The organism is Nonomuraea sp. NPDC049129 (assembly GCF_040648495.1).
GTDB lineage: Bacteria > Actinomycetota > Actinomycetes > Streptosporangiales > Streptosporangiaceae > Nonomuraea.
This window is the reverse complement of the sequence record NZ_JBEZDU010000012.1, coordinates 171,918-229,588: the sequence shown is the minus strand read 5'-3', so window position 1 is coordinate 229,588 and position 57,671 is coordinate 171,918. Positions and strand designations below refer to the sequence as shown.

Genomic DNA, 57,671 nt, shown 5'->3' with positions numbered 1-57,671 from the left:
CGGCACGGTGAGCGCGCGTACCCGGTCCGCCTGCCGTACCTGGACGCCATCGACAGAGACGCGCAGGCCCGCGCCGCGTCCGTAGTGGGAGCCGTCACGGTCCCACACCACGGTGACGTCGTGCCCGTGGTACGGCACGTTCTCGACGGCGAAGTGGTCCCAGGTGGCGGGCACCAAGGGGTCGAGCCGCAGCGTGGCCCCCTCCTGGCCGCGGATGCCGAGCAGGCCCGACAGCACCAGGTCCGTGTAGGAGGAGTGCAGGTAGTCCTCGCTGTGGTTCCGCCCGTCGTACAGCCATCGGTTCTCGTCAGGGTGATGCGCCTCGGCCACGTACGGCTTGCCGTCGCGGTACTGCGTGAGCGCGTACGTGCGCAGCAGCCCGTAGTAGTCGTCCTTGGAGACGTAGGGCTGCGCCGGGTAGTCCAGGAGCAGGTTCGCCATCCCCGTGAGGACCTGCGAGGTGGTGAACGGCCAGCTCGGGCCGGTCCAGCGGCAGCAGCCCTGCCCCGTCTCGTGCATGAACCACGTGCTGCGGCGCTCCACGGTCGTCGGCCCGTACGGCGCGGCGAACCCCTGCGGGTCGAGCAGCTGCTGCCAGGCCCGCGACTGGGCCGCGTCCGGCAGGCCGAACTGCCAGGGGACGAAGCCGACGTCCTCCCGCGTGTCGAGCATCTTCAGCCTGGGGTTGTTCTCCTGGACGACGTCGTAGAAGAACGCCCGGTCGCCGTCCCACAACCGCTGGATCGTGTTGCGCTTCAGCGCGGCCGCGCGCTGCTCGAACCGCCTGGCGGTCGCCTGGTCGCCGGCCATGGCCGCGATGCGGCCGATCGCGACCGCGTCGCCGTACTGGTAGGCGTTGATCGACGGGCGGAGCGTCCTGACGCCGTTGAAGGTGTCGCTGCTCTGGTACGAGGCGGGCGACAGCTCTTTGGCGTCCCAGACGGGCAGTTGCCAGTACAGGCCGGTGGCGGTGTCGTACTGGCCGTTCCATCCGTCGTACTGCTTGATCAGCGCGGGCAGCAGGCGTTTGGCGAACGCCCAGTCGCCGGTCACCTCGGCTCTGGCGTGGACGGCGTCGGCGGCCCAGAAGCTGTACTCGTGCGCCCAGTCGGGCGCGTTCGCGTTGACCTGCTGCGCGCGCTGTCCGGGGCCGGTCAGCCAGAACCTGAGGTAGTCGTCCAGGTAGGTCTGGTCTCGCACCCAGCGTCCTTCGTAGACGTGGTGCCCGGCCGCGGCGTTGATCGCCTGGTACGGCGCGGCGTATCCGCAGCAGTCGAGGAACTCCGTCAGCACCCATCCGTTCGCCGGGTCGGTGTAGCGCAGGTGTTCCTTCCAGACGCGCCAGCGGTAGTAGTAGACGTCCTGGATCTGCTGGTCGGGCAGGTCGACGAACGGGATGTTGGCCTCGTACCAGCCGGGGTCGTTGAATCCCTCAAGGTAGGAGCCGTGGTCGAGCAGTGTCCGCGGCTGCGCCCGGGCCTGCGCGGGTACAGCGATGAGCGATAAGAGGAGGGCGACCAGACAGGCGAGACCGGGGGTGCGCATGGCATGTCCTTCGATCAGGATCGGACAGGTTATGACCCTGTCTGGCTCCCAAATAAGCACCCGTGGACCGAGCCGGTCAAGATTTCCGATCAAATTCGTTCTCATATGATCAGAGGTGAGCCGGAGTTGAGCATTCGACTATGATCGGGACGTGAGCGACACGCAGAGCGACGGCCGACGGCCGGTGTTCGCCGCGGAACGCCGGCAGCGCATCCTCGAATTGGTGCGCGCCAACGGCGCCGTGTCCTTGCGCGAGCTCGCCCAGTCCGTGCACTCCTCCGAGGTGACCGTCCGCCGCGACCTGCGCGCGCTGGAGTCGGAGGGCCTGCTCAACCGCCACCACGGCGGCGCCACCCTGCCCGGCGAGCTGTCACGCGAGGCGGGCTACGCGCACAAGGTCTCGCTGGAGTCCGCCGAGAAGGGCGCGATCGCCGACCTCGCCTCGGCGCTGGTCGAGGACGGCGACGCCATCGTGATCGGCCCCGGCACCACCACGCAGGAGTTCGCCCGCCGCCTGACCAGGCACGCCGAGCTCGCCGTGGTGACCAACTCCCTGCTCGTCGCCCAGGTCCTGGCCGGCTCGCCGCGGATCGAGGTGATGCTGACCGGCGGCACGCTGCGCGGCACGATCCTGGCCCTGGTGGGCAGCGCGGCCGAGCACTCACTGTCCGGGCTGCGGGTGCGCCGGGCGTTCATCTCCGGCAACGGGCTCACCGCCGAGCGCGGCCTGTCCACGCCCAACATGCAGGTGGCGGGCGTCGACCGGGCGCTGGCCGCGGCGGCCGAGGAGGTCGTGGTGCTGGCCGACCACACCAAGATCGGCGTCGACACGATGGTGCAGACCGTCGCCGCCGAGCAGATCGACCACCTGGTCACCGACGAGGGCGCCCCGGGCGACGTGCTCGACGAACTGAGCGGCAGGGGCGTCAGGCTGCATGTCGCCCGGATCTGATCGAATGTGACACTTCTGTTACTGGATTGTTTCCTGCCGCGACCACGATCGAGGCGGAGGCAACCGTGCTGCAGGTGGCTGGAGTTCTCAAGACGTTCCAGGGCGTGACCGCGCTCGACCACGTCACGCTCTCCGTGCGCCCCGGCGAGGTGCACGCGCTGATCGGCGGCAACGGCGCCGGCAAATCCACCCTGGTCAAGGTGCTCTCCGGCGTGTGCCAGCCGGACGCGGGCCAGCTGCGCTACCTGGGCGAGCCCGTCAGGTTCGGCAGCCCGGCCGAGGCCAGGCGGGCCGGCATCGCCACCATCCACCAGGAGACGAACCTCGTCCCGACCATGAGCGTCGCCCGCAACCTGCTGCTCGGCCGGGAGCCGCGCGGCCGCCTCGGGCTGATCGACTTCACGGCCGCCAACGCCCGTGCCGGACGGATCCTGGCCGAGTACGGCCTGCGCACCGATGTCCGCAGACCCCTGGGCACGCTGGGCGAGGGGGCCAGGCAGCTCGTGGCCCTGGCCAGGGCGGCCACCGCCGACGCCAAGCTGGTCATCATGGACGAGCCCACCTCGGCACTCGAACACGCCGAGCTGGAGACACTGTTCGGCGCGGTGGCCCGGCTGCGCGACGAGGGCCGCTCGGTCGTCTACGTCACCCATCGGCTGGAGGAGCTGTACGAGGTCTGCGACCGCGTCACCGTGCTGCGTGACGGCCGCGTCGTACACACCGGCCCGCTGGCCGGACTGGATCGACTCCGGCTGGTGTCGCTCATGCTCGGCAGGCCGTTCCACCCCGTCGAGGAGCCGCACTCCGCCGCCCTGCCCGACGAACCAGGCGACGACCCCGTCCTGGAGGCGAAGGGGCTCACCCGCCACCACGTGCTCGACGGCGTGTCGCTGGCGGTGCGCGCGGGCGAGGTCGTCGGCCTCGGCGGCCTGCTCGGCGCCGGACGCAGCGAGACGGCCAGGGCGATCGCGGGTGTCATGCCGGTGGACGCGGGCCAGGTGACCGTGGCCGGGGCGGCGGCCCGCAAGTGGTCGATCAGGAGCGCCATCCGCGCCGGCGTCGGCCTCGTGCCCGAGAACAGGAAGACCGAGGGCATCGTCCCCACCCTCTCGGTGCGCGACAACATCGCCCTGGCCGCGCTCCCCCGGCTGTCCCGCGCCGGAATCGTCTCCGACGCGCAGATCGACGGCATCGTGGCGACGTTCATGAAGCGGCTCGGCATCAAGGCCGTCTCACCCCGGCAGCCCGCGGGCGAGCTGTCGGGCGGCAACCAGCAGAAGGTGCTGCTGGCCCGCTGGCTGGCCATGCACCCCAAGGTGCTGCTGCTCGACGAGCCGACCCGCGGCGTGGACGTGGCCACCAAGCTGGAGATGCAGGCGCTGCTCGACGAGCTGGCCGTGGACGGGCTGGCCATCCTGCTGATCTCCTCGGACGTGGCCGAGCTGGCGGGCAACTGCGACAGCGTGGTGGTCCTGCGCGACGGCGCGATCAGCGAGCAGCTCAACGGCGCCGAGGTGACCGAGGACCGCCTGCTCGCGGCCCTGGCGAAGGCTTAGCTCCCTGCCAGGCGCTCAGGCTTTGCGGCCACGATGATCGCGTACCCTATCTCCGGTGTTTCGATGAGCCGGGCCACGAACGGCGGCGGCTCGATCACGCCGTCGTACTCTGGGAACTCCTCACGCAGTCCGGCGATTCTCTCGACGATGCGATGCAGTGTCGGAGACATCGTGTGTTCGGAGATGTCGATGATCTCTCTCAGCGCGAGTCCGCTGTCCGCGATGAAGCCGGGATAGTTCCGCAGCGGGATGATCGAGTCAATGTGGGAGTCGTGGTAGGAGGCCTCCAGTCTGCCGCGCTGCTCGTCAGCAAGGGGGGCGCGCTCGACCAGGTTGGCGATGACCAGCACGCCGCCGGGCCGCAGTACGGAGTACGCCTGGCGGAGCACGCGCGCCTGGTCCGGCATGTGCAGCAGTGACTCGAAGAGCCAGGCGCCGTCGAACGAGTCCGGCTCGAAGGGCAGCTCCAGCGCGTCAGCCACATGGAACGTCACCCGATCCGCCAGCCCTTCGTCCTTCGCCAGACGGGAGCCCAGCTCCACTTCCCTCTCGCTGATCGTCACGCCGACGACATCCACCCCGGCGGTCCGGGCCAGGGCTATCGCCGGCCTGCCCGTGCCGCATCCGATGTCGAGTATCCGCCGGCCCTTGCTCGCGTCCAGCTTGTCGATCATCAGCTCGGTCAGGCGTTCGGAGGCCGCTTCCAGCGACGCCCCATCCATGGGGTCGTCCCAATAGCCATTGTGCAGGCTGCCTCCCATGATCTTCTCGATCATCTCTGTGGTCCGGTCGTAGAGCTGACCGATGGTTTCCTGGTGCTGGCTGGATGTCGGCGTCACTGGAACGATCCCTTCCTCAGGTTCATGGAAACGGAAAAGGAAGAACCCCCGCGGTTCCGGCCACTTGCGTCAGGGCGCGGGTGTGTGGTCCGCCGCGCTGCGGTACGGCGGCGACATGGGCCTGCTGACCGCCGGGCAGCCATGGCCAGGCGCACGATCATCAGACTGCATAAAAGTGATGAGCCACTGTGCTGCATCAACTTTGAGGAGTACTCTTGGAGACTCGCAGACGCGCATCCCCTCTGTCAACTAGGTTCCATTGCCGGAGAAGATCTGCGAATATAGTTGATGAAGCCGAGCGGTGAGTGATGACGGATGAGAACATGTCGGATGAGTTGACCGGGCAGTCGCAAGGCGAGCCGTCCTCGCCATCCCTGGCCGACAAGATCAACTTTTTGTTCCGGACGGTCTATCCAGCCGGCCGGGGGCCCTACTCCTACGCCGAGGCGGCGGCCGGCATCGAGGAGCTCACCGGCGAACAGGTCTCCCACACCACGTTGTGGAAGCTGTCCACCGGGCGCGCCACCAACCCGACCAAGCGCCTGATCGAGGCGCTCGCCGCCTTCTTCCAGGTCTCGCCGGCCTATTTCTTCGACGACGAGGCCTCGAAGGAGATCGGCGACCAGGTCGAACTGCTCGCCCTGCTGCGCGACACGGGCATGAAGGGCGCTCATCTGCGTGCCTTCTTCGAGCTCTCTCCGGAAGCGCGCGACATGGTGCAGGAGCTGATCGAGCGGACAGCCCGGCTGGAGCAACGTCACCGCGACAAGTAGGAGAAGAGGAGGAGAGGTGGACCGACCATTGAGCCCCTGCTTGCCATGAGCGACGACATTTGCACTGGGCGTGGGATGGCGAGGGTACCGGACGGCATGCGGTGAAAAGGGAGCAGCGCACACCACATCAGGTGTCGATCAAGGAGTTGGAAGCCGAAGGAGTCATCCCCGACCCCTTCGACCTCGAACTCTTCATCAAACGACTGGAGAAGCGACGAGGCCGCCCCATCCAGATGATTCCCATCTCGGCGCGTCGCGGTGCGCCGTGCGGCCTTTATATCAAGGCCGTCGGCACCGACTATTTGTGTTACGTGCGCAGCTCGTCGCCGCTGCATGAGTGCCATATCCTGCTGCACGAATTGGGTCACCTAGTGCTCGGTCATCAGGACAGCGGATGGCGGAGTGAAGAGCTCCAGCGCATGCTGCTGCCGGATCTCCACCCGGACATGATAAAACGCGTGCTGTGCAGGAGTGGTTACGCCGATCCGGCCGAAGACGCGGCGGAGGCTTTCGCCGAGCTCATTCTGGCGCCACGTGTGCTGGCACCGGGCAACTACACGGTGCCGGCCGCCACACCGCCTCCTGAAATAGCCGAGGTGGTCCGGAACATCGAACAGGCGTGGGGGTCCGGAAGGGGATTTTGACGTGGTCGATGTGTTGTATTGGGGGGAGGCCTCCGTCATATGGACGATTGCCGTGCAGGCCGCCGTCCGACTCGTCCGGAAACGTCGATCGCCAGTGGACCTGGCCTACTCCGCCCATATCGTCACGCTCAGCCTCAGCGTGCTGGTGCAGTTTCATGACATCCAGCCGAGGCTCGACACTCTCACCCATATCAACGGGCTCGGACGATGGCTGGTGTTCAGCTTCACCATCGCCTCCATGTGCGCGTTCTGGATCACAGTGACCTACCTGACGTCACCGGCGGGCGGCCGGGCGCCGGGCGTCACCGCGAAGATATTATGGGCCGCGGCCGGCATCGCGGTGATGGGAGTCCTGCTGTTCGGCTCCGGGGTGCCGGACGACGCCGGTGCGGGCTTCCTTGTCGTACACGGCGATAACCCGCTCATCGTAGGTTCCTATCTGGCCTTCCTCGCCTATATCTCCGCCGGCCTTTTCGGCACGCTCCGCCGGACCTGGCGATACGTGCGCTATGTGCACCAGCCATATGTGCGGCTCGGGTTGCGGCTTGTCGCGGCCGGTGACGCCGGCGGGCTCCTCTATGTGGGCTACTTGAGCGCCACCGCGCTGACCAGCTACTTCGGCCTTCCGACGCCGCCGGGCGCGTCGACGCATGCCGTGACGTACCTCGGGCTCGCCTGTACCACGCTGATCGTGGCCGGCCCCACCATCGGCGTCTGGGGGCCGCGGCTCGCCACGCCGCTGCGGTCGGTGGCCCAACGGCGGGCGCTGCGTCGCCTTCGCCCTCTGTGGACGGCGCTGACCACGGCCATGCCCGAACTCAGACGTGACCCGCCCAGCGTCGGCGACTCCGCCGGCTACCAGCTCTATCGCTATGTCATCGAGATCCGTGACTCCTTGCTGGTCCTGGAGTCCTATACCGGAGGGCCGTTTCATGACGGCATGACCCCGGCCCTGCACGCCCAAACCGTGGTCCAGGCCCTCCATACGTTCGCGGCCACGAAGAGAACCGCGGCGGCGCCAGGCCTTTCCCCTGCTTCGGCGGGTGATGTGAAACCCGCGGTCACCCGTGAGGCCACGTCCGGCGACCCGGTGCTCAGCCCCGGATTACCGGCCATGAAGGACGAGCTGACGCACCTGACCCAGCTTTCACGGGCTTTCGCCCGGCTCTGAACGAAGAGCATGCGCGGCCTTGTGCCGTTATTTTCCGACCCCCGTCGCGCTCATGAATATTGCGGGGAGCGGAATTTCACTAATAGCGGCATGCCATCAGCCGCCATTAGTAGTGAGCCGTCTTATTTCGATGCGCCACGCATGTCTTCATGAGCACAGAAAAGCCGCACACAGGACAACACATTGGCATTTGTTCAGGTCGGCTAATACGCTCGCATTAAGGATGGACAGGGGTACTAGGGGGAGCTTTAGGGGGTTGCCCGCTAAATGCCGCGCTGAAAGTCTTGAATTGCCATGACAGAGAAACATACCTACGGGAGAGGTTTTCGGCATGCACATCGAAGAACTTGACGTAGCGGACTCCTTCGTGATCGACCAGAAAATCTATCCAGACATGCGCGGGATTTTCCTGGAACCATTCAGCCAGCCGGCGTTCCGTAAAGCAGTGGGTCATCCACTCTGGGTGGCGCAGGTCAACTGCTCCTGGTCCTATCGCGGCACGATACGCGGCCTCCATGTGGTGGGCCTGCCGGGCCAAGCGCGCTACTTCAACTGCGCGCATGGGGCCATGCTCTGCGTCGTACTCGACACCAGGATCGGCTCGCCCACCTACGGCGAGCACATCGCGGTTGAGCTGACCGCCGAGAGCAGGAGGGCCCTTTACGTCGCGGAAGGGCTCGCCGCCGGATTCCTCGCGCTGACGAAGGAGGTGACCGTCTGGTATCTCTGCTCCAGCCTCTATTCGCCGAGCACGACCGTGTCCATCAACCCGCTGGACCCAGAGCTCAACGTGCCCTGGCCGCGGGAGCACGAATTCATTCTCTCCGACATGGACAGAACCGCTCCTTCCCTGCGCGAAGCCGAGGAACGCGGGCTGCTTCCGCTCTATCGCGATTGCCAGGCCCGATACGCGGAACTCAACGCGACGGCCGATGCTTGTCCATGATTCTCGACATCCGGACCCATCCTCAGCGGACGCGCCGTTCAGTACACCGAGATGTGCGGGTGGTCGTAGTGGTTGGCCGTGGTGCCACCGCGGTCTGACATCGTGCGCCAAGCGCCGGTCCTGGCGTGCCAGATCCGCTGGCGGTAGATGATGTACATGATGCCCAGCCGCTTGGAGTTCTTGATCGCCCAGGCGGCGATCTCGTTGCCGCGCGCCACCTCGGCGGCCGTCGGCATCGAGCCGCCGCGACTCAGCATGAAGTCGCACGCCCTCCCGAGCGGGTGCTCGCCGCCGTCCTGGATCGCCCGGTAGCAGCCGATTCCATTGGGTACGGCGAAGCGCTCCTTCACCAGGGTCTTGACCAGGCGCATCCGGGGAGTGATGTTGTCGGAGCCCCCGGGAAGCTGCGGGACCCAGGTGCCGTCCGACCGCCGGACACCGGGCGCCTGGTAGAGCTTGTCGATCTTGTCCTTGATCTTCTTGATCAGCTGCTCGGCCTTGTCCTTGCGTTTGCCGAGGTCCGCGACCTGGTCGCCGAGTTCCTTGGCGCGGGCGGCCGCCTCCTCCTCGGCCTGCTTGCGGTCGTCCCTGACCTTGGCGAAGCCGCTTAGCCTGGCGCTCTGCTGATCGACCAGGTGGTTGGAGAGCGCGAGGCGGCTCATGAGCGCGGAGGGGTCCTCGTTCGCCGAGAGCATGGTGGCGGGACTCGGGGGGCCGCCGTTGGTGTACTGGGCGACGGCCATCAGCCTGAGCTCGGCCGACTCTCGGTCGTAGACCGCCTGGGCGGCGGCCAGCTTGTCCTGGGCGGCCTTCTCCGCCTTCTCGGCCTTCTGGTGGGCGATGCGGCCGTTGTAGTACTCGGTGATCAGCTTGTCCGACTGCTTCCCCAGGGCGGCCAGCTCCTTCTTGAGCTGCTTGATCGTCGGCTTGGGGGCCGCGTGTCCGGGCGTGGCCAGGCTCACTAACAGGAACACCGCTGTGATCATCGCGGTGAGCGCTTTGGTGAGGATCGGACGGCGCCGCCGGTCGGCGGGGCATGCAACCGCCACACTTCTCCTTCGCCCGAACTGCGGGGCCCAGAAGTACGCCCCCTATCCGAGGCTAGATAGTAGGGGATCACCTGTATCGGTCGGCAAATCAGCAAATTTTGGTATGGGCGAAATGTCCGACGGTGGCGCGGGTCACGGCTTGTCGATGTCCGGTGGAGGACAGGACGACGTGTGCGAGGAGCGGGCCCTCCTGGCTCTGCGGACGGCCCAGTGGCGGCCGAGCAGCGCGGAACCGGGGACCAGTACGGAGCCGAGCAGGCCACTCCCGAGCCCGAGGCCGAGGTCGACGTCGAGCAGGCCGTCCTTGCCCTTGAGCACGGGTACGTCGATCGACACCTTGACCGACACCGAGACCAGCGGCCCGGCGGCCTTGGTCGGGGCGGAGGCCTGGGTGTCCGGGGGGCTGGTGGTGGCCGGACGGGCGGACGGCTTGGGCTCACTGGTGGCGGGCTTCGTCGTCGACGCCTGCTTGGTGGGCGGCTGGGTGGCCGGTTTGGAGGTGGCCGGTTTGGAAGTGGCGGGTGCGGAGGTGGCCGGGCGCGTGGTCCGCGTCGGCTCCGCCCCACGGGTGGGCTCCTGCGAGCGGGTGCGGATGGGCTCCTGCGCATGGGTACCGGTGGGCTCGGTCTGGTCCTCGGTGACCACCGGATCCGCGGCGTCGGTGCTGGGCGGAGGGCTGGCGAGGTCGCTGGGCTCCGGGGTGAGGATGGACGGCTCCGCCGTACCGGATGGCGTGGGGATCAGGGCCGACTCGGCGGGCGCGCTGACCGGCGGGAGCCCGGCGAGGCGGTCCGGCGGTGCGTCGTTCCAGATCACGAACGCCGACGCCACCGCGGCGGCGGTCGCGACCACCAGGCCGCCCGTCACCGCGAACTTGGTCACCGGCGCGAGCGCGCTGCTGAACAGGCTCGTGCCGCCGTTCCCCGACGTGGGCAGCGGCCGCGACAGAGGTAGCAAAGAGGCGAGCGGGACGGTCAGCAGGCCGAGCCCGGCCCGGCCGCGTACCTCCCAGCCGGTGCCATAAGCGGTGTCGGCGACCTCCTCCAGCTCCGCCAGGAACGCCTCGGCCGACTCCGGCCGTTCGGCGGGGTCCTTGGCCAGGCCGTGCCCGACCAGTGCCCGCATCGGCTCCTCGATGTCCTCCAGCGGAGGCTCGGCGTGCTGGTGCTGGTAGGCGAGGGCGGCGAAGTTGTCCGCGATGAACGGCCGGTGCCCGGACAGGCACTCGAAGAACACCACGGCCGCCGCGTACACATCCGACGCCGTCCCCGCCGGGGCGTCCGCCCACTGCTCGGGGGCCATGTAGGAGGGGGTCCCGGCGAGTGGGGCGTTCTCGCCGGAGTGGGCGGCGACGCCGAAGTCGACGAGCTTGCTCTGGCCGTCCTGGGAGACGATCACGTTCTCGGGCTTGAAGTCACGGTGTACGACGCCGTGCCGGTGCGCCTCGGCCAGCCCGAGCAGGGCGCCCTTCAGTACGGCCAGCGCCGCCTCGGGGCCGGTGGCGCCCGCGTGCTGTAACAGGCGGCGCAGGGTGATGCCGTCCACCAGCTCCATCACGATGCAGGCGTCGTCGTGGCCTTCGACGTAGTCGAGCAGGCGGGCCGTGTGCGGGCTGTCGAGCTCGCGGATCAGCCCGGCCTCGGCGCGGAAGCGTTCGACGAACAGCTCGTCGTCGCGTAATCGCGCGGCAAGATGCTTGATCGCCACGGGCGTCCCGTCGGACGTGCGTAAAGCGAGCATCACCCGCCCGGTCCCGCCGTGTCCGAGTTCCCGAATTTCGGTGTAGCCGGGAACATCCATCGGGGGGACCTCCAGAGACGGATAAAGATCCTTTAACCCGACGCTATCCCGTGGTAACGCCCCGTGTCGAGAGTGCTACCGGCCACTGGCCTCAATCGGTATTTTTACTACTTCTCATAGTAGGTCCGGCAGCTGTAATGGAGTGGGCGCGGCGGACGTTAATAGGTCAGGCCGCCGGAACGGAGGGGGCCTGGGCGAGGAGGCGGCGGATGTTCCGGGCGGCGGTGCGGCCCGCGCGGTTGGCGCCGATCGTGCTCGCCGAAGGGCCGTAGCCCACGAGTTGCAGGCGCGGCTCGGCGATCACCTCAGTGCCGTCCACCCTGATCCCGCCCCCGGGCTCGCGCAGCCGCAGTGGGGCGAGGTGGTCGAGCGCCGAGCGGAAGCCGGTGGCCCAGATGATCGTGTCCGCTTCCACGTACCGTCCGTCATCCCAGCTCACCCCGCCGGCGGTGATGCGGCCGAACATCGGCAGCCGCTCCAGCGCTCCCTTGGCCAGCGCCTCCCGGACGACCGGCGTGTACCCGAGCCCGGTCACGGCGACCACGCTCTGCGGCGGCAGCCCGGCGCGTACCCGTGCCTCGACCAGGGCGACGGCGTCGCGGCGCGCGTCCTCGCCGAAGTCGTCCAGCGGGCGGAACACGGGCGGCCGGCGGGTGACCCAGAGGGTGCTCGCGGCGACGCCGGCGATCTCGGAGAGCACGTGCGCGGCCGAGGTCCCGCCGCCCACGACGACCACCCGCCGACCGGCGAACTCCTCCGGTCCCCGGTACGTCGCGTAGTGCAGCTGACGGCCGCGGAAGGAACGCGCGCCCGGATAGTACGGCCAGTATGGACGGGTCCAGGTGCCGGTGGCGTTGACCACAGCCCGCGTCGCCCACTCCCCCGCCCCGGAGGTGACGACGAGCCGCCCGCCCTCCCCCGGCGCCACGGCCGTCACCTTGACCGGCCGCAGTACGGCGAGCCCGAGTTCCCGTTCGTAGTCCGCGAAGTACTCGGGGACGACCACAGCGGCGGGCCGCCGCCCATCGGCCCCGGACAGATCAGCACGACCAGCCCCAGGCATATCAGCTCGACCGGCTCCAGACGGGGCGGCCTGACCTGCTCCAGGCGGGGTGCCCACCGGTGGATCGGAGCGCCGCACACCGGGAAGGTCGAAGATGCCGTGCACCTTGTCCATGGTCAGCGACGGCGACCGGTGCCGCCACGCCCCGCCCGGCCCGTCGCCCGCGTCCAGCACCAGCGGCTCGAAGCCGAACCGGCGCAGAAAGTACGCGCTCGACAGCCCGGCCTGCCCGGCCCCGATCACCACGACGTCGATCTCGTCCACGTACGGATGCAACCGGCGAAGCCCCGGTGCTCTTCCCGGGACGAGCGCAGCGTCCCGGGAAGAGCGATCGGGGCCGCGGCGGCCGCCCCCGCGTCACCGCCGCGGCCCCCACCGGTCGAACCCGCCCCTCGGCAGGGCCGCCCGGCAGTCGGTGAGCCCGTCAGACAGTCGACCCGTCGGACGGGCGGTCCATCACAAGCGGTCTGTCACGGGCGGTCCGTCACAAGCGGTCCGTCACGGGTGGTCTGTCAGACGGGCGGTGGGACGGTGTGCAGGCTGCGCGGCGTGACCGAGCGCGCCAGCCGGTACGCCGCCGCGGCGTCCACGAGCCCCGCCCCGGTCGCCCCGTCGAAGCCCTCCCCCGCGAGCTCCCCCGTCCCGCTCTTGCCGTCGACGACGTCCCGCGCCGAGGCCCTGAGCAGCGCCTTCACCAGGTCGGGAGACAATCCCGGCTGGACCTGCTTGAGCAGCGCGCACACCCCGGCGATCTGGGGCGCGGCGGCGCTGGTGCCACTGATCACGCTCCAGCCGTCGTCGGGCGCGGTACCGTCCTTGACCGGGTAGCCGGGACCGGCCAGCGAGGAGTCGATGACGTCGCCGGGCTCGGTCGGCAGCATGATGTAGAGCGCCCTGGGCTGCCGCCCGACCAGTCCGCAGACGTCGGGCACGTGCCGGCCCGGGTAGATGAGGCTGTCGAAGCTGCTCGCATAGTCGGACGCCTCCATCTTGAACTCCCCGTTGACCTGCGTCTCCTCCACGTACACGCCGCCCGCGGCGATGACGTCGGGCATCATCGCGGGGAAGGAGATGTGGCCGTTGCCCGCGGAGAAGCAGACCGTGATGCCGCGCACCCGTACGGCCTCCAGCACCGCTAACTCCAGCGGCCGCAGGAAGTTCGGCAGCCCGGTGAGTCCGTTGAGGTCGTAGCCCCAGCTGTTGGTCAGAACAGCGGGCGACAGGTCGGCGGCGGTCTTGAACGCGAGCGTGGCGTTGCCGCCCATCTTCACGCCGACGAAGTCCACGTCGCGCGCGCAGGCGAAGATGTTGGCCGCCTCGGCCGTGCCGTGGCCGTACTCGTCGTGGTCCACGCGGGCGGCGTCCGGCGCGAGGGTGGCGTTGTAGTTGTAGCCGTGATGCGGATAGAAGGGATGCTTGTAGAAGCCTGTGTCGACCATGGCCACGAACACCCCCCGGCCGGTCACCCCCCGCTCGTGCACGTGGCAGGCGCGCAGGAGGAGCCCGACGTCGTCCGGCACGCGCAGGTGGTGATAGGAGACCCTGGGCGGCAGCGGCGAGCCGTAGAACTGCGGCGGCGCCTGCGGGTAGGCCCGTTCGACCAGCGGCTCCAGGTCGGCGGGCAGCGTGAACGGGACCCCGGACACATGCGACAGATAGGAGACTTCATCGCCCGGCTCGGCGGCCGGCGCGCCGCGCAGGGTGTGCGGCCTGACGGCCACGCGGGTGTTGAACGTCTCCTCCCACAGCCGGCGCGGGCCCTCCGCGCTGATGGAGAACGTCCCGACATGCCGGACGACGAACCCCCTGCGCTGCAACGCGAGCGCGGTCTGCGCGGCCCGGTCCGGCGGCGGCCTGAGGTCGTCAAGACTCGCCGCCTGTACGGCCGACGACTCGGCGAACATCGAGGCCCGGCCCGGCGGCCGCACCACTGCCTCGAAGTGGACGGTGGACTCGCGGCGTTCGATGATCGTGGTCATGCTTCCCCCTCGGGGCATGTCAGTGGGTCAGTGCAGGTCGGGAGGCCCGGCGAGATGGATCCCTGTGACAAGTCCCCGCAGTTCGCGGGGGATGGCGGGCTCAGGCAGGCCGAACGTCCGCTCCCAGACCTCTTCCGGGGCGCTCACGCTGATCGTCGGGCCGAGGTGCAGAACGCGCAGGCCGAGCCGGCTCAACACGGCCGCCGCCTGGTGCCGTCGTCCCGGCACCGGCTCCACCTCGGCGGAGATGACCCGGCGCCCCGGGGACGCGAAATCCGGCATGTCCCCAGAATCGGGTCCGTGAGCGGATCCGGCCTCAGGTGACGGCTGAGGGCTAACCCTCAATGCGGAGGGCTAACCCTGAATGGGGACGGCTAACCCTGAATGGGGCTCCTGCCACGGGCCAGAATCCGCTCGGCCCTCGCCCGGCAGGCGTCGGCCGGCTCCTGCTCCACCAGCACCTCGTACGCCTCCGCGAGGTCGAGCAGGGTGCCCGCGACGTCGGGATGGCCGCCCCCCAGCACCCGCTCGGTGCCCGTGAGCGCGCTGCGCAGCAGGTCCCGCGCCTCGGCGGCCCGGCCGTCGGCCAGCATGGCCTGGCCCAGCCGGCGCACGCCGAGGTGGACGTGGGCGTGGTCGTCGCCGTAGGCGTTCCTGAACACCTGGATCGCCCGCTCCTGGTGGTCCCTGGCCAGCTTCGGCTCGCCGGTGTCCAGGTAGACCAGGCCGAGGTTGGTCAGCGGCATGCCCACCTCGCCGTGGCCGGGGCCGTAGCAGAACTCCAGGATCGACAGCGCCCGCTCGTGGCTGACCCTGGCCTCCTCGAAGTGGCCCGACAGGCGCAGCGCGTACCCGAGCTTGTCGAGTGTGTGGGCGACCTCGGGGTGCTCGTCGCCGTACACGGCGGTGAGCATGGACGCGGCCTGCTCCTGCAGCTTGACGGCCCGCTGCGGGCGGCCGGTGTCCTGGACTATCAGCCCCAGCCCGGACAGGGTGTGCGCGACGTCCGGGTGGTCGGGGCCGAGGATCGTCCGCGCCGTGGCCAGCGCCTTGGTCAGCCATTCCTGGCCGGCGCGCAGGTCGCCCGCCGTCCAGGCGGCGAAGCCCAGCTCCCGGCTGACGCGGGCGATCTCCCTGCGGTCCGGCTCGTGCCGGGCGGTCAGGATGGCCAGGGCGCGTTCGAGGGTACGCCTGGCCTCGGGCAGGCGGCGCTGGCAGACCAGCACGTTGCCGAGCCGTCGCAGGACCCGCGCCACGGCCGGGTCGTCGCCGCCCAGGGCGCGTTCGGCCAGCACCAGTGCCTGTTCCTGGGCGGCGCGGGCGCCGTTGACGTCGCCGGTGAGCTCCAGCAGGTTGCCGTGGTCGGACAGTACGGCCGCCAGGTCGGCGTCGGCGCCCGGCTGCCGCCTGACGAGCCGCAGCGCCAGCTCGAACAGCTCCTGGGCCCGCTCGAACGCCGCCCGTACCGTGAGGTAGTGGCCGGAGCCGCAGAGCATGCGCGGCAGGCCGGGCACGGCGATGTCCGCGCCGTCGGCCTCCTGGCCGAGGTGGATGACGTCGGGGATGACGCTGTCCCAGGTACGCCAGGTGGTGGGGTTCTCGGCGTCGGCGGGCACGACCGAGCTCAGGATTTGGACGGCGCAGGTCACCCAGGTACGCCGCTCCTCGTCGGGCAGCCTGGCCCAGACCGCCGCCTTGACGAGCGGATGCATGCGCAGCCGTCCCCTGTCCCGCTCGACGAGCGAGTGGCGCAGCAGGTGGGCGATGGCGTCCTGCAGGGCCAGCTCGTCCTCGACCGCGTCCCTGAGCGCGGGCGGCAGCACGCCGGGCATGGAGTCCAGCAGGTCGAGCGAGACGCCGCCGGGGCCCAGCGTCGCGCACAGGTGCAGCAGCTCGATGGCGACCGGCGAGGCCTGCGCGACCCGCTCGAAGGCGAGCTGCCAGACCGTGGCGAACGCCTTGTCGCGGGTCAGCAGCTGATCCGCGCGGCGGCGGAACAGATCGCCGTACTCATCCAGCTTCATACCGGTCTGCTCGCTGTAGGCGGCGGCCTGCTCCAGCGCGAAGGGCAGGTCACCGAGCTGTTCGGCCAGCGCCCAGGCACCGCTGGTCCTGGCCACGCGCGTGGACAGGAAATCGACTGACTCGGCCCGGGAGAAGGAGCCCACGCGCACGCCCACGGCCAGCTGGCCCCAGGCGGGGTTGCGCGAGGTCACGATGACGTGCCCGGCCCGCAGGGACGACAGGAACGCCTCGATCAGCGTGCCGTCCTCGACGTCGTCGAGGATGAGCAGCCAGCGGTCCATCCCGGCCAGGCGCTCGGCCAGCGCGGCGAGGATCTCGCCGCGGTCGGCCTGCTGACGTACGCCAAGACGCAGCGCCAGCTCCGCCAGCACGCTCCAGAAGGCCACGGGCTCGGCGGCCGGCGCCTCCCAGACCACGTCGTAGTCGGCGGCGTGCCGGTGCGCGTACTCCAGGGCGATCTGCGTCTTGCCGGTGCCGCCGAGACCATGCAGCGCCACCACCCGGGGCGGCGGACGCGTCGTCGGCTCGGTCAGCGCGCCCTCGATCTCGGCCAGGATCGTCTGGCGGCCGGAGAACACGTGGTTGCGCGAGGGCAGGTTGATGATCCGCCGCGGCGGCGCGTCCTGGCGCGGCGGCGGGGCGGGGCTGCCGTCGAGTCCCGGATCGTGCAGCAGGATCGCCTGGTGGGTGGCCTGCAGCGCCGGGGCGGGGTCCACGCCGAGCTCCTCGGCCAGGATCCGGCGGACCCGGTCGTAGACGTTCAGCGCGTCGCCCTGCCGCCCGCACCGGTAGAGCGAGCGCATGAGCTGGGCGACGGACCTCTCGCGCAGCGGATGCTCACTGACGCGCTGCTCCAGCCGCGGCAGCGCCTCGGCGTGCCGTCCCAGGGCCAGCTCGGCGTCGGTCCTGCCCTCCTCGGCGCTGAAGCGTAACTCCTCGAGCCTGATGGCGTCGCACTGCGCCCACGGCTCGGTGGCGAACTCCGTCAGCGCGGGACCGCGCCACAATTCCAGCGCCTGGCTGTACAGCGCCACGGCCTCCGCCCAGTCCTGCTGCGCCAGCGCGCGGGCGCCCTGCTCGACCAGCCGCTCGAAGCGGAAGGCGTCGACCTTGTCCGGCTCGACGACGACGCGGTAGCCGGAGCCGTAGGACTGCAGGATGTCGGCGCCGTTGAGCGCCTTGCGCAGTCGTGACACGTGCGCGTGCAGCGCGCTGAGGGCGCTCTTGGGCGGTGTCCCGCTCCAGACGTACTCGATGAGCTGGTCAGAGCTGAGGACCTCACCCTGGTGGAGGAGGAGGACTGCGAGAATGGCCATCCGCTGCGGTCCGCCGAGCGCGACGGAGTCGCCTTCGATCAGGACGTCGAACGTGCCCAGAATCCGGATGTCCACGCCTCTCCTCTCCTCTTGCCTGCGACTGTAACCCGGTTCAGATTGGGCAGACAGGCAGGAATACACAGCCAAGGAGCCCGGCGCCATGGCGAACATCGACGAGATCATCGGCCAAGCCCCGCCCCGAAGCATTTGGGAGGCCGTCTGGCCCCAGCGTGAGAGCTACCACCCGTCGCCGTCCGACTGGCGGGACGAGGTCATCTATTTCCTGCTGCCCGACAGGTTCAGCGACGGCCGCGAGCACGGGCGCGAGCTCGTCGACCGGGCCCGGCCGGCGAACTCCCGCCCGGCCGGGTGGATGTGGAACCAGTGGGCGGCCTCCGGCCGGGACCGCTTCCAGGGCGGCACCCTGCGCGGGGTCATCTCCAAGCTCGGCTACCTGCGCGACCTCGGCGTGACCGCGCTGTGGATCGCGCCCGTGTGGAAGCAGCGGCCCGTCACGACCGTGGACGGCGTCCCCGCGCCGGACGACCCCCACGGCTACTCCATCCAGCACTTCCTGGACGTCGACCGCAGATTCGGCACCCGCGAGGACCTGGTGGAGCTGGTCGGCAAGGCCCACGAGCACGGCATCCGCGTCATCCTCGACATCCTCATCAACCACACCGGCGAGAACTGGGACTACGACCTCGGCACCCCCGGCTCCCCCCAGTACGTGGTCCGCCCGCCGTACGCCGGCCGGGACGGGAAGCTGCCGTTCGGCGCCTGGCGTGACGGCACCGGGGGGCGCCTGCCGCACGGCACCGCGCCCACCGAGCCCGACCACGGCGTGTGGCCGAGCGAGCTGCACGACCCCGACGCCTACACCAGGGCGGGCGGCGACGGGCTCGGCTGGGGCCAGGGCGGCGACGACGAGCCGGACGCGCCCTACCGGCGGGCCGACTGGTTCAGCCGGGACCTCGACCAGTCCAAAGAGCTGCAGACGATCATCCGTATCTGGACCTACTGGATGGCGCTCACCGACATCGACGGGGTACGCATCGACACGCTCAAACACGTGCCGCCGCGCGACGCCACGTTGTTCTGCGGGGCGCTCAGGGAGTTCGCCGACGGGCTGGGGAAGGCGAACTTCCTCATCGTGGGAGAGGTCGGCGGCGGCGACACGATCGAGGAGCGGTACCTGGACCTGATCGGGCGCAACCTGAGCGCCGTCCTGGAGACCGGCGAGACGCGGCGGCTCCTGCGCGATGTCGCGCTCGGGCGGGAGGGCTTCCCCTTCCCCGACGCCGTCGAGGAGTTCTTCCGCAGGTTCGCCACGCAGGGGGTCTCTCATCGCTCTCTCGGTTCCGTCTACGTCTCGATGGTGGACGATCACGACGATCTGTCGATCGATCCCCAGCTCCGGTTCGGCGCGCTGACGCCGCCGGGCCACAGTGAGCCCGATCCCCGCCAGGTCACGGTCGGGGTGGCACTGCTGCTGTACTCGCTGGGCATCCCGTGCCTCTACTACGGCATCGAGCAGGGGCTGACGGGCCCGGAGGAGAGCGAGCGGGGATGGCTCATGGGTGAGGGCTGGGGCCGCCGCGAGCTGTCGGGGGATCGGTATCTGAGGGAGGCCATGTTCGGGCCCGAGCATCCGCGCAAAGCGGGCGCCGCCGGGCGGCCCGCCGACGGCGAGTCGCCGACCGCGGCGCACCTGTTCGACACGGAGTTGCCGGGGTTCGGCCCGTACGGCACCACGAGCCACCACGTCTTCGACCAGGACAACGAGGTCTACCAGCGGGTCAGGATGCTGCTGGCCGCGCGGGCGGCCCACCGGGCGCTGCGGGCCGGGCGGCAGTACCTGCGCAGGCTCGGCCGGGCCGACGGCGGCTACGCGCTCCCCCGGCCCGGCGACGTGCTGTGCTGGTCGCGCGTACTGGCCGGGACCGAGGTGGTCTGCGTGGTCAATCCGAGCCTGACCGAGACGCGCGGCGCCCTCGTCGAGATCGACGGCGCCCTCAACGCCCGCACGCAGGAGCTCACCGTGGTCGCCAACACGGCCGAGATCGGCGGGGTGACGAAGCACCCGCTCAGGTCGGCCGTGACCGTGCTGCCCGGCCCGGGTGCCTCGCGCCACATCGAGCTGCAGGATCTGCCTCCCGCGTCCGCGCTGGTCCTGACGAACCAGCCGGTCAACTAAGGGTCAACCAGAAAGGTGGTCCGCCAACCGCATCGCCAAGGCCGTGAGCGTCAGCGAGGGGTTCGCGGCCGGCGATGTCGGGAAGACCGACAGGTCGCAGACGTAGAGGTTGTCGTGCCCCCACGCCTTCAGGTCGGGGTCGACCACGCCCATGCCGGGATCCTCGCTCATCCGCAGCGTGCCGACCTCGTGACCGACCGCCCCGAGATCGGCGGCGAACGGCTCCGAGACCGCCGGGTCGCCGCCCATGATCCGGATGATCCGGCCGCCGATCTCCCGCACCGCGGCGAGGTAACCGGGGATCTCGACCGGTTTCATCGTGATCACCGGCCGGCCGGTGTCCGGGTCCAGCTCGACGGTGTTGCCGTCGAGCAGCGGCACCGAAGGGAAGAAGACGATCTCGCAGTCCATCCTGGAGACGTCCGCGTGCGCCGGGACGGCGTCCTCGTCCACTCGGTACTGGTTGAGCCCCACACCCATCTCCACCACCACGTTGAGCGGCATCGCGCCGACCGAGCCGCGCAGCAGGATCTTGACCGAGTCGTGCGCGGCGTATCCGGGCGCGTCGGTCGGCAGCGTGAACTTCCAGACGTACGTGGGGTGGTCGGTGATCCCCTTGCCGACCCACTCGTTGTCGACCTGCGCTCTGCGGGCCAGCACGGCGCTGCCCACGGTGCCGGCCGCCATGATCACGCGCCCGCCGTCCGCCACCCGGAACACCCGGTCCTTCCCGGCGATCAGGTCACGGGCCCGCACGGCCGCCACCCTGGTCCGGCCGCCGGAGCGGTCCCACTCGAATCCGACGACCTCGTGGTTGAGGTTGACGTGCAGGCTCTTGTTCCAGCCGTCGCGCAGGCGGTCCTCCATCAGCAGCGCCGCCGTCGAGAAGATCCCTGAGGGGATGCCCAGCCGGTGCGCCACCGAGTTCTCGGCCGCCACCTGCACCTCGTGCTGGCGGAAACGCTTCATCTGGGTGCGGAGCAGCTCCTTGATCGTCCTGCGGTAGTCGCTGAGCGTCGGGGGCGTGCCGTGCATCAGGTCGGTGGCCTCGTCGTACCACTCGGTACGCAGCTCCTCGCGGACGCCGCGCGGCCACGACTCGAACTCCCGCCCGTCCATCTTCGGGATCAGCGCCCCCCAGAAGACCGACTTGCCGCCCAGGCAGAACGCCTCGGCGACCTGCATCCCGGACGAACTCGTCCGGTAGCGCGCCGACCGGTACTGGTACCACAGGCCCCAGACGGTCCGGTCGGCCTCCGCGCCGGAGCTCTGCAGCCTGGGCATGTTGCCGACGTGGGTCGAGAACAGGTACCCGCCGGCCTCCAGCACGAGGATCTGCGGCATCCGCCCGCCCTTGGCCGCGGCCATCCTCGTCAGCTCATGGGCCAGCACGCCGCCGCCCATGCCGCTGCCGACCAGGATGTAGTCGTACACCGCGTCCTCGTCCAGCTTGGGGGCGAAGTGACGGCGGGCCGGGAGCGGGTTGGTGACGATGATGTCGTCACGGGTCGGGAACAGCTCCGACTGGGTGCCGGTCATCGTCTCGATCCGCTCGCCCGCCGCGATGTCCGCGGGCCAGGCGGTACGGTTGCCGTCCAGCGCCTCCCACGCCCCGTCACAGTGGAACTTGAACTCCACGGCCGTCCCGGCGGGCGGCCTGTCGAGCTCCACCCGCCACTCGTCCGCACCCTCCACGTAGCGGCAGGGCACGCGGGCCCGCCAGCCGTCGAGGCTGCTGAACACCCCCAGCCTCGCGTCGGGACGAATCGCCCCGCCCCTCAGCACGATCGTGAACGTCTCCCCAGCCATGCAAGCCCCCTCGCATGTCGCGCTAAATCTCCCGATGCTGGTATAGCTCACGCCGCTTAACCTTCGCTTGCAGTCGGCGACAAGGGAGATGCGAGCGCGCAAGAGCACTGTGTGCGCATGCGAGAACGAGAGCTGGAATCGCTGACGGACCGCTTCGAGCTGGCCCGCCGGGGTGAGCCGGGGCTGGTCCTGATCCACGGCCCCGCCGGCATCGGGAAGAGCACCCTGCTGCGCCGGTTCCTGGCCACCCTCGACGACCAGGCGCACGTGATCGCCGCCGACGCTGTGGAGAGCGAGTCGGTCCTGCCGTACGGCGTGCTCACCAGGATCGCCGGTCTGCAGCCCGCGGACCCGTTCGAGGCGGGGGCCCGGCTCCGCGACCGGCTCGACGAGCTGCAGGAGGCCCGGCCGGTGGTGATCGCCGTCGACGACGCGCACTGGGCCGACTCCGTCTCGCTCACCGCGCTCGCGTTCGCCTGGCGACGGCTGCGGCCCGCCCGCGTCCTGGCCGTGCTGACCAGCCCGGACCCGTACCAGCCCGCCTCGCTCCAGCCGCTGCTCACCCGCGAGATGTCGGTACGGCTGGCGCTGACCGGCATCGGCGCCCGGCAGGTGCGCGCGCTGACCCACCTGCCCCTGACCGAGCAGGCGGCCGGGCGGCTGTGCGAGCACACGGGCGGCAACCCCCGGCACATCCTGCAGGTCCTGGAGGAGACGGACCTCGACGAGCTGGCCGACCCGCAGATCCCGCTGCCGGTGCCGGGGCAGCACGCCCGCGATGCCCTGGCCCGGCTGGCCTGGTGCAGCGAGCCCGCCCGGTCGCTGGTCGAGGCGGCGGCGGTCCTGGCCTGCGACATCGCGGCGGGCGGCGGCGGGCGGACGGCGGGCGAGGTTTCGCTCGGTGCGGCCGCCAAGCTGGCGGGCGTCGGGGCGCCGCTCTCGGCGCTGGAGGAGGCGCTGGGGGCCGGGCTGCTCGTGGAGCGGCCGACAGGTGCCGGGATCCTGATCCGCTTCTCATACCCGCTGCTCAAGGGGGCGGTCTATCAGCACATGGGCCCGACCAAGCGGCTGCGGCTGCACGCCGCGGCGGCGACGCTGACCGAGGATGAGACCACCCGGCTGGAGCACCTGCTGCGGGCCGCCGAACGTCCCGGCCCGGAGCTCGTGCGGGACATCGCGGCGGCGGGGCGACGCAGGGCCGCGGCGGGCGAGTGGGGGCCGGCGGCACGGCTGCTCGCGCAGGCGGCCCGGCTGGACCGGGAGCCGGGCGCCGACGCCGTCGAGGCCCTCCTGTTCGACGGCCGCCCGGCTGAGGCCCACGCTCTGGCGGTACGGCTGGGCGCCAACGAGCCGACCACCCGGTCAGGTACCTCTGCGACGGCTCTCTTAGAGACGGCCACCGAACCCTCCTGGACGGCTCCGTCGGACGCTGACCCTGGTGCGGGCTCCTCGACGGCCCTCAGGGTCGACACGGCGGACGGTCGTTTCGCGCGAGGGGTGCTCGCGCACTACGCCGGCCGTACCGATGAGGCGGTGGCGGCGCTGGCCGAGGCGCGGGAGCGGTGCGCGCGGCCCGTGCTGCTCGCCAGGATCGACGCCTGGAGCTGCCGCCCCGAGCCCGGCGACTATCTGCGCCTGATGCGTCACTCCGGCGGGCTGGGGGGCTCGCCACCGGCCAGGCTGCTCACCGCTGTGATGGGCAGCCTGGCCGACTTCCACCAGGGGCAGTGGGACGAGGCCGCGGCCCTGGGGCAGATCGCCGCCGCGGTCGCCGACGAACTCGGCCCCTGCTGGATGTCGGCGCACGCCCACGCCGTGGCGTCTCTCGTGCCCGCGGCCAGGGGCGACTGGCAGCGCGCCGGACAGCACGCCGAGGCGGCCCGGCGGCTGGCCAGGGACGCGACGGCGCCGGTGGCGGTCATCGGCCCCGCGTACGCCGCGGCCCACCTGGCCGCCGCCCGGAACCGGCCGGACGAGGTGATCGCCCTGCTGAAACCGCTACTCGACCTGCTCAACGGCACCGAGCCCGCATCCGCCGAGCGTGGGCTGCTGCCGTGGGGCGATCTGCTGTTGGACGCGCTCATCACGGAGGGCGACCTGCGCCGGGCCGGTGACGTACGGGCCGGGTCTCCCGGTGTCCGGGCTCGGCTGCTGGCGGCGGGGCACGAGACCGAGGCGGCCACGACGGCGTTCGAGGCGGCGTGCGCGGAGACCGGGGAGCCGTTCGACCGGGCCAGGACCCTGCTGGCGTACGGGTCGTTCCTGCGCAGGCTCGGCCGCCGGGCAGCGGCGGCCGAACAGCTCAAGGAGGCACTGCGGGAGCTGGAACGCCTGGAGGCGGTGCCCTACGCGCAACGCTGCGAGATCGAGCTGGCGGCGTGCGGGCAGCAGCACGCGGTCTCCCCCCTCGGCCTGACGCCGCAGCAGGACGCCGTGGCCCAGTTGGTGGCCACCGGGCTGACCAACCGGCAGATCGCCCGCCAGCTGCTGCTGAGCGTCAAGACGGTCGAGTACCACATCAGCCAGGTGTACGCCCGCCTGGGCGTGTCGTCCCGCGTCGCCCTGGCCAACGGCGTCCGCGCCCGCGCGGGCTCATCAAGCTGAGGGGCCGTTCAGAGCCGCGCAGTGAGTCGGCCGCACACTGCGTCCGTTCAGAGCGCGCACTCCAGAACGGGCCGGCCGCGCACACCCGGCTCGGCGGCGAAGAGGGCGCCCGCGGCCGGCTGTTCCACCCGGTCGACGTCGAGGGCCGAGGTGGTGATGAACAGCTGGTCGAGGTTGTCGCCGCCGAAGGCGACCGCGGTGACCTTGCGTACCGGGAGGCGGACGACGGCCTCGAGACGGCCCTCAGGGCTGTAGCGGTGTACGGCGGCGCCGCCCCACAGCGCCACCCACACGCCGCCCTCGGAGTCGACCGTGAGGCCGTCGGGGGCGCCGTCGGCCGGGTCCACGACCGCGAACGGCCGCCGCCCGGTGAGCCCGCTCTCCCGGTCATAGTCCAGCACGTCGACCCGCCCGGTGGTCGTGTCGGCGTAGTAGGCGACGTCGCCGGCGGGGCTGAAGTCCAGGCCGTTGGAGATCGTGACCTCCGGCAGCACCACGCGCAGCCCGCCGCCGGCCTCGGCCACGTAGAGGGAGCCGCGGCCCGGGGTCTCGTCGTAGGCCATGCTGCCGATGTAGAAGCGGCCGTCGGGGTCGCAGCCGCCGTCGTTCATGCGTACCGACGAATCGCTCCACGCCTCGCCGAGCGAGCGCAGCGGCGCGTCCAGGTCGTCGGAGTCGGCCAGCAGCAGCTCCCGCTCGGCCGCGACCACATAGCCCGCGCCGGCGGCGCGCGGGCGGATCGTCGCCGCGACCGCGCCGACGTGGCGGCGGCGGACCGAGCCGTCCGGGTCGAGCGCCAGCACGTCGCCGGCCATCATGTCGACGAACCGGAGGCCGCCCCAGCGAGCGGACCACACGGGGCCCTCCCCGTGCTCGGCGACGGGTGCGGTCACGGTGTACGCGGCGATGGTCATGCCGATCTCCTCCAGCTGGTCTCAGACCTCCCCATTGTCGATCACGAACGGCTGACCGCCGGGTAGGTCCGCCTCTGGCCCGTCGGCAGGTTCACCACGTCGGGTCCCTCCGCGCGGGCGTCCGCCAGGGACTTGGCCAGCTCACGCAGCAGGGCGCGCGTGGCCGAGCCGGTGAGCGCGGCGCCGATGATCCGGCCGTCCACGCGGGCCCGCTCGATCAGCTGGCCCGCACCTGGTGGCGGCGCTCCCGGGTGAACATCACCCGGCCCTATCTCGGTGATCAGGCCGAGCAGGTGTTGAGCATCTCATGCAGCGCGGCCTTCTCCGCCTTCGTGATCCGCAGCGCGTAGTGCCGCTTGACGGTGATCCACGACCGGGCGTACGTGCACCAATAGCCGATGACCGGCGGCCGCCAGGTGATCGGCGTGCTGCCGCCCTTGTCGATGTTGGCGGTGGCGCTGACGGTGACCAGTTCGGGGCGGATCAGGTCGTTGGCGAAGGCGTGGCGCTGGGCGTCGGTCCAGGTGTCGGCGCCCGAACGCCAGGCGTTGGCCAGGGGGACGAGGTGGTCGACGTCGATGTTCGCCTCGCTGGTGAGCAGCTTGCCGTCGTAGCGGCTGTACCAGGTGCCGGCCAGGACACGGCAGGACGCGTCGCGCCGGACGGCCTGTCCGTCACGGTTCAGGACGATCTCTCGGGTGTCGCACGCGCCCCGCTGCGGGGCCCATTCGGGCATGAAGCGGGTGTGGCTGTAGCCGTGGAGTGTGCCCCTCTCGCCGACGGTCAGGCCGTCGAGCGCCGTACGGGCTTCGCCCACCGAGATCGGGACGGGCATCGCGCGCGCGGTCGCGGCGGCGCCGGCCGGCGGGACGAGCAGGAGTGTCGCGAGGAAGGGGACCACGAACCGCCCTGAGAAGATGGTCATGGATTACCAGTAACAGCCACCCCAAAGGAATGTCACGAAAAGTAATTGAGATGGCACCTAAAGTGACTCCATCAAGTGATTGACGGAGTAGCGGAAGCCGAATTAGTTTCGTTCCATGAGAGACAGTGACCAGGTCACCGTGATCATGAAAGTCGCGACGCAGCTCTTCGCGGCACTCGGCTTCGACGGCACCTCCACCAGGCAGATCGCCGACGCGGCGGGCCTGAACATCGCCACCGTCAACTACCACGTCGGCGGCAAGCGGGAGCTCTACCTCGCCGTGATGGAGCGCGCCCACCAAGCCGAGCGCGCCGCCCTGGAGGGGGCGCTGGGCCGCCTGGGCGGCGACGACCCGGTCACCGGGATTCACCGATTGATCGACGACTACCTGGACTTCTGCGTGGTCCATCCCGAGGTGCCGGCGCTGTGGATGCACCGCTGGCTCTCCGACGCCAGCGACCTCACCGAGCTCGAACGCCACTACGTCCAGCCGCTGGTGGTCATGGTGACCGACGCCCTGCGTCCCTCGGTCGCGGCCGGGGTGATCGACCGCGCGGTCGACCTGGAGTACGCCATGTGGTCGGTGATCTGGTGCGTGCACGGGTTCGCCAAGGGCGGCGTGCTGGACGAGGAGGGCCACCGCAGGGGCGGGAGCGACACGGTGGCGCTGCGCCGCTTCCGCGCCCACCTGCACCTGACCGTGCACCGCATGCTCGGACTGCCCGGCGAAACCCCGTGACCACGGCGGCGCCATAATGCGAGGAGAGCGTGTGAACCTGCCCGACACCGGGAGGACCGCCGACGAGCTGCTGGCCGAGGTGGCCCGGCTCAAGGAGCACGATCTGCCGGTCAGGGGCGGCCAGGTGACCGCCTATGTCTACGACAGCGGCCGGGACGGCGTTCACGAGGCGGCGGCCCGCGCCTACACGGAGATGCTGGAGGTCAACTGCCTCGACCCGACGGCCTTCCCCAGCGTGGTGGAGATGGAGAGGCAGGTCGTCGGCGCCGTCGCCGACCTGCTGGGCGGCGGCCACGGCATCTTCACCAGCGGCGGCACCGAGTCGATCATGCTGGCGGTGAAGGCCGCCCGCGACGCGGCCGGCCGCGACCGGCCCAACCTGGTGCTCCCCGTCACCGCCCATCCGGCCTTCCACAAGGCGGCGCACTACCTCGGGCTCGAGGTCAGGCCGGTGCCGGTCGATCCGGTCACGTTCAAGGCCGGCGCGCGGGCCGTGGCGGCGGCGATGGACGACGGCACCGTCCTGGTCGTGGCCTCGGCGCCGTCGTACCCCCAGGGCGTGATCGACCCGGTCGAGGAGATCGCGGCCGTGGCCGCCGCCGCTGGAGTCGGCTGCCATGTGGACGCGTGCGTGGGCGGGTGGTTACTGCCGTGGCTGCGGGCGGCCGGCGCGGCGATCCCGCCGTTCGACCTGTCGGTGCCGGGGGTCACCTCGCTCTCCTGTGACCTGCACAAGTTCGGGTACGCCCCGAAGGGCGCCTCGGTCGTGCTGTTCGCCGACCCGGCGACGCGCCGAAAGGCGTACTTCGCCTCGGCCGCCTGGCCCGGCTACACCGTCATCAACGCCACCGTGCAGAGCTCCAGGTCGGCGGGGTCGCTCGGCGGGGCATGGGCCACGCTTCAGGCTCTGGGCCGCGACGGTTACCTGGCCCTGGGCCGGACCACGCTGGAGGCGACGGCCAGATTACGCGCGGGCCTCGCGGCGATCCCGGGGCTGCGGGTGCTGGGCGATCCGGAGAGCTCGCTGGTGGCGTTCACCTCGTCGGAGCTCGACGTGTTCGTCCTGGCCGACGAGGCGCGGCGGCGCGGCTGGTACCTCCAGCCGCAGCTGTCGTACGCGGGCATCCCGGCCAACCTGCACATCACGGTCACCGGGGTGACGCTCTCGGGGATCGAGGCGCTGCTGAAGGTCATCGGCGAGTCGGCGGCGGCCGCCCGGACGCGCGGCCCGGCCGTACTTCCCGACGGGCTGATCGACCTGGTCGTGGACCTCGACCTGGAGGCACTGGACGACACGGCCTTCGCGGAGCTGGCCGCGGCGGTCGGCGTGGACCTGCGGCCCGGCGCGGGGCAGCCGGAGATGGCGCTGGTCAACGCGGTCCTGGACGCGCTGCCCGCGCCCCGGCGGGAGGCGGTGCTGGTGCGCTTCCTGTCAGTGATCTACAGCTGACAAGCCGGTGATCCGCGGCTCGCATGCCGGCGATCTACCGCTGACGAGCCGGCGATCTGCGACTAACGTCGCAGTCCCGCGTATTCGGGAGGCGGACCCCGGCCGTCATTCCAAGGAAGGACACGGAACGTCCTACGGAAGGATGCCCCGCGCCGGGTCACGCGGGACCGTGGAAGCATGATTCGACTAGCCCGTATCGCCGCCTCGTGCGCCGTGGTCGCCCTGCTCGCCTCGTGCGGGACGGCCACCACGGCCACCTCGGCGGCCCACCCGAGCCACGCCGGGGGACATGGGGCCAAGGTCGCGCCGGTGGCCGCCCCCTTACGCGACGGCGAGCGGTTCGAGTCCCTGACGATGGCGGAGCCCTACACGCCGCACGCCCCCAACGGCGGCACCGACGACTACCGGTGCTTCGTCATCGACCCCAAGCTGACGAAACAGGCGTTCCTGACCGGAGCCCAGTTCCAGCCGCAGAACGCCGACATCGTGCACCACGCGATCTTCTTCCGGGTAGACCCCCGGCAGGCCGCCAAGGCGAAGACGCTCGACGACAGCACCCCTGGTCAGGGGTGGACGTGCTTCGGTGACGCCGGCGTGGACGACGCCTCGTGGGTGGCGCACTGGGCGCCGGGCACCAACGAGACGCTGCTGGACGCGCGCTACGGCTACGCGTTGCCGCCCGGCAGCAAGCTCATCATGCAGATCCACTACAACACGCTGAACGTGGAAGGCACCCCCGGGTCCGACAAGTCGGGCATCCGGCTGCGGCTCACCGACAAGACCCTGGAGCCGTTGGAGACCGCGCTGCTCCCGGGGCCGGTGGAGCTGCCGTGCACGCCGCAGGAGTCCGGCGCGCTGTGCGACCGGGCCGCCGCCGTCAAGGACGTGGCGCGCAGGTTCGGGCCGGGGTCCGAGGAGCAGGCCGACCAGCTGGCCAAGATGTGCGGGCCGCTCAAGCCGGGGCCGACGCAGCACTGCGACCGGCCTGTCCCGGGGCCCATCACGCTGCACGCGATGGCCGGGCACATGCACCTGCTCGGGCGCTCCATCAAGGTCGAGCTCAACCCCGGCACGCCCAAGGCGCAAACGCTGCTGAACGTCCCGAACTACGACTTCGACGATCAGGCGCTTCGTGTGCTGGCCAAGCCGGTCACGCTCAAGAAGGGCGACATGCTGCGGGTGACCTGTACGCATGACGCCGGGCTGCGCGCGCGGCTGCCGCAGTTGCGCAAGCTGCAGCCGCGTTACGTGGTCTGGGGCGAGGGGACCAGCGACGAGATGTGCCTGGGCCTCGCCATCTGGTCGAAGGCCACATAAAGCACCCGCCAGGGGGCGTAGCGCACGCAAGCGGGGCGCAGGGGGTAGGGCGCACGCACACCGCCAGGCCGGTGTGCGTGCGCCCGTGGTCGGGTCAGCCGAGCATGACGTGATCCAGGCCGGGGGCCGCCGCCCGCGGTCGGGGTGTCAGCCCAGCGTGACCCGGTCCAGGTTGGGGCCGCCGCCCGCGGTCGTGGCCGTGAGGCGGATCGTGTTGGCCCCCGCCTGGAGGTCTACCGTGACCGTGCCGTCGGCCCAGGTGTCCCAGTTCGTGGTGGCGGGGAAGGACCGGGTGGTCACCGCCGTGCCGTTCACCGCGACCTCCATCGGCCGGTCCACCGCCGTCCCGTTGGCGTACCGGATCGTCAGGGGCGTGGCGCCCGCGGCGGCGGCGTTGACGGCGAACTCGACGTAGGAGCCCACGAGGTTGTCGTAGTTGACGAAGCCGGTCCCGGTGAAGCCGGTGTGGTTGGACTCGGCCACGCCCTGCGAGATCGTCGCGCTCTCCGCCTGGTACTCGGTGCCGGTCGGGGTGGCGGCCGAGACGTCGATGTAGTCCGCGTTCGGGCCGCCGTTCGCGGTGGTGGCCGTCGCGCGGATGGTGTTGGCCCCGGCGGTCAGCGGCAGCGTGAACGTGGCCGTCGCCCAGGTGTCCCAGTCACCGGTGCTGGGGAAGTCGCGGGTCAGCGTGGTGCCGTTGGCGGTGATGGTCATCGGGCGGTTGACCGTCGTGCCGTTGGCGTACCTGAGGGTGACGTTGGCGTTGCCGGCCGCGGTGGCGTTGACGGTGTACTCGATGTACGAGCCGACGACGTTGTCGTAGTTGACGAAGCCGGTGCCGGAGTAGCCCGCGTGGTTGGACTCGACGACGCCCTGCGAGATCGTCGCGTTCTCCGCCTCGTAGTGGGGGGTCACGGCGGTGGGCCGGGCGCGGATGAGGCGGGTCTCGCCGGGGCGCAGGGTGGCGCTGTAGGAGGAGGCGACGGTGCCTTCTGAGCCGCCGGACCACAGGTTCGTGACCTCGGCCGGGCCGGTGAAGCCCACTTGCGACCAGGTGACGCTGACCGTGGAGTTGCCGGACGTACCGGTGTTGTAGAGCGCCACGATGTAGTCGCCGTTCGATTCCCGTTTACGCCAGACCTGGTTGACACCACTGTTCACAACCCGGCCGGCCGCGACGCCGTCCTGGTCGACGGCGATGAGCCGGTCGTTGGTCAGCATGGCCAGGTCGGTCGAGGTGAGCGCGGTCAGGTCGGTGCCGAGCAGCAGCGGGCTGGAGATCATGGCCCAGTGCGTCATGTGCGTACGCCGCTGGTCGGCGGTGAGACCGACCTGGTCGCCGTTGCCGACCTCCAGGGAGTCGTAGTCGTTCCAGCCGCCGGGACCGGCGTACTGCTGCCAGCTGGCGGCCGAGGTGAACCGGCTGGACACGTGCGACCAGTCGGTGAGGGGGAACCCGCTCCCGTTGGCGCCGGGACCGCAGTAGCACTCGACGTCGCCCTGGGTACGCCAGCTGTTGGCCAGCCGCTTCCAGGTGGTGGCCTGGGCGATGGGCAGGTTGTTGGACAGCGCGAAGTTGATCGGCCGGCCGGTCTGGCGCAGCGCCTTGTCCCAGGCTTCGACGTCGGCGACCGTCGTCGCGTCCACGCCGTCGATCTTCAGGTAGTCGACGCCCCACGAGGCCATCTGGTTCGCCCAGGAGTTGATGAACAGCTGCGCGCCGGGGTGGGAGTAGTTCAGCCGGTACATGTTCTTGCAGTTGTAGTTCTTGTGCGTCTGCGAGGTGTCGGCGATGTCCTGCGCGTGGTACGAGGTGCCCTCGACGGGCTTGTTGGCGGTGACGGCGTTCTTGGCGATGCCGGGCGTGACGTAGAAGCCGAACTTCAGCCCCTTGGCGTGCACGTAGTCGGCCAGCGCCTTGATCCCGCTGGGGAACTTGGCGGTGTCGACGGCCCACCGCCCGAAGCCGTCGACCTGGAAGCCGTTGGAGTCGCACTTCTGGTAGAAGTCGTCGAGGTTGACGTAGACGTAGCCGTGCGCGGCCAGGCCACTGCTGACCAGCGCGTCGGCCTGAGCCTTCATCTTGGTCTCATCGGGCCAGCGCCGCACGAAGCTCCAGCTGCTCCACCCCATGGCGGGCCTGATCGACAGGCCGTTGTCGGACGCGGCCGCGGGCTGAAGGCCTGCGAACAAGCCCGCTAAGAGCACCGCCACCGCCGTGACTATCCCTCTCCCTCTCACGGGATCTCTCCTTTGCTCGTACGGCCGGCCCGGTGGGCGCCAAGCGCCGTACGGGGCCGGGGACTGTCCAGGGGAACGCTCCTCCGGTGGAGCCGGCGCGCCGCCGCTACGTGCGCCTTCTTGGCCATGGCCGCCGTTGGTGCCGGCCGCCGTGCGAAGCGTCCGCGCCCGCACGGCGGCCGGGGTTCAACCGATCGTGACGCGATCGAGGTTCGGACCGCCGCCGGCCGTGGTGGCGGTGGCGCGGATGGTGTTGGCGCCCGCGTTCAGCGGGACCGTGATCGACTTGGTCGTCCAGGTGTCCCAGTTCGCCGTCGGGTCGAAGGCGAGCTCGTCGGAGACGAGGGTGCCGTTGACCGTGACGTCCATCGGCCGGTTGGCCGCGGTGCCGTTGGCGAACCTCAGCGTCAGCGTGGCGTTCCCGGCCGACTCGGCGTTCGCCGTGAACTCGACGTAGGAGCCGACGAGGTTGTCGTAGTTGACGAACCCGGTCCCGGTGAAGCCGGTGTGGTTGGACTCGGCGACGCCCTGGGAGATCGTGGCGTCCTCGGCCTGGTAGTCGGTGGTGGTTCCGCCGCCGCCCGGTGTCACGTCCACGTCGATGTAGTCGATGTTCGGGTTGCCGTTGGCCGTGGTGGCGGTGGCGCGGATCGTGTTGGTCCCGGCGTTGACCGGGACCGTGAAGGTGTCGGTGGCCCAGGTGTCCCACGTGCCGGTGCTCGCGTAGTCACGAGTGGCGAAGACCGTCGTGCCGTTGACGGCGATCGCCGACGGCCGGTTGGTGGTGGTGCCGTTGGCGTACCGGAACTTGATCGTCGCGGTGCCGGCGGCAGCTGCGGTGATGGACCACTGCAGGTAGGACCCGGCGGCGTTGTCGCCGTTGACGTAGCCCGTGCCGCTGTAACCGGTGTGGGAGTTCTCGAAGATGCCCTGCGAGATCGTCGCGTCCTCCGCCTCGTAGCGGCCCGGCGTCGGTGTCGTGCCGCCGCCGGCCGCGTACTGGCCGCCGACCCACGCCTCGTCCACCCGCCAGCGGGAGACGCCGTGGTGGCCGGTCTTGGTGAGCCGGACGTAGCGGGCGGTGGTGGCGGTCAGGTCGATGAACTGCACGCCGCGCGCGTTCGGCACGGTGCCGGTCTTGACCGCGCTCCCCCAGCTCGACCCGTCGTTGCTGACGTGCACCTGGTAGCCGGAGATGCGGGCCGACCCGGACGACGGATAGACGGTCGAGTCCTCCCGCTGGTTGACCGCCAGGTATTGGATCCGCTTGGCCGAGCCCAGGTCGAACGTCAGGGAAGCGGGCTCGGCGGCGTTGCTGTCCCAGTAGGTGAGGTAGTCGCCGTCACCCGCGGCCGAGGCGCCGTGCCCGCTGGTGGAGGAGCTCGCCGAGAGCGAGACGCCGCTGTAGATGCCCTCACGGCCGCTGGAGATCACCTTGAAGACCGTGTCGTACTGGTCCCAGGAGGAGATGCCGCTCAGCGTCAGCGTCCCGTTGGCCTGCGTGAACGTCACCGGCGAGCCGGTACGCAGGTTCGTCACCGAGCTGATCCGGTAGCCGTTGTCACGCACGGACAGCGTGCTGCCGGACGGCGGCGTGATGACGTGGATGTAGTGCCGGTTGGGATCGGTCTTGGAGATCGTGGTCACGCCGTGGGCGCCGTTGTTCCAGAAGCCCGGTTTGAGCCCGCCGAACATGTAGCCGCCGCCCTCGGTGCCGCCGAGCGACTCCCAGATATCCTCCAGGTAGGTGTTGGCGAAGTTGTTGAAGCTCACCTGCTGGGCGGGGAACTTGCCGTTGACCATCGCTGTCTCGGCCATCAGCGCCTTCACCGACGATCCGGCGTTGGTGATGAGCCGGCCCAGCGTGAGCTTGCGGTCCACCGCCTCGTCCGACCCGCCGTACCACCAGGGGCCGCCGGTCGGCAGCTTGAAGTCGGCCTCGATCAGCCTCGGCAGCGCCGTGTAGACCGCCTGCGGGTAGTCGTAGGAGGGCGACATGCCGGTCTTCTGCTCGTTGCTGATCATGTCCATGATCGGCGTGTCTTCGTTGTTGTTCGAGATCGTCATGTCCGGGCGCTGCTGGTAGATCTTGGCGTAGAGGTTGTTGCTCTCCCAGTAGGCGTTGTCGTTGTCGATCCAGAACCCGGCCAGCTTCGGATAGCGCTGCATCTGCTCGAAGAACTGCAGGTAGCTGAACTCCCCGAACCCGTCACGGGTGGTCAGGTCCACGTTGTGGCCGACGTAGCTGGAGAAGGCCGAGGAGTTGAGCCAGTCGCCGGAGCTGAGCCCCTCGTTGTGCCACTGCGGGTCGTCGGTCATGTAGTTGATGACCTTCAGCCCCTGCGCGTCGGCGGCGTCGATCAGCTCGCCCAGGAAGTCCCGCGTGGTGCGGCACGAGCCGGGGATCGACGACGGGTACGGCCGGGCGTAGCCGAGCCTGCTGTGGAAGGTGGCCAGGACGATGTACTGGGCGTGCAGCTTCTTGGCCTCGTTGACCCAGTAGGAGGCGCTCCAGCCGCCGTTGGTCACGTCGGCTTCCCAGCCGCTGCAGCTGGTGTGCTGCGGCGAGGTGCGCTCGCCCCAGTGCAGGAAGAGGCCGGCGATCGAGTTGCGCAGGAACGCCTGGCGCGGGTGTTGCAGGTCGGCCCGGGCGGGCAGTGCGGTGAGCAGGCCGAGCAGGAGGGCGAGTACGGCGAAGACCGCCGTACGCGACACACGGGACATATGCGTGCTCCTAGGGTCCGGTGATGTCGAGGTAGTCGAGGTTCGGGCAGCCGTTGGCGGTGGTGGCGGTGAGCCTGACCGTGTTCGCGCCGGCGACCAGGTTGGCGTTGACGGTCTTGCTCGCCCATGTGGTCCAGGCGCCGGTGCCCGCGAAGCTCAGGCCCGAGGCGACGACGGTGCCGTTGACCGTGACGTCCATGGGCCGGTTCGCGGAGGTGCCGTTGGCGTACCGGATGGTGAGGGTCGCGGGGCCCGCGGTGCCCTGCTGGAAGCCCCACTCGGTGTACGCGCCCGCCACGTTGTCGGAGTTGACGAAGCCGGTGCCGGAGTAGCCGGCGTGGTTGGACTCGACCACCCCCTGCGAGATCGTCGCGTTCTCCGCCTCCAGGCGGGTCGCGGTGACCTGCACCTGCTTGTAGGCCCGCATGTTGGTGAGCAGCATGTAGCAGTTCTGCAGCGAGCCCGAGGTGTCGCCGAGCGAGCGGTAGATGCCCCACTTGGGGCGGACCCGGTCGCCCAGGAACGTGTCGCCGGTCTTCGTGGCGTCGACCAGCGTGGTGCTCCCGTCGCGCAGCACCCAGCGGACCGAGCCCGCGCTGCCGTCGCCGATCTTGATCTCGTACTCGGCGTCGATCCACTTGTCCTGCAGCGGCTCCAGGTTGGTCCGGCCGACCAGGATGCCCTGCTCGTAGATCGTGTGCTCGATGGTCTGCACGCCGTTCACCCGGCGCAGCGAGGTGGTCGTGATGGGCAGCCCGCCGGTGCCCGGCATCTTCGTCTGGCTGATGTGGGTGAAGGTCGTGGTGGCCTTCAGCGAGCTCGGGATGAACATCGAGTACGTGACCCGCCACGTCTCGCCCTTCAGCCACTGCAGGTAGCCGCTGGGGTTACGGGTGCCGGTCACCTCCTGCCGCTGCCGGTCGGTCATCGTGTCGCGGTCGACCGTGTGCATGTTGAAGCGGAAGTTGTTGCCTTCGGCGAAGATGTGCGGCTGACCGGCGGGGTGGGAGTCGGCGCGGTCGTCCTCGATCGTCTCGAACGCGCCGAGCCCGACCGACGACGCCTCCGGCGCCCACATGAGCTGCCAGGCGACCGCCGCCGCGGCCGGGCGGGCGGGCAGGTACGGGGTGAGGAGCGCGGCGCCTACGAGGGTCCCCAGCTGGCGTCGGGTGATGTCCATGGCTTCCTATCCGATTGTGATCTTGTCGAGGTTGGGGCCCCCGTTGGCCGTCGTGGCGGTCGTCCTGATCGTGTTGGCCCCCGCCGTGAGCTGGACGGTGAGTGTGGCGGTCTGCCAGGTGTCCCAGTTCCCGGTGCCGGCGAAGTCGCGGTTCACGGCCGTGCCGCCGTTGACCGCGATGGCCATCGGCCGGTTGACCGTGGTGCCGTTGGCGTAGCGGATCGTCAGCGTGGCGGGCCCCGCGGCCGCGGCGGTGACGGCGAACTCGACGTACGAACCGGTGACGTTGTCGAGGTTGACGAAGCCGGTGCCGGTGAAGCCGGTGTGGTTGGACTCCACGACGCCCTGGGAGATCGTGGCGTCCTCGGCCTGGTAGTCGGTGCCGCCGCCCCCGGAGGCGGTCGCCACGTCGATGTAGTCGATGTTCGGGTTGCCGTTGGCCGTGGTCGCGATGGCCCGCAGTGTGTTGGCCCCGGCGTTGACCGGCACGGTGAAGGTGTCGGTGGCCCAGGTGTCCCACGTGCCGGTGCTCGCGTAGTCACGAGTGGCGAAAACCGTCGTGCCGTTGACGGCTATCGCCGACGGCCGGTTGGTGGTGGTGCCGTTGGCGTACCGGAGTTTGATCGTCGCCGTGCCGGCCGCTGCCGCCTCGAAGGCCCACTCGATGAAGGCGCCCGCCGCGTTGTCGCCGTTGACGTAGCCCGTGCCGCTGTAACCGGTGTGGGAGTTCTCGAAGATGCCCTGCGAGATCGTCGCGTCTTCCGCCTCGTAGCGGCCCGGCGGCGGCGGTGTGCTCGCGCCCGGCAGGCCCCAGGCGGCGCCCGGCGTGGCGATCGGCACCGGCGCGATGACCAGGTCCGGGACCGCGCCCGCGTAGACGAGCACCTCACGGTTCTTGGGCAGGGTGATGCCCAGGACGCCGCCGCCCAGGTCCGAGACCGTGGCGGGAGTGCCGTCGTCGAGCACCGCGGTGACCGTGCCGGTCAGGCCGTGGTCGAGCTTGAGCGGCTCACCCGCCAGGCTCCTGACCCGGACGAAGCGGGTCGTACCTGCCTGCCGTACGGCGGAGACGAGGAAGGCGCCCTGCGTACGGAAGTCGTGCAGCGTGACGTCGGGCCACGAGCCCGGGATCGCGGGGAAGACGCGGACGACGCCGCCCCAGCTCTGGCAGAGCAGGTCGTGGATCGACTGCGAGGCCGACAGCGGCGTCTCGATGACCGGTCCGGCCTCGGTGTAGTGGGTGTTGGCCCGGCACGGGTAGGACGTCGAGGGGTCGAAGAACTTCAGCAGGTACGACAGCGCCGTATCGCCCCGCCGCATCATGGCGTACATGGAGGCGGCGCCGGTGTAGCTGTAGCCCCGGTGCGCGCCGGTCAGGGCGTGCCACCGGACGATCGACTTCTCGATCAGCGAGCGGTTGCCCGGCTGATCCCAGTTGACCAGGTAGAGGGGATAAATCATCAAAAGGTGGGAGTAGTGGCGGTGGGACTGCGCGTACGGCGTGCTACCGCCGATCATGTAGCCGTTCGTGTCCGTCGGGTACGACACGAGTGTGCTGAGCACCTGCTGCCACTTGGTCTTCAGCGGGTCGTCGACGCCCAGGCGGGCCGCCGAGTCGAGCAGCGTCTGGCAGCCCCACCTGATGAGGGCCAGGTCGTAGTTGGTGTCCTGCGGCGGGACGGTCGGGTACTCGGGCGACAGCGTGCTCGGCAGGTGCAGCTTGCCGTCGCTGCCGCTGGCCAGGAAGTGCAGGTAGTAGTTGATCGCCCGGCGCAGCAGCGGGAACAGCGTGTCCCTGAGCAGCCCGTCGTCCATCGTGTGCCGGTAGGACAGCCACACGTTGTGCAGCGCCCAGGTCAGGTCGCCGACCTCGGCGCCGCTGCCGGGCGTGCCGACGCTCCGGGTGGCGAACATGTCCGAGCTGCGGCCCACGCCCGAGGAGTCGCTGCGGTACGCGCTGCCCACGTTGGCGGTCAGCTGCGCCCGGTTCTGGTCGAGCGTGCTGGTGACCGAGTCGAGCTCCAGATGGTTGGAGCCGTGGATGAGCCAGTACTCCAGCTGCACGTTGAGGTTCCACCACACGCCGGGCCACGGGGTGGGCTCCAGCCACGGGCCGGTCGTCGCCATCACCGGCGCGCCGGCGCGGGTGGCGGAGGCCACCTTGTAGAGCTGGATCCAGTGGAAGCTCTGCAGCCGCTGGTCCGGGAAGGACACGAAGCTCTTGCGGTAGAAGGCGTGCCACCAGGTCCGGTGCGCCGCCCGCAGCGTGTCGTAGGTGCCCGCGTTCTGGATCCGGCCGAGCGAGGCCGTCTCGGCCGCGGTGTTGGACGGGAAGCTGTGGGCGACCGACAGCAGCAGGAGGTTGCCGCTCTGCCGGTAGGCGGTGGCGGTCTGCCCTCCCCCGGCCAGCCCCTGGAGCACCTGCTTGACGTCGCCGGTGGTCTTGGTCGTGTAGGCCGGGTTGTGCGTGTAGCCGGACGGCGGGTCCTCCGACGCCTGCCTGGGGCTGTCGGCCACCTCCGGGTGGAAGGTCCACCGGACCTGCTCACTACCCGTGACCGAGGCGCTGGCCACGAACGTCTCGTCATGGATGAACGCGGTGAACGTGATCTTCCCCGACGAGGTGGTGACGGTGCCGGTCAGCTCGGCGTCCCACAGGCTCAGCCGCCAGTCGACGGCGGTGATCGTGCCGACGGGGTCGAGCGTGAGATGGCCCACGGGCAGCCGGCAGGTGCCGAACCCGCTGCCGAACTCCGGCCGGTGGTCCTGGACGCGCCCGTGCTGGGTGGTGAAGCGGATCTTGTTGGCGTCCGGCTCCTTGTAGATCATGCTGCCGAGCAGGCCGTCGCCCAGGAACGGGCCCTCGTGCCAGAGCGTGGGCAGCTTGCCCCACAGCAGGTCCTGCTCCCGCAGGAACGCGGCCCACTGGGCGTCCGAGGTCATCCGGACGTCGAGCGTCCAGGGCGCCGACCGCGCCTCGGCACGAGCGGGGATGGCGGTGGCGCCGCTCAGCGCCGCCGTGGCCAGAGTGCCGAAGGCGCCGCCCAGCACCACCCGGCGCGTCGGCTTACTCTCACTGTCGTCAGGTTCCATCACGCGAGGTTCTCCAGCTGCTGTGGGGGGTGTGCTCCGGGGGGCAGGCGGGCGCGCCGCAGCGCGGCCGCCGGGGGTGGGGGGGGACGTCACAGGGTGTTTGTGGGCCGGGTAACCTCGGCGTCACCGGTTGCGGTGTTGTCGGAGTTGGTGGAGCCGAACCAGATGGCGCTGGCGTTCGGCACCTTCTCCACCGCGCGGAGCCGGCCGTACGTCCCGTTGAAGTAGGAGTTGACCGTCGAGACGTTCTCGCCGTTGAGCACGATCCGCCACAGCCGCTGGCCGCGCAGCGCCGCCATGAACACGGTGTTGTTGACGATGGCGATGCCGCTGGGCGAGGCCTCCGAGACACTCCACGTGTACTTGGGATTGGTCATGCCGGAGGTGCTGCAGGTGCCCTCACAGGTGGGCCAGCCGTAGTTCTTGCCCGGCTGGATCAGGTTGAGCTCGTCCCTGGAGGAGTTGCCCAGCTCCGACTCCCACAGCCGCCCGGCCGAGTCCCACGCCAGGCCCTGCGGGTTGCGGTGGCCGTAGCTGTAGACGCGGGTGTTGAACGGGTTGCCCGGAGCGGCCGCGCCCGTCTTGGTGATGCGCAGGATCTTGCCGTTGAGCGAGCTGAGGTTCTGCGCGTTGCTGCTCTGCTGGGCGTCGCCCGCGGTGACGTACAGGTAGCCGTCGGGGCCGAACCTGATGCGGCCGCCGTTGTGGTAGCGGTTCTTGTCAATGCCTTGCAGGATCGCGCTGTAGCCGCTGAGCGTGGTGCCGTTGAAGTTCATCTTCGCGACCCGGTTGCCCTCGGAGGCGGTGTGCATGAAGAACACCTCCTGGTCGGTCGTGCCGTTCCAGGTGGGCGAGAAGTCGAGGCCCAACAGGCCGCCCTCGCCGTCGGTGGTCACCACGTTGGGCACGGTGCCGACCTGCGTCTTGGTTCCCGACGGGGTGATCTTGAATACCTTGAACGAGTCCCGCTCGGTGACCAGCGCGTACGAGCCGTCGGGCGCCCAGGAGATGTCCCAGGGGATGTCCCAGCCGCCGGCAATCGTGGTCGGCGTCTGCGGCACGGTGCCGCAGCCGCCGGTCGTGAACGACGCGGAGGCCGCGCTCGGCGTGGACAGCTGGTTGGCACTGTCACGAGCGACGACGTCGAGCGTGTAGGTGTGCGCGCACTCCAGCGGCACGCTGGCGCTGGTCGCGGGCGGCGTGCCGGTGACCGTCTGCAGCACGGTGCCGGTGGCGTGGTCCCGGATCAGGTAGGCGCGCACGCCGTTGTCATCGGTCGAGGCGGCCCAGGTCACGGTGGCCGAGGTGGGCTGCACGCCGGTCACGGTGGGCTGGCCGGGCTGCGACGGCGGGTTGTCCGCGGGCGCGGGCAGCGTGCGGCAGTTCGCCTCCGGGCTGCTCAGCGACACATTCCCGGACGCGTCGCGGGCGAACACCGAGATCTGGTACGCGAAGTCCGCGTTCAGCCCCGTCACCGTGTACGGCGGCGCGGGCGCGGTGGCGATCTGGGTGCCCTGGTGGAAGATGTCGTAGGCCACGACGCCGACGTTGTCGGTCGACGTCGGCCAGTCCAGCCGGATGCTGTTGGAGGTGATGTCACTGCACACCGGCTGACCAGGGGCGGTCGGCTTCTCGGTGTCACCGGGGCCGCTGACGCGCAGCCGGTCGAGGTTCGGGCCGCCGTTGGCGGTGGTGCCGGTGGCTCTGATCGTGTTGCCGCCGGCGTTCAGCGTGGCGTTGAGGCTGATCTCCTGCCACGTGGTCCACGCGCCGGTGCCGGGGAAGGACTGGCTGGCCGCGATGGACGTACCGTTGACCGTGACGCTCATCGGCCGGTCCACGGTGGTGCCGTTGGCGAAGCGGAACGTCAGGGTCTGCGGCCCGGTGGTCGCGGCGCTCACCGCGAACTCGACGTAGGAGCCGGCCACGTTGTCGTAGTTCACGAAACCGGAGCCGGTGTAGCCCTCGTGGTTCGCCTCAACGACGCCCTGCGAGATCGTGCCGCTCTCGGCCTGGTAGTCGGTGAAGTTCGAGGACGAGGCGACCTCGGCCTCCAGGTAGTCCCAGTTCGGGTTGCCGCCGGCGCCGCTGGCGGTGGCCTTGATCGTGTTGGTGCCGGCGACGACCGGCGCGGTCAGCGTGACCGTCGCCCAGGTGTCCCAGTTGGCGGTGGCGTTGAACGCCCGCGCCGCGGCGACGACGGTGCCGTTGACCGCGATGTCGCTCGGCCGGTTGGCGCTGGTGCCGTTGGCATAGCGGAAGGCCAGCGTGGCGGTGCCCGCGCTGGGCGCGTTGATGGTCCATTCGACCGAGGATCCGGCGACGTTGTCACCGTTGACGAATCCGGTGCCGGAGTATCCGGTGTGGTTCGACTCCACCACACCTTGCGAGATCGTGGCGCTCTCCGCCTCGTATCGGGTGGGCGCCGCGGCGGCCGGAGGGGCCACGACCGTCAGCGCCCCGGCGAAGAGCGCGAGGACACCGGCGAGAACGCGGTACCTGCGTAAGTTCATTCGATCACTCCTGCGGGGGGTGGTATCTCGGCGAGAGATTGGAGCTTTTCATCGTGTTCCCACAAATAGTCACAACCGTCAACAGATTCTAGATCTTGGAACGATCCAATCTTTAGGAAACTTTCCTAACCCTACTTATGGTCATCCGGAGCAGAGATCGGATGTCCTGACGCCTGGACACAGAGAGAGTCGGGATGTTTGGCTATGCGCCAGGCGAAAGGTTGGATCTGTCTCTCGACGCACGCGAAGGCGCGCCAGGCATTTCACCGCACTCAGCGCAGCCGGGAGACATCACAGGTCAGAAGCTCACAGGTGAGACATAGGATGTCTTACCTGTGGCGCTCACCAGCGTGAGGAGAGTCCCTTGCCCCTCAGAATCCGACATCGAGTGGTGGCCGTGGTGGCCCTCGGTGCCCTGCTGATCCAGCCCGTGCCCGCGGCCGTCGCCGCGGCCACGCTCCACGAAGCCGAGAACGCCACCATCTCGCAAGGCGTCGTGGAATCCAACCACGCCGGGTTCACCGGCACCGGTTTCGTCAACTACGACAACGTGGCCGGCTCGTCGGTCGAATGGGCGACCGACTCACCGCAGGCGCGCCAGGTGCAGCTGATCCTGCGGTACGCCAACGGCACCACGGTGGACCGGCCGATGAGCATCTCCCTCAACGGCACGACCATCGCGACCGGCCTGTCCTTCCCGGGCACCGGGGCGTGGACCACCTGGCGGACGGTGACCGTACAGGCCTCGCTGGTCGCCGGAACGAACACCGTACGGGCCACCGCGACGACCGCGAACGGCGGCCCGAACGTCGACTCGCTCACCGTCGACGACGGCACCACGGGCGGCGGGACGGACTGGTCCAAGGCCGTCATCGACTCCACGATGGCCCGCTTCACCCCCAGCTCGCTGGGGGGCTGGAGCTACCCGCAGGGCTTATACCTGTGGGGGCAGTATCTCGTCTGGCAGCGCACCGGCGACGCCCGCTACCTGCAGTACATCAAGGACTGGGCCGACCGCTTCGTCGACAGCTCGGGCAACATCTCCAACAGTTTCAGCAACCTGGACAGCATGCAGGCGGGCAACGTTCTGCTGGCCCTGTTCAAGGAGACGGGCCAGGCCCGCTACCGCACCGCCGCCGCCAAGATCCGGACCCGGCTGAACACCTACCCGCGCACCTCCGACGGCGGCTGGTGGCACTCCACCTCCGACTCGCGGCAGGGCCAGCTCTGGGGCGACGGCGTCTACATGGCCGATCCGTTCCTGGCCCGCTACGGCGCCTGGGTCGCGGGCGACACCTTCACCAGCACCGAGCCGGCCAAGCAGATCGAGGTCTATCACAGCCATCTGCGACGCACCTCGGGCACGGCGGCCGGGCTGCTGTATCACGCCTATGACGAGCCCGGCGGCCTGACCGCCTCCTGGGTGAAGCCGTCCCTGGGCAACACGAACGGGATCTCGTGGTGCCGGGCCATGGGCTGGTTCGGCATGGCCACGATCGACATCCTCGACCTCATCCCGGCCGACCACCCGCGCCGGACCGCGTTGATCAACATCATCCGCGACCTGGTGCCCGCCTACGCCCGCTGGCAGGACCCGGCGACCGGACGGTGGTTCCAGGTGGTCACCGAGACGACGAACTCCGCCAACTGGACCGAGACGTCCTGCTCGGCGATGTACACGTACACGATCTCGAAGGCGGTCGAGCGCGGCTATGTGGACGCCTCCTACCGCGCCAACGCCGACCGGGGCTACCAGGGGGTGCTGAACAAGATCTCACTCGGCCAGGACGGGCGGACGAACCTCGTGGACGTCAGCGAGGGCACCAACGCCAGCGACTCGCTCAGCTACTACTTCAACCGGGGGCGGCCGGTGAACGACTTCCACGGCCTGGGCGCCTTCTTGATCATGAACGAGCAGATGATGCGCGTCGGCCCCGGCAGCTGACCCGCACGGCTCTCCTGGGACCGGCGCGCACGCGTCGGTCCCAGGAGCCGAGTCGTGATCAAAATGTTCCTGCTACCCGGAGATCATCCCCCATATCCGACTTACGCTACGACGGACGGCGCACGGGGATGGGGATGGGGGATCGCATGGCGACATTGATGACGCGGATGGCCGCTGCCTTGAAGGGAGAGGTCCGGGCCGACGAGCTCGAGGCGTACCGGCGGGCAGGCGGGATCGTGTACACCGAGCTGGAGCAGGCCGAAAGCCTCCGGGGCCGGTTGGCCCTGGAGGGGGTGAATCTGTGGCACGGCCCGCAGGGGGCCGCCGGGCAGTTGCTGTGCGTGTGGAACGCGTTCGTCCTCCAGGCCATCGGCGAGCATCTGCTGGACGCCGACTACGCCGCCGACCCCCGCACCTCCGGATTCGTGCCGCCGGTGACCGCCCAGCAGGTGGGCGCGTGCTTCGCGCAGGTCGAAGGGTGGGTATCGCGGGCGCGGCAGGCGGCGGGCAATCCCGGCTACCTGGTGGAGCAGGAATTACTCCTCCCGGCCGACCTGCCCGAGTGGGCCGAGGCCGACCCGTGTCCGCTGCCGCACCTGCACGGCATGCTGGCCGCCTCGCGCGCGATCCGCCAGCACGCCGAGGTCGCGCTCGGCGTCTTCGAGAAGACGGTCGCCGACGCCGACCGGCACATGGACGCCTTGCGGCGGCTCAGGCAGCTCGTCGCCGAGGCCGCGACCGCCGCCGACTACGCCGAAGGGCTGCTGGACACCGACCCGAACCCGCGGATGCACGAGGCGATCGAGCAGCGGCTGCAGCGGGCGCTGGAGATCTACTACCACCTCGGCCAGCTGACCGCGATGCCGCAGCTCATCGCCGGCTACAAAGGGGTGGACGCGAGGCGGGCCGTGCCTCCCGTCGCGACGCCGCCGGTGAACCCCCGCAGTTTCGATCCCTGGTGCCTGACCGACCCGCAGAAGCGCGGCGTGTGGCAGGCGGATCCCCGCGCCCGGCAAGCGATCAAGGAGATGTGGGAGTACGACCCCGACGCGGCCCACACCCTGCGCATCCAGGCCGAGATCGACGCCGCCTTCGCCAGTGGGGCCATCACCTACGCCACCGACGCCGGGGGCAAGCCGTACGGCAGCTACTACTGCTGTCCGTGGGCCGCCATCTACCTGGTCCGGCGCCCGATCATCATCGGTGGTACCCGGCTTCGTACGATGCAGCAGTTCACGTACGAGGTGTCGGCCGAGGACGTACCAAAGGGCGGCCGGTTCAAACGCGAGATCATCGTGTCCAACTTCAGGCCCACGGACGAGGTCGACTACTGCGACCCCGACGGCCTGCACGGAGACTGAGCGGGCTCGCCCAAAGCCCCATCGCCGCTCGCCGGGCGCCGGGCGCCGAACATGCCGATGATCGGATCCAGCATGGTCAGGCACCCGGCGTGGTGGCTGGTGGCTGGTGGCGGTGGCCAGTGGCGTGTGGCTAATGGCGTGTGGCTAATGGCGTGTGGCTAGTGGCCCATCACCGGCCTTACCCCGGCGCTCGGGATCGGCAGATGCTCACGGATGAGCAGCCAGCTCGCCGCCAGCACCCACAGCGCGGTGAGCACCCCGGGCACGAACGCCACCAACGCGCCGCCGGGCGCCAGCGGACCGCCGGTGATCGCGACCGTGAACGCGCCCAGGACGCTGACCACGGCGACGACGATGGCGCACCAGGCCATCCACTGCGGAAATACGTGCGTGCGCATGATGGCGGCGGCCGAGGCCGCGAACGGCACGGCCAGCGCGATTCCCATGATGGCGTCCATCACGGTCAGCGAGATATACGGCCCCGCGGCGATGGCCAGCAGCGGCCGATGCGTGGTGACCGCGTAGGTCATCCCGGCGAACACGGATATGCCGATGAATCCGGTGGCGGCGAGGACTATGTACCCCGCGAGCACCATCGCGGGCGCGTCACTGGTCTCGTCCGAACGGCGGAAGGCAGTGGCCAGCGCCACGCCGAACCACAGGAACAGCGCGGTCGCGATGGCGTACAGCAGTGCCGCCGCCAGCACCTGGGCCCGGCGCTCGACCAGATACCCCGAGATCGTCATCGCGGACTCCGTGATCTGCGGCGCGTTCCCCATCACCAGGCGCCCGATGATCGCGACCACTATGGCCACGACGCCTGCCACTCCACCCCAGCGGAGCTCATGACTTTCTTTCATGGAAGTCACCTCCCACCTGCCATTATTCGGCGCCCTCGCTGCGCCTGGCAGGGTCAAAGGTCCCAATATCGCGAGGCGGCCCACGCGCCGATCAGGCCTTGCCGCTCTTCTGCAGCGCCTGGGTGAGCTCTTCCTTGGTCATGGACGAGCGGCCGGGGACCTTGGCCTCCTGGGCTCGGTGGTACAGATCCTCCTTGCTCGGTTCCTTGGATCCTCGGCTCTGCTTCCTCGATTTGTTACCGCTCCCCACCGGAAGACCGTGCTGGATCTCCTGTGCCTTGCGTTCGCTGAAGGCTCGGCCGAGCTCCTCCAGGCGCTCGCGGGAAACCGCCTTCTTGAGCGCTGGGAGGATCTCGCTCTCCTCCTCCTGAACGTGGTGCGCGACTGCCAGAACGAGCTCGTTCAGCAGCGTGTCGAACTGCGCCGTGTCGGTGTCGACGTCCAGGAGGTTGAGCAGCATCCGCTCGGCCTGGTGGTGTTCCTCCGCTCCCTCTCGGACCTGGTTCTTCTCACTGGGTACGGTCTTGGCGATCTCCGGGTAGACCAGTTCCTCCTCTCCTCTGGAGTGGGCGACGAATTTGGCGGCCAGTTCGGCTAGCAGGGCCGGACGATCCTCGGTGTCCTTCTTGAGCCGGCCGAAAAGCCGCTCCACGTCGCGATGGTCTGACTTGATCATGCTGATGGCGTCCAATGTCATGGCTCCCCCTCTCTGGCGCCCCGGTACCCGGCAAGGACGGTCGTACGCGAAGTTGAAGGACAACGGAACAGTTGTTTGCGCTTCTTGGGCACTCCGAGCCCGGCACCATGGGCCACTGGAACCGCGCAGCCCGTTGCCGCGTTTGTCGGTGTCGGCGCGTACGTTCACCCCGAAACCACGTTCGAGATGGTGATGACCATGACCACGATCGACGAGCAGGCCGCCGTTCTCGCCCTCACCAAAGCCACCCATGACCGGCCCTGGTTCTTCACCGCCCGGGTCATCCTCGACACCGGTAGCGCCCTGGAGGTGCTCGACGGCGGCGGCGCGAGCCGGGACACAGACGACCGGGCGCACGCCGCCTCCGTCGCGGCACGGGTCCAGCCCGGCGACCTGACCTGGGCGCGCGACCTCGTCACGACCATGCGCGGTCACGGCGTCCGCCTCGTCACCGTGCTTGACGACGCCTACCCCGGCAATCTGATGTGGGCCTACGACCGGCAGCCGTTCCTGTGGATCCGCGGCGGCATCCTCCCCACCGATCACCGAGCCGTTGCCGTGGTCGGCGAGGTCGACACCATCCACGCGACGGCCGCGGCCCGCGCCCTGGCCCAGGCCGGCATCACCGTCGTCGCGCCCCTGCACTCAGCCCTGGACGCGGCCGTCCACCAGGCCGCACTCGACGCCGGCGGCCGCACCCTCGCCGTCCTGGCAGGCGGCATCACCGAGCCATCGACCGTAGGCGAGTACGCCAGTGTGGCCGAGAGGATAGCCGGCTGCGGCGCGCTCATCTCCGCGTTCTGGCCCGACGCCGCCCCAAGCGACCGGACCGCCGCGCTTTCACGTGTCGTGACCTGCGGATTGGCAGACAGCCTGTACGTCATTGACGGAGCCGACGGCGGAGCGTCCGCCGGGCACGTCGAGCAGGCGCTGCACACCGGCAAGTACGTCTTCCTGTCCCAGCGGCTTCACCAGGAACAACTGTGGGCCGCGCGGGCGGGCATCCGGGGAGGCATGACTGCCGTCCAGGACATTGACGAGCTGACCAAGCAGGCAGTCAATCTCGTAGATATGACCCCTCGAACGAACACCTGTTGATCATGGGTGACGCCGAGGCGTTCACCCGCGAATTCCTGCCGCTGTTTCGCCCCGTTCCACCGACGCGGCCAGGCGTGTGCCGGATCTGCCACTCCGGCCCGAACAACGCCGGCCACACCGGCGGACCCTGGGCCACCTGCGCGAGCTGCAAGCGCACCACGGAGAACCTGTACGGCCACACCCAGCACGTGGTGCCGATCTCGCTGACGACCAGGAACACGCAGCTGTATGACGTTCTTGTCCGGGAGAGAGACCTCAACGGTGCCGGCGGGCGGCGCAAGCGGGGCGACTTCCTGGCCGCGACAGTGGCCCACTTCTACCACCGGCATGTCCGATGCCTGGAAGGGCTGGCGGGCGGGCCGTTCACACTGGTGGCCACGATCCCGAGCAACAACCCCGAGTTACCTGCCCGGCCCCTCCACATCATGTGGGAGGTCGTGGAGAAGGTGGGCGCGCTGGCTCCCTTGTGGCGACCTCCACTCCTGCTGGAGGCCGACACCAGGTTCGCACCGGTGCTGGCCGACCGTCGCTCCCACCGGGACGCCTTCCGGATCCTCTGGCCGGACTGGGTGAGCGGGGCGCGCGTCTTGCTGGTGGACGACTTGTTCGTGTCTGGCGCGCATGTGCAGAGCGCGGCGTCCGCGCTGATCGAGTCCGGGGCGGCGGCGGTGGTGGCGCTCGTGATCGCACGGTTGATCAACCCGGCGTCGAGAAGTCCGCACAGCGCCGGCATCTGGCAGGAGGCGTGCGAACGGCCCTTCAGCTTCGCCCACTGCTGTGTCTGCGATCCAGCCCGCGGAGCCGGCGCTTGACCCAAGGCGCTGTCGGCCGCCGGCGAGCTGTTCGTCAGCTCCAGAACCCGCCGACCGGCGACAGACTGTACGTCACCACCACGACTTTGTTCCACGCGAAGGCGTATTTGTTGAAGGTGGCCTCGTCCGGGATCCAGCGGAACGCACCCGCCCAGGAGTCATAGATGTAGACGGCGTTCGTCCCGTCTTTCCTGACCAGGTAAGCGTTGCTCCACATGCGGGCTCCCCCGAAGCAACTCGACACAGTGTCGCGGGGCCACGAGCTGATGCCGTCCCAAGTGTTCCAGAGGTGGAAGTAGACGGTTTCGTCCGGCACGGCGTACGCGGCGGGGCCCGGGCCCACGACGTACACCCTCTTGGTCGTATCGCCGCTCAGCTGGAATCGCTGTCCCGACTGCGGGCAGGCGAATACCCCGGACTTCCCGGCCGACGCGGCGTTGGACACCCCGGCCGTCCCTAAGGACAGGAGCAGCGCCAGCGTGGAGACCAGGACGGTGCGGACTAACGTGCGGTTTTCGAGCATGGATCCTCCTTTTGAACGACTGCGATCCGATCGAGGGGCGGCGGCCGGGCTCCGTGCCAGTCTCAGCGCGAGATGACCGATAAACCAGGGCATACGGCGGGCATTTTGCAGACATATAGCGAAAAACTGTTCACCATCCAGTGATCTACCGCCCAGCAACTCCAGGATTTCTGTCGCGTTTGACCGAATTCTCGCGAAATCTGTTGACGCTGAAGCCATGCGCTCTCAATCTATTCAAGGAGTACAGAGAAATTTTTCTCAACGGAGGTAGAATGAAGCCAAGCGGAACGATGCTCACCGCGGTCCTCAGCCTCTTATGCCTGACCTTCTTGGTGGTGCCCGCGCACGCGGCGGCAGGGCTGTCGGTGTGGACGATGGACGCGGCCGACCGGCCCTTCACCTCGTCCCCGGTGGGATCCACCCAGTCCATCGCGCTGTACGCGGCCCGCGGGGAGTTCGAGGCCGCCCAGATCCTGGCCCGGTCCACCTCCGCGCAGAGCGGCGTGTCGGTCAGCGTGAGCCCGTTGACCGGCCCGGGAGACCGGCTGGTGCCGACGGTTCGGCTGGAATACAACCATCCGACGATCCAGCAGATCGGCACCACGCGCCAAGATCCGCCGGGCGGCGGCGACGACTACTACGACGCCCTGGTGGAGAACACCGCGCAAAGCCCGGCGGCGAACACCACGCTGGCCTGGTTCTACCAGGTGTTCGTGCCCGCGGGTCAGGCGCCCGGCGTCTACACCGGCAACGCCGTGGTCCAGAGCGCGTCCGGCAATGTCACCGTGCCCGTGAGCCTGCGCGTCTACGACGTCACCGTCCCGCCGGCCGACCAGTCGACCTTCAAGATGAACAACTGGTTCACCTCCGCCGGCTGGGACTACGCGGGCACGATCGACGCGATTCCGGACCAGTACGACGTCAAGATGTTCGACGAGGGCTGGTGGACGGTCATCAAGAACTTCGCGGCCAACCACGCCAAGCACCGCAACAACGTGATCTACGCCGACTTCCAGGCGCTGCTCATTCCCCACTCGACCGTGGACGGGGCCGGAAACTTCACCTTCGACTGGGATGACTTCGACCGGTTCGTGAAGCTGTTCGAGACCGCGGGCGCGCTGCAGTACATCTACACCCCGACCCTGATAGAGGGAGGAAACCAGCTGGAGATGCTGGTCCCCGCCAACGGCGTGAGCGGCGGGCTCAAGCGGGTCCTGGTGCCCTACGGCGACCCGAAGGCCGGCGCCTACCTGGACAAGGTGCTACCGGCACTCAAAGCACACCTGGACGTCAAGAAGTGGACCGACAAGTTCTACATGAGCGCGGTGGACGAGCCCCAAGACCCCGCCTGGGCCAACGCCGCCAACTGGCTGTACGGCAAGTACCGCCAGTACTTCCCCACCCCCCGCACCAACGAGGCGCACAACCAGCTCTACCCCGGCACCGAACCGTCGCTGACCACGCTGACGCCGGCCACGTTCCTCTACCAACCCAACATCGCGCACTACCAGTCCCAGCGGCTGGCCGGGAAGGACTTGTGGCTCTACACCGCCAACATCCCGGAGAGCGACTACATGAACCGCTTCATCAGCCACTACCTGGCCGAGACCAGGCTCCTGCCCTGGCTGGTGTGGAAGATCGGCGGCACCGGATATCTGCACTGGGGCTGGAACTACTGGTGGGATTTCAACAGGCCGGGTCAGCACATCGACACCTTCAAAGACTCCCAGAGCGGCGACGGATGGCTGGTACGGCCCAACACTAAAGATAACGCCCTCAACGTCTACGACAGCCTGCGCAGCGAGGCCCAGACGGACGGCCTGGAGGACTTCGAGCTGCTCAACCAGCTCGCCAAGACCAAGCCCGTGACCGCCCAGGCCATCGCCAACAGCCTGATCCTGGACGCCACGCACTACGAGCGCTCGGGCACCGAGGTGGAGCAGCGGCACAAGCAGATCCTGGACGAGCTCTCCGTCAACTCCCCGGACCTCGCCTTCCCCTACAACGACGACTTCGGCACCGCCGGCCAGCACTGGCGCACCTCCAGGGGCTCATGGTCGGTCAGCGGGCAGGAGTACGTCCAGGCCAGCACCGCCGCCGACTGGGGAGTGACCTCCGTCCTGGAGGGCCGGGCCTATCGTGACGTGGCCGCCGGCGTCGACCTCAAGATCACGGGTGTGTCACCCGACGGCGGCAGCGCCAACTGGGCCGGACTCATGGTCCGCAGCCTCAACGGCTCAGACATGGACACCGGCTACCTCATCGCCCAGCGCAACAACGGCAAGGTGTTCGTCTACCGCAACGGAATCCCCCTGGCCGAGGCCGACGCCCCCGGCTACACGGCGGGCCAGTGGAACCGCCTCCGGGTCGTGGCCAAGGGCAACACGCTGAAGGTCTACAGCGGCACCCGCCAGCTCCCCGCGCTGACGGTGAACGACGCGGCCTTCCCCGTCGGCAACATCGCCCTCGTCACCGGCGGCGCCGCCGCCCGCTTCGACAACGTGCACATCAATCCCATGACCAACGCCGCCGAGGGCGCCACCATCACCGCCTCCAGTTCGTACGAGGCCGACGGCTGGGGGACGGGCTCCGCCGTGGACGGCCGCCGCTCCTCGGCCACCGGAGCCCTCGGCTGGAGCAGCTCCGACAGCAAGAACGTCGACCACACCGAGTGGGTCCAGGCCGATCTCGGCTCGGCGCGCCCGGTGAGCCGGGTGGACCTGTACCCGCGCGATGACGGCGCCAACACCGGCTCGGGCTTCCCCACGGACTTCACCATCGATGTCTCAGCGGACGGCTCGACCTGGACCAACGTCGCCACCGTGACCGGCTCCGCCAAGCCGGGCGCCGGAGCGCGGACCTTCCCGTTCACCCCGGTCAGCGCCCGCTACATCAAGGTCACCGGCACCAAATTGAGCACCGACCAGTTCGGCGAATACCACATGCAGTTCGCCGAGATCGAGGCCGCCGGAGGCAACCTGGCCGCCGGCCGTACGGTCACCTCCTCCAGCTCGGTGGAGTATCCGGCCGAGAGCTGGCTGCGCGTCAACGCCACCGACGGGGTGCGCCACTCCAACCTCTGGTACTCCATGGGCTGGAGCAGCCTCATCGGAACGACCGACCACCCCGAATGGCTGCAGGTCGACCTCGGCGGCCCTACCCGGGTGGGCAAGGTGACCCTCTACGCCAGGAACGACGGCGCGAACACGGGCGACGGCTTCCCCTCCCGCTTCACCATCGAGACCTCCCCCGACGGCTCGGCCTGGACCACCGTCACGACTCAGAACGGCTACCCACGGCCCGGCGCCGATGGCCAGACCTTCACCTTCGATCCGGTCACCACCAGATATGTGCGCGTCACCGGGACGGGCAAGGTGATGCAGTTCGCGGAGATCGAGGCGAGCAGCTGATCAGCTTCCCGCCGGACAAGAATGACGCATGAGCGGTAGCGTCGGCTGCTCCCTTCACCTGGACGACATTGTGGTCGCCGACCTGTAGTCGCGGCCACCTGGCTGTGAGAGGGGCGAGCTCCACCGAGCTCGCCCCTCTCACCAGGCTGGATGAGCACTACGTCGACGTCGCTCGATGGCCATGCTCGACAAGTCTCCACTCCTGCCAATGTCGACCGCGATCGAGATAATCGGCCAGCCCTCGAGCGAGCCGGTCGAGGCGGCAGTCGTCCCCGTTGTCGCGGGCATGGTCGACGAGAGCCAGCAGCGTCCGATGTTCACGCTGGTACCACTCCATAGCCTGCTGGTAAGTGGCGATGGACTCCGGCCTGACATTGAGCGCCAAAGGATCGACAGGGATGCTGTCGTGCGGCAGCCCGGTCAACTGGTGTGAGGCTGCCAAACTGGTAAGGAGATAGTGGTCGAAGATGCGGCGCTCGGCCTGGTGACGTTCCGTGCGCGACTCTTGAGCCGCGGCCAGTTCAACGGCGTAGGCGCGCATGAGGTCATGTAGCTGATATCGGCCGGGAACGGATTCCGCGATCAAGTGTGCGCGGTGCAGCTCTGCCAGCAAGGCGCGCGCCTGGCGTACCGGCAGGCCGCACATGCTGGCAGCCGCCGGAACGCCGATGTCGGGTGCCGGGTGCATGCCAAGCAGCCGGAACATCCGGGCGGCCGCCGCTCCGAGAGTGCGATAGGACCAGGAGAACGCGGACCGGACATCGGCAAACGGGTCTTCGCAAGACAGCACGTCCAGCCAACTACTGGCGGCGTCCGCTTCGACGGCGAGGTCGTCGAGGCTGAAGTCGGGATGGATGGACGCGCGTGCTGCCACAACGGACAACGCCAGCGGTAATCCAGCACACCCTGCGGCAATCTCCTTCGCGGCCTTTTGTGCGGCGACCACGCGCGCGGCGCCGAGCCGTTCGGCCAGCAGCCGCAAGGAGTCACCGTTGGACAGCGGCTCGAGCACCAGCGGGCTGGCGCCCGCGGCCACCAGGCCGGGCAGCTGATTGCGGCTGGTCACGATGACCAGGCACCCACTGCCGCCAGGAAGCAGCGGACGAACCTGACCGGCATCGAGCGCGTTGTCAACGACGATCAGCAGTCGCATTCCGTTCACCACACTGCGCCACAGCGCCGCTTGAGCGTCCGCGCCGGCGGGGATCTGCTGCGGGACAACACCCAATGCGCCAAGGAAGCTGCGGATCGCCTCAGCCGGATCAGCCGGCTCCGCGCTTGGCGCGAATCCCCGCAGGTTCACATACAACTGGCCATCGTGGAAACGGTCGGCGACCAGGTGCGCCCAGTGCACCGCCAACGCGGTCTTGCCGATCCCGGCGCATCCGGCGATGACCACCACCTTAGGACCCGTCCGCATGATCTGTTCATCCGTTGTGAGCATGCCGTCGAGTGTGCGCAGTTCCTTGGATCGGCCGACGAAGTGCGCGGGGCCGGGCGGGAGCTGGCGCGGCATGGTCATCGCAGGAGCCGGCGCGTCCGTGTCATCTTTGAACCCGCGCGCCCTTGGATGGGTGTGGCTCCTGAGCGATGCGGCGACTAATTGCTTGTGCTTTCTGGGGTCCAGCCCCAGTGCTTCGGCCAAGGCCAAGAGCGACGAGCCGCGTGGGCGGTGGGGTTCGCCGTGCTCCAGCCGACGAAGGGTCCGGGGGTTCAGCCCCGACCGTTTGGCCAGCTCCTCCTGTGTCAGCAGTGCCTGCTCGCGCCAGGTTCGTATCAGCACGCCCAGAGATGGTTCTTCGCCGGCCGGGCTGACGCTGGCTCCGTTTCGCGGCTCTTCGTACATCAGCCGCCCTCCTCCCGGCAAGCGGCACCGGCCGGCTTGTGTGGGCTCCATGTGAGCGGTGTCCCTTCGTAAACGTGGTGTGAGGTGCGACGGACGATGACGTCTTCGAAATCGACTCGACCTGCTCCAAGAAGGCACATCGGGAACGGCTCAGATCAGTCATCGGATCTTCTGCGGGCGGCGCGGGGGGATCGGCTCGGCGCCCAGGAGCCGCGTATAAAGCGCGTGGGATTCGAGCGCGGGTACGCCGGAAAGCTGCCGGCCGGCCAGCCATGCCGCGGCTGCGGCTCCCCCGCCGGCGCGGTGAATCTCCGCATCCGGCCATACCTTCCGGACCGACGCCCGGACGGCTTGCGAGAGCGGATTGGGCGTGGTCAGCAAACTGCCCCCGAGCACAATGGGGCTGGTGGCGCCAAGGATCCGGATGGTGTTGAGCGATGCGGTGAGGTGATCGGCGGCCCGCCTGGCGATCAGCCTCGCTTCGACGTTTCCGCCTTCTGCGGCTGTCAGGATGAGGGGCGCGAGCTTGGCCAGCTCAGCAGGTGGCATGCGATGAGCCGCGTCGATGGTGGCGCTGGTCAAAGCCAAGGTCCGCCGGTCAGCGTGCGCCACCCCCAGTGCGTGCAGGATCTCGCGGTGGAGGTCGGATGGCGGGTGGCAGCGGTCCATCGCGGCGAGCGCGGCTCGTATGCCCTCGCGCCCGATCCAGAAGCCGGAGCCGAGATCGCCGAGCAGCCAGCCGTGCCCGTCGGCGCATCGCACGATGGTGCGTTCGCGGATGGCCGCGGCGACCGCCCCCGTACCGGAGACCAGAACGCTGCCCTCAGCGGAGTCGGTACCTGCCACGTACGCGAGAGTGACGTCGCTGACCATGGTCGGCGTGCACCGCAGTCCAGCCTGCCGCCATCCCGCTCGAAGCGCCTGGGCGATCTCGGGATCGTGAACGGCGACATCGCCGCCCGCCAGGCCGAAGACGGCCGCCTTGACGTCGGCCGGATCGACGGCGCCGAGTGCGGCGCACAAGGCGTCACGGATGGCGGTGATTCCGGCCGGGCCGCGCGAGACCGGGTTGCCGCCGCCTGCCCGGCCGACACCGCGCAGGCGCCCGAACAGGTCGGCCACGATGACGCGGCTGGAGGTGCCGCCGATGTCCATGCCAAGGACGAGCGCGACGCTCATCCGACGGCTCCCGCGGTGCAGAAGAGTCCTGTCATAAGAGCCTCCGGATCCGTCCGGCGTAGCGCTCTTCCAGGATCCGGTTGTGATCGTCGCCGCCGGTGATGTTGGCGGACAGGTAGACAGGGGCCTGCTCACCCGCCTCGTCAAGGCGACGCACGACCTCCGCCACGACCATCTGCGCCAGCAGACCGGCGCTGATGGAGGAGATCCCGCAGACCTTGGCGCCCGAGGCCATCGGCAGCAGCGCGTCACCGTGCGGGGCCCCGTTGTCCAGCACAACGTCGGCGAAGTCGATCAGCCGGAGTTGGGATGGGTGGCGGGAGGTGGCCCGCGCGGTGTGCCGGGTCGAGGTGAACGCGATCAGCGCGTGCCCCCGCCGCTTCACCAGCTGGGCCATCTCCACGACGCACCCGTTCACCCCGGAGTTGGACGCGATGACGAAAGCATCCTCCGGGCGAGGGGCGGCCAGCTCGTAGAGCTGGTAGGCGATGGCCGGGTCCCGTTCCAGGAACGGATCGAACAGCACCTCGCGCGGGGAGTCTCCGAGAGTGACCACGTCGCGCAAGGCGATCTTGTTGGTCGGCACCAGCCCACCGGCCCTACCAGCGATCTCCATCGCCAGCCCCTCGGAATGCCCAGTACCGAAGGCCTGGACGACACCGCCCGCACGGATCGATTTCGTGATGAGGTCGGCCGCGGCCTGGACCGCGGGCACCTGCTCGGAGACGACTTGCTCCAGGATGGTCCTGGCCGCCACGAGATACGCGGCAGCACTGGGGCGATACTGATCGGACACCACGACTCCCAACATGGAGAAATATTTCCCACTCCGGCTCACTGTGGAAGCGAGTAACCGGCCATGTCAAGGACGTTTACCGGACATTCGCCCGAATCATGCCTCGTGATACGTTGATAGCCAACATAGCGAAGAAAAATTTTTGACGAATAGAGATCGCATGTCACAGAGCGGCGTCATCGAGCGCATCCGCGCGCTGCTGCCCACCATGCCTGGCGCTCAGCGTACGATCGCCGAGCTCGCGCTCGGCGATCCGGCAGCGGTGGCCCGGCTGACCATCGTCGAGCTGGCGGAGCGGTGTGGGGTCTCCACCGGCACCATCACCAGGTTCTGCCGGTCGCTGAACCTGAACGGCTACGCCGCCCTGCGTATCGCCCTCGCCTCCGACAGCGGCCGCACCGGCCCCGACGCCTGGGTCGAGCACATCGGCACGAGCTTGACCGAGGCGGACGACATTCAGCAGGTCGCCCGTGTCATTGCCGACAACATCGGACATGTCGTCACTGAGGCGATCGCCAACCTCGACCTGGCCGCCGTGGAGCGTGCGGCCGGCCTGCTGGCCGCGGCCCGCCGGGTGATGGTCTACGGGGTCAGCGGCAGCGCGACCACGGCCTCGGAATTGCAGCAACGGCTGTACCGCATCGGTCTGCCCGTCTGGGCCTCCACCGACATACACATGGCCCTGACCGGTGCCGCCCTCATGTCCCGTGGCGACGTACTTGTGGTCTTCTCCCAGAGCGGGCGCACTCGAGAGGTCGTCGATCTGATCACCGAAGCGCGCTCGCACGGCGTCCGGACCGTTGCCCTTACCAGCGACCTGACCTCCCCTGTCGCCCGCCAGGCCGAACTCGTCCTGGCCACCAAGGTGCACCCGGTCGGCTTCAGCACCCAAACCATCCTCGGCCGACACGCCCAGCTGGCCGTCCTGGACGTGCTCTACATCGCCGTCACCCAGCGCACCTTCGAACAGACCACAGAAGCCATGGCCCTCACAGCACAAGCCGTTCAGCCGCACAAGCTCGACAACGCGGCCGACACCGTCGAGACGGGACAGGAACAGCATTAGGACCCGGCGCGTCCCCGTTTTATCGCACGGACGCGAACGCCACAGCCGTGGTGAGGACCAGGTTCGGCGCGGTGCGGCGAGCAGGTCTTGGCAGGCGCGTTCGATGGCGGCGTCGGTGCCGGTGCCCATCGCCAGTTCCAGGTCGGTCTGAGCGAGCGCGGCGGACCCCTACTAATACCAACATGACGCTTGAACTGCGCAGATGAGACAGACGCACTGTTCGGAGCGTTGTCACAAATCGGGGCGCTGTCTTGTCTGAGCTGGTGCACGGCCGAATCGAGCCGGCCACTTCCAGGAAGGAATTGTGATGAGCACCGATCACGCTCAAGCCCACCACCTCGACAACCCCGACAAGAGCGGGCCACCGCCGCAGATCGACGTGGTCGGCACCGTACCGGGGGCGCCGGCCGCGCCGGAGGGGGCCGAAGCGATGACGCTCCGGGTCACGCTGCCGCCGAACAGCCCTGGTGCGCCGCCTCACCGGCACTCCGGGCCCGCGTACGGCTACGTGATCAAGGGCGCCGTCAACTTCGAGCTCGAAGGCGATCCCGTGCGGGTTCTCCGGCCTGGTGACGCGTTCTGGGAGCCCGGTGGAGACGTGATCCACTACCAGGACGGCAACCACCTCACCGACGAGGAGTCGCAGTTCGTGGTGACGATGTTCTGCGCGCCTGGACAGCCGATGTTGATCCCGGTCAGCCCGGAAGAGTTGGA

The 57,671-nt window shown here is 69.4% G+C and carries 41 protein-coding genes (2 of these 41 cut by a window edge); 18 read left to right on the top strand and 23 right to left on the bottom strand.

The annotated features are described in order from the left end of the window. A protein-coding gene (locus tag AB0B64_RS34365) for a PA14 domain-containing protein (protein WP_358182514.1) crosses the window boundary here: on the bottom strand, positions 1 to 1,545 show its 5' portion. It extends 1,263 nt beyond the left edge of the window; 1,545 of the gene's 2,808 nt are visible here — the first part of the coding sequence; its start codon is at positions 1,543 to 1,545; its stop codon lies off the left edge, out of view. Positions 1,546 to 1,696: 151 nt separating this feature from the next. Between AB0B64_RS34365 and AB0B64_RS34360 the strand changes: the two genes are divergently transcribed. Together AB0B64_RS34360 and AB0B64_RS34355 are read left to right on the top strand one after the other, a co-directional pair. Next, positions 1,697 to 2,497, top strand: a complete 801-nt coding sequence (locus AB0B64_RS34360; protein ID WP_358182511.1) for a DeoR/GlpR family DNA-binding transcription regulator — start codon at positions 1,697 to 1,699, stop codon at positions 2,495 to 2,497. A 65-nt stretch (positions 2,498 to 2,562) separates the two neighbouring features. After that, positions 2,563 to 4,053, top strand: coding sequence for a sugar ABC transporter ATP-binding protein (locus tag AB0B64_RS34355; protein WP_358182508.1), 1,491 nt, complete (start codon positions 2,563 to 2,565; stop codon positions 4,051 to 4,053). Here the strand turns inward: AB0B64_RS34355 and AB0B64_RS34350 are convergent. Further along, the gene (locus tag AB0B64_RS34350) at positions 4,050 to 4,892 is read right to left on the bottom strand and encodes a methyltransferase domain-containing protein (RefSeq protein WP_358182505.1); all 843 of its coding nucleotides are present in this window, start codon (positions 4,890 to 4,892) and stop codon (positions 4,050 to 4,052) included. The two genes, AB0B64_RS34355 and AB0B64_RS34350, sit on opposite strands and share 4 nt — an antisense overlap. 323 nt (positions 4,893 to 5,215) lie before the next feature. Here AB0B64_RS34350 and AB0B64_RS34345 point away from each other — a divergent pair, with 323 nt between their 5' ends. From AB0B64_RS34345 to AB0B64_RS34330, 4 genes are all read left to right on the top strand, one after another. Beyond that, positions 5,216 to 5,665: an XRE family transcriptional regulator gene (locus AB0B64_RS34345; RefSeq protein ID WP_357953271.1), complete on the top strand. Its 450-nt coding sequence runs from the start codon at positions 5,216 to 5,218 to the stop codon at positions 5,663 to 5,665. Between the two features lie 131 nt (positions 5,666 to 5,796). Continuing rightward, positions 5,797 to 6,309, top strand: coding sequence for a hypothetical protein (locus AB0B64_RS34340; RefSeq protein WP_358182502.1), 513 nt, complete (start codon positions 5,797 to 5,799; stop codon positions 6,307 to 6,309). Position 6,310: 1 nt separating this feature from the next. Then, a complete protein-coding gene (locus AB0B64_RS34335; protein ID WP_358182500.1) occupies positions 6,311 to 7,480 on the top strand; it encodes an MAB_1171c family putative transporter in 1,170 nt (389 codons plus the stop codon). Positions 7,481 to 7,811: 331 nt separating this feature from the next. Beyond that, positions 7,812 to 8,426 carry a dTDP-4-dehydrorhamnose 3,5-epimerase family protein gene (locus AB0B64_RS34330; protein ID WP_357953274.1) on the top strand — a complete coding sequence of 205 codons (615 nt, stop codon included), beginning with the start codon at positions 7,812 to 7,814 and terminating at the stop codon, positions 8,424 to 8,426. A gap of 38 nt (positions 8,427 to 8,464) precedes the next feature. Here the strand turns inward: AB0B64_RS34330 and AB0B64_RS34325 are convergent, their stop codons facing one another. The 6 genes from AB0B64_RS34325 to fxsT form a co-directional block, all read right to left on the bottom strand. After that, positions 8,465 to 9,475 (bottom strand): hypothetical protein, encoded by a 1,011-nt coding sequence (locus AB0B64_RS34325; RefSeq protein WP_357953276.1) that lies wholly within the window; start codon positions 9,473 to 9,475, stop codon positions 8,465 to 8,467. A 132-nt stretch (positions 9,476 to 9,607) separates the two neighbouring features. Beyond that, positions 9,608 to 11,275, bottom strand: a complete 1,668-nt coding sequence (locus AB0B64_RS34320) for a protein kinase (protein WP_357953278.1) — start codon at positions 11,273 to 11,275, stop codon at positions 9,608 to 9,610. A gap of 166 nt (positions 11,276 to 11,441) precedes the next feature. After that, complete coding sequence (locus AB0B64_RS34315) at positions 11,442 to 12,602, bottom strand: FAD-dependent oxidoreductase (RefSeq protein ID WP_358182495.1); 1,161 nt, start codon at positions 12,600 to 12,602, stop codon at positions 11,442 to 11,444. 248 nt (positions 12,603 to 12,850) lie between these two features. Next, positions 12,851 to 14,317, bottom strand: a complete 1,467-nt coding sequence (locus AB0B64_RS34310) for a S8 family serine peptidase (RefSeq protein ID WP_357953281.1) — start codon at positions 14,315 to 14,317, stop codon at positions 12,851 to 12,853. A gap of 27 nt (positions 14,318 to 14,344) precedes the next feature. Continuing rightward, positions 14,345 to 14,599 (bottom strand): hypothetical protein, encoded by a 255-nt coding sequence (locus AB0B64_RS34305; RefSeq protein ID WP_357953283.1) that lies wholly within the window; start codon positions 14,597 to 14,599, stop codon positions 14,345 to 14,347. A gap of 92 nt (positions 14,600 to 14,691) precedes the next feature. Continuing rightward, on the bottom strand, positions 14,692 to 17,733 hold the full coding sequence (gene fxsT / locus AB0B64_RS34300) for an FxSxx-COOH system tetratricopeptide repeat protein (RefSeq protein ID WP_358182492.1): 3,042 nt from the start codon (positions 17,731 to 17,733) through the stop codon (positions 14,692 to 14,694). An 85-nt stretch (positions 17,734 to 17,818) separates the two neighbouring features. On the opposite strand from fxsT, the gene AB0B64_RS34295 reads away from it, so the two are divergent. After that, positions 17,819 to 19,855 (top strand): alpha-amylase family glycosyl hydrolase, encoded by a 2,037-nt coding sequence (locus AB0B64_RS34295; protein ID WP_358182489.1) that lies wholly within the window; start codon positions 17,819 to 17,821, stop codon positions 19,853 to 19,855. 3 nt (positions 19,856 to 19,858) lie between these two features. Here AB0B64_RS34295 and AB0B64_RS34290 read toward each other — a convergent pair whose 3' ends face one another. Then, positions 19,859 to 21,664, bottom strand: coding sequence for a GMC oxidoreductase (locus tag AB0B64_RS34290; protein ID WP_358182486.1), 1,806 nt, complete (start codon positions 21,662 to 21,664; stop codon positions 19,859 to 19,861). A gap of 117 nt (positions 21,665 to 21,781) precedes the next feature. On the opposite strand from AB0B64_RS34290, the gene AB0B64_RS34285 reads away from it, so the two are divergent. Further along, positions 21,782 to 24,268 carry an AAA family ATPase gene (locus AB0B64_RS34285; RefSeq protein ID WP_358182483.1) on the top strand — a complete coding sequence of 829 codons (2,487 nt, stop codon included), beginning with the start codon at positions 21,782 to 21,784 and terminating at the stop codon, positions 24,266 to 24,268. 47 nt (positions 24,269 to 24,315) lie between these two features. On the opposite strand, the gene AB0B64_RS34280 is transcribed toward AB0B64_RS34285, so the two are convergent. The 3 genes from AB0B64_RS34280 to AB0B64_RS34270 form a co-directional block, all read right to left on the bottom strand. Continuing rightward, complete coding sequence (locus tag AB0B64_RS34280; protein WP_358182480.1) at positions 24,316 to 25,182, bottom strand: SMP-30/gluconolactonase/LRE family protein; 867 nt, start codon at positions 25,180 to 25,182, stop codon at positions 24,316 to 24,318. A 41-nt stretch (positions 25,183 to 25,223) separates the two neighbouring features. Further along, entirely contained in the window at positions 25,224 to 25,385 is a 162-nt protein-coding gene (locus tag AB0B64_RS34275; RefSeq protein ID WP_358182477.1) for a hypothetical protein, read from the bottom strand. A gap of 77 nt (positions 25,386 to 25,462) precedes the next feature. After that, positions 25,463 to 26,107, bottom strand: coding sequence for an HNH endonuclease family protein (locus AB0B64_RS34270; RefSeq protein WP_358182474.1), 645 nt, complete (start codon positions 26,105 to 26,107; stop codon positions 25,463 to 25,465). A 115-nt stretch (positions 26,108 to 26,222) separates the two neighbouring features. Here AB0B64_RS34270 and AB0B64_RS34265 point away from each other — a divergent pair, with 115 nt between their 5' ends. The 3 genes from AB0B64_RS34265 to AB0B64_RS34255 all read left to right on the top strand — a co-directional run bounded on the left by AB0B64_RS34265 (position 26,223) and on the right by AB0B64_RS34255 (position 29,613). Further along, entirely contained in the window at positions 26,223 to 26,846 is a 624-nt protein-coding gene (locus AB0B64_RS34265) for a TetR/AcrR family transcriptional regulator (RefSeq protein WP_358182471.1), read from the top strand. A 31-nt stretch (positions 26,847 to 26,877) separates the two neighbouring features. Next, complete coding sequence (locus tag AB0B64_RS34260) at positions 26,878 to 28,296, top strand: aspartate aminotransferase family protein (protein ID WP_358182468.1); 1,419 nt, start codon at positions 26,878 to 26,880, stop codon at positions 28,294 to 28,296. 177 nt (positions 28,297 to 28,473) lie between these two features. Next, positions 28,474 to 29,613, top strand: a complete 1,140-nt coding sequence (locus AB0B64_RS34255; RefSeq protein ID WP_358182465.1) for a monooxygenase — start codon at positions 28,474 to 28,476, stop codon at positions 29,611 to 29,613. 147 nt (positions 29,614 to 29,760) lie between these two features. Here the strand turns inward: AB0B64_RS34255 and AB0B64_RS34250 are convergent, their stop codons facing one another. The 5 genes from AB0B64_RS34250 to AB0B64_RS34230 form a co-directional block, all read right to left on the bottom strand. After that, positions 29,761 to 31,854: a carbohydrate-binding protein gene (locus AB0B64_RS34250; protein ID WP_358182462.1), complete on the bottom strand. Its 2,094-nt coding sequence runs from the start codon at positions 31,852 to 31,854 to the stop codon at positions 29,761 to 29,763. A 186-nt stretch (positions 31,855 to 32,040) separates the two neighbouring features. Beyond that, positions 32,041 to 34,578, bottom strand: a complete 2,538-nt coding sequence (locus AB0B64_RS34245) for a carbohydrate-binding protein (protein WP_358182459.1) — start codon at positions 34,576 to 34,578, stop codon at positions 32,041 to 32,043. Between the two features lie 10 nt (positions 34,579 to 34,588). Continuing rightward, a complete protein-coding gene (locus AB0B64_RS34240) occupies positions 34,589 to 35,758 on the bottom strand; it encodes a carbohydrate-binding protein (RefSeq protein ID WP_358182456.1) in 1,170 nt (389 codons plus the stop codon). A 6-nt stretch (positions 35,759 to 35,764) separates the two neighbouring features. Then, positions 35,765 to 38,851, bottom strand: coding sequence for a carbohydrate-binding protein (locus AB0B64_RS34235; RefSeq protein ID WP_358182453.1), 3,087 nt, complete (start codon positions 38,849 to 38,851; stop codon positions 35,765 to 35,767). A gap of 89 nt (positions 38,852 to 38,940) precedes the next feature. After that, a complete protein-coding gene (locus tag AB0B64_RS34230; protein WP_358182450.1) occupies positions 38,941 to 41,364 on the bottom strand; it encodes a PQQ-dependent sugar dehydrogenase in 2,424 nt (807 codons plus the stop codon). A 364-nt stretch (positions 41,365 to 41,728) separates the two neighbouring features. Here AB0B64_RS34230 and AB0B64_RS34225 point away from each other — a divergent pair, with 364 nt between their 5' ends. Beyond that, positions 41,729 to 43,309 carry a glycoside hydrolase family 88 protein gene (locus tag AB0B64_RS34225; RefSeq protein WP_357953311.1) on the top strand — a complete coding sequence of 527 codons (1,581 nt, stop codon included), beginning with the start codon at positions 41,729 to 41,731 and terminating at the stop codon, positions 43,307 to 43,309. Positions 43,310 to 43,455: 146 nt separating this feature from the next. Further along, positions 43,456 to 44,670: a hypothetical protein gene (locus AB0B64_RS34220; RefSeq protein ID WP_358182447.1), complete on the top strand. Its 1,215-nt coding sequence runs from the start codon at positions 43,456 to 43,458 to the stop codon at positions 44,668 to 44,670. Positions 44,671 to 44,828: 158 nt separating this feature from the next. Here the strand turns inward: AB0B64_RS34220 and AB0B64_RS34215 are convergent, their stop codons facing one another. Both AB0B64_RS34215 and AB0B64_RS34210 read right to left on the bottom strand, forming a co-directional pair. Continuing rightward, a complete protein-coding gene (locus AB0B64_RS34215) occupies positions 44,829 to 45,530 on the bottom strand; it encodes a hypothetical protein (RefSeq protein ID WP_357953315.1) in 702 nt (233 codons plus the stop codon). A gap of 91 nt (positions 45,531 to 45,621) precedes the next feature. Further along, a complete protein-coding gene (locus tag AB0B64_RS34210; RefSeq protein ID WP_358182444.1) occupies positions 45,622 to 46,227 on the bottom strand; it encodes a hemerythrin domain-containing protein in 606 nt (201 codons plus the stop codon). A 198-nt stretch (positions 46,228 to 46,425) separates the two neighbouring features. Between AB0B64_RS34210 and AB0B64_RS34205 the strand changes: the two genes are divergently transcribed. After that, positions 46,426 to 47,325: a DNA-processing protein DprA gene (locus tag AB0B64_RS34205; protein WP_358182441.1), complete on the top strand. Its 900-nt coding sequence runs from the start codon at positions 46,426 to 46,428 to the stop codon at positions 47,323 to 47,325. After that, a complete protein-coding gene (locus AB0B64_RS34200; protein ID WP_357953321.1) occupies positions 47,322 to 48,137 on the top strand; it encodes a hypothetical protein in 816 nt (271 codons plus the stop codon). The genes AB0B64_RS34205 and AB0B64_RS34200 overlap by 4 nt, the downstream gene beginning before the upstream one ends. 34 nt (positions 48,138 to 48,171) lie before the next feature. Here AB0B64_RS34200 and AB0B64_RS34195 read toward each other — a convergent pair whose 3' ends face one another. After that, the gene (locus tag AB0B64_RS34195) at positions 48,172 to 48,660 is read right to left on the bottom strand and encodes a hypothetical protein (protein ID WP_357953322.1); all 489 of its coding nucleotides are present in this window, start codon (positions 48,658 to 48,660) and stop codon (positions 48,172 to 48,174) included. Positions 48,661 to 48,932: 272 nt separating this feature from the next. On the opposite strand from AB0B64_RS34195, the gene AB0B64_RS34190 reads away from it, so the two are divergent. Further along, positions 48,933 to 52,070, top strand: coding sequence for a discoidin domain-containing protein (locus tag AB0B64_RS34190; protein WP_358182438.1), 3,138 nt, complete (start codon positions 48,933 to 48,935; stop codon positions 52,068 to 52,070). A gap of 157 nt (positions 52,071 to 52,227) precedes the next feature. On the opposite strand, the gene AB0B64_RS34185 is transcribed toward AB0B64_RS34190, so the two are convergent. From AB0B64_RS34185 to AB0B64_RS34175, 3 genes are all read right to left on the bottom strand, one after another. After that, the gene (locus tag AB0B64_RS34185) at positions 52,228 to 53,916 is read right to left on the bottom strand and encodes a helix-turn-helix domain-containing protein (protein ID WP_358182435.1); all 1,689 of its coding nucleotides are present in this window, start codon (positions 53,914 to 53,916) and stop codon (positions 52,228 to 52,230) included. Between the two features lie 159 nt (positions 53,917 to 54,075). Then, complete coding sequence (locus tag AB0B64_RS34180) at positions 54,076 to 55,095, bottom strand: BadF/BadG/BcrA/BcrD ATPase family protein (RefSeq protein WP_358182432.1); 1,020 nt, start codon at positions 55,093 to 55,095, stop codon at positions 54,076 to 54,078. A gap of 31 nt (positions 55,096 to 55,126) precedes the next feature. Beyond that, positions 55,127 to 55,891 carry an SIS domain-containing protein gene (locus tag AB0B64_RS34175; protein WP_358182429.1) on the bottom strand — a complete coding sequence of 255 codons (765 nt, stop codon included), beginning with the start codon at positions 55,889 to 55,891 and terminating at the stop codon, positions 55,127 to 55,129. A gap of 160 nt (positions 55,892 to 56,051) precedes the next feature. On the opposite strand from AB0B64_RS34175, the gene AB0B64_RS34170 reads away from it, so the two are divergent. After that, entirely contained in the window at positions 56,052 to 56,957 is a 906-nt protein-coding gene (locus AB0B64_RS34170; protein ID WP_358182426.1) for a MurR/RpiR family transcriptional regulator, read from the top strand. 307 nt (positions 56,958 to 57,264) lie between these two features. Beyond that, positions 57,265 to 57,671 carry the 5' portion of a cupin domain-containing protein gene (locus AB0B64_RS34165; protein WP_357953334.1) on the top strand. Its footprint extends 34 nt past the window's final position, so only the first 407 of its 441 coding nucleotides appear in the window; the start codon lies at positions 57,265 to 57,267; its stop codon lies off the right edge, out of view.

Coding starts and splice junctions, on each gene's coding strand:
- AB0B64_RS34205 (WP_358182441.1), top strand. CDS start 46,426: ATGACCACGATCGACGAGCAGGCCGCCGTTCTCGCCCTCACCAAAGCC.
- AB0B64_RS34295 (WP_358182489.1), top strand. CDS start 17,819: ATGGCGAACATCGACGAGATCATCGGCCAAGCCCCGCCCCGAAGCATT.
- AB0B64_RS34235 (WP_358182453.1), bottom strand. CDS start 38,851: ATGGAACCTGACGACAGTGAGAGTAAGCCGACGCGCCGGGTGGTGCTG.
- AB0B64_RS34215 (WP_357953315.1), bottom strand. CDS start 45,530: ATGAAAGAAAGTCATGAGCTCCGCTGGGGTGGAGTGGCAGGCGTCGTG.
- AB0B64_RS34310 (WP_357953281.1), bottom strand. CDS start 14,317: ATGACCACGATCATCGAACGCCGCGAGTCCACCGTCCACTTCGAGGCA.
- AB0B64_RS34270 (WP_358182474.1), bottom strand. CDS start 26,107: ATGACCATCTTCTCAGGGCGGTTCGTGGTCCCCTTCCTCGCGACACTC.
- AB0B64_RS34220 (WP_358182447.1), top strand. CDS start 43,456: ATGGCGACATTGATGACGCGGATGGCCGCTGCCTTGAAGGGAGAGGTC.
- AB0B64_RS34290 (WP_358182486.1), bottom strand. CDS start 21,664: ATGGCTGGGGAGACGTTCACGATCGTGCTGAGGGGCGGGGCGATTCGT.
- AB0B64_RS34195 (WP_357953322.1), bottom strand. CDS start 48,660: ATGCTCGAAAACCGCACGTTAGTCCGCACCGTCCTGGTCTCCACGCTG.
- AB0B64_RS34185 (WP_358182435.1), bottom strand. CDS start 53,916: ATGTACGAAGAGCCGCGAAACGGAGCCAGCGTCAGCCCGGCCGGCGAA.
- AB0B64_RS34245 (WP_358182459.1), bottom strand. CDS start 34,578: ATGTCCCGTGTGTCGCGTACGGCGGTCTTCGCCGTACTCGCCCTCCTG.
- AB0B64_RS34210 (WP_358182444.1), bottom strand. CDS start 46,227: ATGACATTGGACGCCATCAGCATGATCAAGTCAGACCATCGCGACGTG.
- AB0B64_RS34345 (WP_357953271.1), top strand. CDS start 5,216: ATGTCGGATGAGTTGACCGGGCAGTCGCAAGGCGAGCCGTCCTCGCCA.
- AB0B64_RS34255 (WP_358182465.1), top strand. CDS start 28,474: ATGATTCGACTAGCCCGTATCGCCGCCTCGTGCGCCGTGGTCGCCCTG.
- AB0B64_RS34170 (WP_358182426.1), top strand. CDS start 56,052: ATGTCACAGAGCGGCGTCATCGAGCGCATCCGCGCGCTGCTGCCCACC.
- AB0B64_RS34265 (WP_358182471.1), top strand. CDS start 26,223: ATGAGAGACAGTGACCAGGTCACCGTGATCATGAAAGTCGCGACGCAG.
- AB0B64_RS34190 (WP_358182438.1), top strand. CDS start 48,933: ATGAAGCCAAGCGGAACGATGCTCACCGCGGTCCTCAGCCTCTTATGC.
- AB0B64_RS34240 (WP_358182456.1), bottom strand. CDS start 35,758: ATGGACATCACCCGACGCCAGCTGGGGACCCTCGTAGGCGCCGCGCTC.
- AB0B64_RS34180 (WP_358182432.1), bottom strand. CDS start 55,095: ATGAGCGTCGCGCTCGTCCTTGGCATGGACATCGGCGGCACCTCCAGC.
- AB0B64_RS34330 (WP_357953274.1), top strand. CDS start 7,812: ATGCACATCGAAGAACTTGACGTAGCGGACTCCTTCGTGATCGACCAG.
- AB0B64_RS34305 (WP_357953283.1), bottom strand. CDS start 14,599: ATGCCGGATTTCGCGTCCCCGGGGCGCCGGGTCATCTCCGCCGAGGTG.
- AB0B64_RS34285 (WP_358182483.1), top strand. CDS start 21,782: ATGCGAGAACGAGAGCTGGAATCGCTGACGGACCGCTTCGAGCTGGCC.
- AB0B64_RS34230 (WP_358182450.1), bottom strand. CDS start 41,364: ATGAACTTACGCAGGTACCGCGTTCTCGCCGGTGTCCTCGCGCTCTTC.
- AB0B64_RS34280 (WP_358182480.1), bottom strand. CDS start 25,182: ATGACCATCGCCGCGTACACCGTGACCGCACCCGTCGCCGAGCACGGG.
- AB0B64_RS34320 (WP_357953278.1), bottom strand. CDS start 11,275: ATGGATGTTCCCGGCTACACCGAAATTCGGGAACTCGGACACGGCGGG.